Source organism: Plantibacter auratus (assembly GCF_050587365.1).
Lineage (GTDB): Bacteria > Actinomycetota > Actinomycetes > Actinomycetales > Microbacteriaceae > Plantibacter > Plantibacter auratus.
Map to the genome: position 1 here is coordinate 1422343 of NZ_JBOBFV010000001.1, position 51060 is coordinate 1473402.

The 51060-nt window shown below is 66.7% G+C and carries 75 protein-coding genes and 1 pseudogene (2 of these 76 cut by a window edge); 15 read left to right on the plus strand and 61 right to left on the minus strand.

Translation table 11 applies throughout. The features are described from left to right. The 43 genes from ACQ3HE_RS06650 to ACQ3HE_RS06860 form a co-directional block, all read right to left on the minus strand. Window positions 1–220, minus strand: the 5' portion of a protein-coding gene (locus ACQ3HE_RS06650) for a hypothetical protein (RefSeq protein WP_430891776.1). It extends 164 nt beyond the left edge of the window; the window shows 220 of its 384 coding nt (coding positions 1–220); it begins with the start codon at window positions 218–220; the stop codon falls past the left edge of the window. Window positions 221–252: 32 nt separating this feature from the next. After that, window positions 253–792 (minus strand): hypothetical protein, encoded by a 540-nt coding sequence (locus ACQ3HE_RS06655; protein WP_430891778.1) that lies wholly within the window; start codon window positions 790–792, stop codon window positions 253–255. Window positions 793–880: 88 nt separating this feature from the next. Beyond that, window positions 881–1387 carry a phage tail tube protein gene (locus tag ACQ3HE_RS06660; RefSeq protein ID WP_430891780.1) on the minus strand — a complete coding sequence of 169 codons (507 nt, stop codon included), beginning with the start codon at window positions 1385–1387 and terminating at the stop codon, window positions 881–883. 65 nt (window positions 1388–1452) lie between these two features. Next, the gene (locus tag ACQ3HE_RS06665) at window positions 1453–1638 is read right to left on the minus strand and encodes a hypothetical protein (protein WP_430891782.1); all 186 of its coding nucleotides are present in this window, start codon (window positions 1636–1638) and stop codon (window positions 1453–1455) included. Window positions 1639–1641: 3 nt separating this feature from the next. Next, window positions 1642–2046, minus strand: a complete 405-nt coding sequence (locus ACQ3HE_RS06670; RefSeq protein WP_430891783.1) for a hypothetical protein — start codon at window positions 2044–2046, stop codon at window positions 1642–1644. Continuing rightward, window positions 2043–2426, minus strand: coding sequence for a hypothetical protein (locus ACQ3HE_RS06675; protein ID WP_430891784.1), 384 nt, complete (start codon window positions 2424–2426; stop codon window positions 2043–2045). Before ACQ3HE_RS06675 ends, ACQ3HE_RS06670 begins: the two co-directional genes overlap by 4 nt. After that, window positions 2423–2833 carry a DUF6093 family protein gene (locus tag ACQ3HE_RS06680; protein ID WP_430891786.1) on the minus strand — a complete coding sequence of 137 codons (411 nt, stop codon included), beginning with the start codon at window positions 2831–2833 and terminating at the stop codon, window positions 2423–2425. The genes ACQ3HE_RS06675 and ACQ3HE_RS06680 overlap by 4 nt, the downstream gene beginning before the upstream one ends. Continuing rightward, the gene (locus ACQ3HE_RS06685; RefSeq protein WP_430891788.1) at window positions 2830–3303 is read right to left on the minus strand and encodes a hypothetical protein; all 474 of its coding nucleotides are present in this window, start codon (window positions 3301–3303) and stop codon (window positions 2830–2832) included. Before ACQ3HE_RS06685 ends, ACQ3HE_RS06680 begins: the two co-directional genes overlap by 4 nt. 155 nt (window positions 3304–3458) lie before the next feature. Further along, window positions 3459–4376: a phage major capsid family protein gene (locus tag ACQ3HE_RS06690; protein ID WP_430891790.1), complete on the minus strand. Its 918-nt coding sequence runs from the start codon at window positions 4374–4376 to the stop codon at window positions 3459–3461. Between the two features lie 18 nt (window positions 4377–4394). Further along, window positions 4395–4865, minus strand: coding sequence for a hypothetical protein (locus ACQ3HE_RS06695; protein ID WP_430891792.1), 471 nt, complete (start codon window positions 4863–4865; stop codon window positions 4395–4397). Window positions 4866–4935: 70 nt separating this feature from the next. Beyond that, window positions 4936–5598: a VG15 protein gene (locus tag ACQ3HE_RS06700; protein ID WP_430891794.1), complete on the minus strand. Its 663-nt coding sequence runs from the start codon at window positions 5596–5598 to the stop codon at window positions 4936–4938. Then, entirely contained in the window at window positions 5585–6994 is a 1410-nt protein-coding gene (locus ACQ3HE_RS06705) for a phage portal protein (protein WP_430891796.1), read from the minus strand. Before ACQ3HE_RS06705 ends, ACQ3HE_RS06700 begins: the two co-directional genes overlap by 14 nt. Beyond that, on the minus strand, window positions 6991–8349 hold the full coding sequence (locus ACQ3HE_RS06710) for a terminase large subunit domain-containing protein (protein ID WP_430891798.1): 1359 nt from the start codon (window positions 8347–8349) through the stop codon (window positions 6991–6993). Before ACQ3HE_RS06710 ends, ACQ3HE_RS06705 begins: the two co-directional genes overlap by 4 nt. 76 nt (window positions 8350–8425) lie before the next feature. Next, window positions 8426–8719 carry a hypothetical protein gene (locus tag ACQ3HE_RS06715; protein WP_430891800.1) on the minus strand — a complete coding sequence of 98 codons (294 nt, stop codon included), beginning with the start codon at window positions 8717–8719 and terminating at the stop codon, window positions 8426–8428. A 43-nt stretch (window positions 8720–8762) separates the two neighbouring features. Next, on the minus strand, window positions 8763–9128 hold the full coding sequence (locus tag ACQ3HE_RS06720) for an HNH endonuclease (RefSeq protein ID WP_430891802.1): 366 nt from the start codon (window positions 9126–9128) through the stop codon (window positions 8763–8765). 103 nt (window positions 9129–9231) lie between these two features. Next, complete coding sequence (locus tag ACQ3HE_RS06725) at window positions 9232–9468, minus strand: hypothetical protein (protein WP_430891804.1); 237 nt, start codon at window positions 9466–9468, stop codon at window positions 9232–9234. Between the two features lie 78 nt (window positions 9469–9546). Continuing rightward, on the minus strand, window positions 9547–9738 hold the full coding sequence (locus tag ACQ3HE_RS06730; RefSeq protein ID WP_430891805.1) for a hypothetical protein: 192 nt from the start codon (window positions 9736–9738) through the stop codon (window positions 9547–9549). 854 nt (window positions 9739–10592) lie between these two features. Continuing rightward, on the minus strand, window positions 10593–10916 hold the full coding sequence (locus ACQ3HE_RS06735; protein ID WP_430891807.1) for a hypothetical protein: 324 nt from the start codon (window positions 10914–10916) through the stop codon (window positions 10593–10595). Window positions 10917–10919: 3 nt separating this feature from the next. Then, window positions 10920–11618: a DUF7341 domain-containing protein gene (locus ACQ3HE_RS06740; RefSeq protein ID WP_430891809.1), complete on the minus strand. Its 699-nt coding sequence runs from the start codon at window positions 11616–11618 to the stop codon at window positions 10920–10922. After that, on the minus strand, window positions 11615–11851 hold the full coding sequence (locus ACQ3HE_RS06745) for a hypothetical protein (protein WP_430891811.1): 237 nt from the start codon (window positions 11849–11851) through the stop codon (window positions 11615–11617). Before ACQ3HE_RS06745 ends, ACQ3HE_RS06740 begins: the two co-directional genes overlap by 4 nt. Next, window positions 11844–12035, minus strand: coding sequence for a hypothetical protein (locus ACQ3HE_RS06750; protein WP_430891813.1), 192 nt, complete (start codon window positions 12033–12035; stop codon window positions 11844–11846). The genes ACQ3HE_RS06745 and ACQ3HE_RS06750 overlap by 8 nt, the downstream gene beginning before the upstream one ends. Before the next feature lie 120 nt (window positions 12036–12155). After that, window positions 12156–12392 (minus strand): hypothetical protein, encoded by a 237-nt coding sequence (locus ACQ3HE_RS06755; RefSeq protein WP_430891815.1) that lies wholly within the window; start codon window positions 12390–12392, stop codon window positions 12156–12158. After that, a complete protein-coding gene (locus ACQ3HE_RS06760; RefSeq protein ID WP_430891816.1) occupies window positions 12389–13009 on the minus strand; it encodes a hypothetical protein in 621 nt (206 codons plus the stop codon). The genes ACQ3HE_RS06755 and ACQ3HE_RS06760 overlap by 4 nt, the downstream gene beginning before the upstream one ends. Before the next feature lie 100 nt (window positions 13010–13109). Continuing rightward, complete coding sequence (locus ACQ3HE_RS06765) at window positions 13110–13421, minus strand: hypothetical protein (protein WP_430891818.1); 312 nt, start codon at window positions 13419–13421, stop codon at window positions 13110–13112. Window positions 13422–13708: 287 nt separating this feature from the next. Further along, a complete protein-coding gene (locus ACQ3HE_RS06770; RefSeq protein WP_430891820.1) occupies window positions 13709–14200 on the minus strand; it encodes a single-stranded DNA-binding protein in 492 nt (163 codons plus the stop codon). Beyond that, window positions 14197–14463 (minus strand): hypothetical protein, encoded by a 267-nt coding sequence (locus tag ACQ3HE_RS06775; protein WP_430891822.1) that lies wholly within the window; start codon window positions 14461–14463, stop codon window positions 14197–14199. The genes ACQ3HE_RS06770 and ACQ3HE_RS06775 overlap by 4 nt, the downstream gene beginning before the upstream one ends. Next, window positions 14463–15332: a hypothetical protein gene (locus ACQ3HE_RS06780; RefSeq protein WP_430891824.1), complete on the minus strand. Its 870-nt coding sequence runs from the start codon at window positions 15330–15332 to the stop codon at window positions 14463–14465. Before ACQ3HE_RS06780 ends, ACQ3HE_RS06775 begins: the two co-directional genes overlap by 1 nt. Next, a complete protein-coding gene (locus ACQ3HE_RS06785; RefSeq protein WP_430891826.1) occupies window positions 15310–15657 on the minus strand; it encodes an HNH endonuclease in 348 nt (115 codons plus the stop codon). The genes ACQ3HE_RS06780 and ACQ3HE_RS06785 overlap by 23 nt, the downstream gene beginning before the upstream one ends. Further along, entirely contained in the window at window positions 15587–15886 is a 300-nt protein-coding gene (locus ACQ3HE_RS06790; protein ID WP_430891926.1) for a hypothetical protein, read from the minus strand. Before ACQ3HE_RS06790 ends, ACQ3HE_RS06785 begins: the two co-directional genes overlap by 71 nt. 618 nt (window positions 15887–16504) lie before the next feature. Continuing rightward, window positions 16505–16735 carry a WhiB family transcriptional regulator gene (locus ACQ3HE_RS06795; protein WP_430891828.1) on the minus strand — a complete coding sequence of 77 codons (231 nt, stop codon included), beginning with the start codon at window positions 16733–16735 and terminating at the stop codon, window positions 16505–16507. Beyond that, on the minus strand, window positions 16732–17352 hold the full coding sequence (locus ACQ3HE_RS06800; RefSeq protein ID WP_430891830.1) for a DNA cytosine methyltransferase: 621 nt from the start codon (window positions 17350–17352) through the stop codon (window positions 16732–16734). The genes ACQ3HE_RS06795 and ACQ3HE_RS06800 overlap by 4 nt, the downstream gene beginning before the upstream one ends. 17 nt (window positions 17353–17369) lie before the next feature. Next, a complete protein-coding gene (locus ACQ3HE_RS06805) occupies window positions 17370–17735 on the minus strand; it encodes a RusA family crossover junction endodeoxyribonuclease (RefSeq protein ID WP_430891832.1) in 366 nt (121 codons plus the stop codon). Next, entirely contained in the window at window positions 17728–18507 is a 780-nt protein-coding gene (locus tag ACQ3HE_RS06810; RefSeq protein WP_430891834.1) for a hypothetical protein, read from the minus strand. The genes ACQ3HE_RS06805 and ACQ3HE_RS06810 overlap by 8 nt, the downstream gene beginning before the upstream one ends. Next, window positions 18504–19400 (minus strand): PD-(D/E)XK nuclease-like domain-containing protein, encoded by an 897-nt coding sequence (locus ACQ3HE_RS06815; RefSeq protein WP_430891836.1) that lies wholly within the window; start codon window positions 19398–19400, stop codon window positions 18504–18506. Before ACQ3HE_RS06815 ends, ACQ3HE_RS06810 begins: the two co-directional genes overlap by 4 nt. After that, window positions 19393–19569, minus strand: coding sequence for a hypothetical protein (locus ACQ3HE_RS06820; protein ID WP_430891837.1), 177 nt, complete (start codon window positions 19567–19569; stop codon window positions 19393–19395). Before ACQ3HE_RS06820 ends, ACQ3HE_RS06815 begins: the two co-directional genes overlap by 8 nt. Beyond that, window positions 19566–19733 (minus strand): hypothetical protein, encoded by a 168-nt coding sequence (locus ACQ3HE_RS06825; protein ID WP_430891839.1) that lies wholly within the window; start codon window positions 19731–19733, stop codon window positions 19566–19568. The genes ACQ3HE_RS06820 and ACQ3HE_RS06825 overlap by 4 nt, the downstream gene beginning before the upstream one ends. Next, window positions 19730–19927 carry a hypothetical protein gene (locus ACQ3HE_RS06830; RefSeq protein ID WP_430891841.1) on the minus strand — a complete coding sequence of 66 codons (198 nt, stop codon included), beginning with the start codon at window positions 19925–19927 and terminating at the stop codon, window positions 19730–19732. The genes ACQ3HE_RS06825 and ACQ3HE_RS06830 overlap by 4 nt, the downstream gene beginning before the upstream one ends. A gap of 172 nt (window positions 19928–20099) precedes the next feature. Beyond that, the gene (locus ACQ3HE_RS06835; RefSeq protein WP_430891842.1) at window positions 20100–20438 is read right to left on the minus strand and encodes a hypothetical protein; all 339 of its coding nucleotides are present in this window, start codon (window positions 20436–20438) and stop codon (window positions 20100–20102) included. Continuing rightward, window positions 20435–20677 carry a hypothetical protein gene (locus tag ACQ3HE_RS06840; protein WP_430891844.1) on the minus strand — a complete coding sequence of 81 codons (243 nt, stop codon included), beginning with the start codon at window positions 20675–20677 and terminating at the stop codon, window positions 20435–20437. Before ACQ3HE_RS06840 ends, ACQ3HE_RS06835 begins: the two co-directional genes overlap by 4 nt. Window positions 20678–20753: 76 nt before the next feature. Continuing rightward, entirely contained in the window at window positions 20754–20906 is a 153-nt protein-coding gene (locus ACQ3HE_RS06845; protein ID WP_430891846.1) for a hypothetical protein, read from the minus strand. Window positions 20907–22203: 1297 nt separating this feature from the next. Further along, entirely contained in the window at window positions 22204–23004 is an 801-nt protein-coding gene (locus tag ACQ3HE_RS06850; RefSeq protein WP_430891848.1) for a phage antirepressor KilAC domain-containing protein, read from the minus strand. After that, complete coding sequence (locus tag ACQ3HE_RS06855; protein ID WP_430891850.1) at window positions 23001–23204, minus strand: hypothetical protein; 204 nt, start codon at window positions 23202–23204, stop codon at window positions 23001–23003. Before ACQ3HE_RS06855 ends, ACQ3HE_RS06850 begins: the two co-directional genes overlap by 4 nt. Beyond that, the gene (locus ACQ3HE_RS06860) at window positions 23204–23425 is read right to left on the minus strand and encodes a hypothetical protein (RefSeq protein WP_430891852.1); all 222 of its coding nucleotides are present in this window, start codon (window positions 23423–23425) and stop codon (window positions 23204–23206) included. The genes ACQ3HE_RS06855 and ACQ3HE_RS06860 overlap by 1 nt, the downstream gene beginning before the upstream one ends. Window positions 23426–23518: 93 nt before the next feature. On the opposite strand from ACQ3HE_RS06860, the gene ACQ3HE_RS06865 reads away from it, so the two are divergent. Beyond that, window positions 23519–23908 carry a helix-turn-helix domain-containing protein gene (locus ACQ3HE_RS06865; RefSeq protein WP_430891854.1) on the plus strand — a complete coding sequence of 130 codons (390 nt, stop codon included), beginning with the start codon at window positions 23519–23521 and terminating at the stop codon, window positions 23906–23908. Further along, complete coding sequence (locus tag ACQ3HE_RS06870; RefSeq protein ID WP_430891856.1) at window positions 23856–24272, plus strand: ImmA/IrrE family metallo-endopeptidase; 417 nt, start codon at window positions 23856–23858, stop codon at window positions 24270–24272. Before ACQ3HE_RS06865 ends, ACQ3HE_RS06870 begins: the two co-directional genes overlap by 53 nt. Here ACQ3HE_RS06870 and ACQ3HE_RS06875 read toward each other — a convergent pair. The 3 genes from ACQ3HE_RS06875 to ACQ3HE_RS06885 all read right to left on the minus strand — a co-directional run bounded on the left by ACQ3HE_RS06875 (window position 24229) and on the right by ACQ3HE_RS06885 (window position 26547). Beyond that, window positions 24229–25410, minus strand: a complete 1182-nt coding sequence (locus ACQ3HE_RS06875) for a tyrosine-type recombinase/integrase (RefSeq protein WP_430891858.1) — start codon at window positions 25408–25410, stop codon at window positions 24229–24231. The genes ACQ3HE_RS06870 and ACQ3HE_RS06875 overlap by 44 nt on opposite strands. A 136-nt stretch (window positions 25411–25546) precedes the next feature. Continuing rightward, window positions 25547–25711: a hypothetical protein gene (locus tag ACQ3HE_RS06880; protein WP_430891860.1), complete on the minus strand. Its 165-nt coding sequence runs from the start codon at window positions 25709–25711 to the stop codon at window positions 25547–25549. 467 nt (window positions 25712–26178) lie between these two features. Continuing rightward, entirely contained in the window at window positions 26179–26547 is a 369-nt protein-coding gene (locus tag ACQ3HE_RS06885; RefSeq protein ID WP_430891862.1) for a hypothetical protein, read from the minus strand. 378 nt (window positions 26548–26925) lie between these two features. Here ACQ3HE_RS06885 and ACQ3HE_RS06890 point away from each other — a divergent pair, with 378 nt between their 5' ends. From ACQ3HE_RS06890 to ACQ3HE_RS06915, 6 genes and pseudogenes are all read left to right on the plus strand, one after another. Further along, window positions 26926–27402, plus strand: coding sequence for a hypothetical protein (locus ACQ3HE_RS06890; RefSeq protein WP_430891864.1), 477 nt, complete (start codon window positions 26926–26928; stop codon window positions 27400–27402). A 363-nt stretch (window positions 27403–27765) separates the two neighbouring features. Further along, window positions 27766–29037 (plus strand): HNH endonuclease signature motif containing protein, encoded by a 1272-nt coding sequence (locus ACQ3HE_RS06895; protein ID WP_430891866.1) that lies wholly within the window; start codon window positions 27766–27768, stop codon window positions 29035–29037. A 441-nt stretch (window positions 29038–29478) separates the two neighbouring features. Next, window positions 29479–29937 carry a hypothetical protein gene (locus tag ACQ3HE_RS06900; protein ID WP_430891868.1) on the plus strand — a complete coding sequence of 153 codons (459 nt, stop codon included), beginning with the start codon at window positions 29479–29481 and terminating at the stop codon, window positions 29935–29937. A gap of 42 nt (window positions 29938–29979) precedes the next feature. Beyond that, the gene (locus ACQ3HE_RS06905; protein WP_430891870.1) at window positions 29980–30579 is read left to right on the plus strand and encodes a TetR/AcrR family transcriptional regulator; all 600 of its coding nucleotides are present in this window, start codon (window positions 29980–29982) and stop codon (window positions 30577–30579) included. Then, window positions 30576–30986, plus strand: a pseudogene (locus ACQ3HE_RS06910) (arsenate reductase ArsC); the annotation flags it as partial. The gene ACQ3HE_RS06905 and the pseudogene ACQ3HE_RS06910, both read left to right, overlap by 4 nt. 274 nt (window positions 30987–31260) lie before the next feature. Beyond that, on the plus strand, window positions 31261–31401 hold the full coding sequence (locus ACQ3HE_RS06915; RefSeq protein ID WP_159877829.1) for a hypothetical protein: 141 nt from the start codon (window positions 31261–31263) through the stop codon (window positions 31399–31401). A 26-nt stretch (window positions 31402–31427) separates the two neighbouring features. Here ACQ3HE_RS06915 and ACQ3HE_RS06920 read toward each other — a convergent pair whose 3' ends face one another. Genes ACQ3HE_RS06920 through ACQ3HE_RS06940 form a run of 5 tightly spaced genes read right to left on the minus strand, consistent with a single transcriptional unit; the run spans window position 31428 to window position 35344 of the window. Continuing rightward, window positions 31428–32189, minus strand: coding sequence for a GH25 family lysozyme (locus ACQ3HE_RS06920; RefSeq protein WP_430891872.1), 762 nt, complete (start codon window positions 32187–32189; stop codon window positions 31428–31430). 45 nt (window positions 32190–32234) lie between these two features. Further along, window positions 32235–33311 carry a sulfate/molybdate ABC transporter ATP-binding protein gene (locus tag ACQ3HE_RS06925; protein WP_430891873.1) on the minus strand — a complete coding sequence of 359 codons (1077 nt, stop codon included), beginning with the start codon at window positions 33309–33311 and terminating at the stop codon, window positions 32235–32237. After that, window positions 33308–34123 (minus strand): ABC transporter permease, encoded by an 816-nt coding sequence (locus tag ACQ3HE_RS06930; RefSeq protein WP_411557929.1) that lies wholly within the window; start codon window positions 34121–34123, stop codon window positions 33308–33310. The genes ACQ3HE_RS06925 and ACQ3HE_RS06930 overlap by 4 nt, the downstream gene beginning before the upstream one ends. Window positions 34124–34127: 4 nt before the next feature. Beyond that, on the minus strand, window positions 34128–34943 hold the full coding sequence (modA, locus tag ACQ3HE_RS06935) for a molybdate ABC transporter substrate-binding protein (RefSeq protein ID WP_430891874.1): 816 nt from the start codon (window positions 34941–34943) through the stop codon (window positions 34128–34130). Next, a complete protein-coding gene (locus ACQ3HE_RS06940) occupies window positions 34940–35344 on the minus strand; it encodes a TOBE domain-containing protein (RefSeq protein WP_079705145.1) in 405 nt (134 codons plus the stop codon). The genes modA and ACQ3HE_RS06940 overlap by 4 nt, the downstream gene beginning before the upstream one ends. A 125-nt stretch (window positions 35345–35469) precedes the next feature. On the opposite strand from ACQ3HE_RS06940, the gene ACQ3HE_RS06945 reads away from it, so the two are divergent. Further along, entirely contained in the window at window positions 35470–36138 is a 669-nt protein-coding gene (locus tag ACQ3HE_RS06945; RefSeq protein WP_430891875.1) for an SGNH/GDSL hydrolase family protein, read from the plus strand. Between the two features lie 6 nt (window positions 36139–36144). Here ACQ3HE_RS06945 and ACQ3HE_RS06950 read toward each other — a convergent pair whose 3' ends face one another. After that, window positions 36145–37440 (minus strand): peptidoglycan DD-metalloendopeptidase family protein, encoded by a 1296-nt coding sequence (locus ACQ3HE_RS06950; RefSeq protein WP_430891876.1) that lies wholly within the window; start codon window positions 37438–37440, stop codon window positions 36145–36147. A gap of 19 nt (window positions 37441–37459) precedes the next feature. Next, on the minus strand, window positions 37460–38776 hold the full coding sequence (gene coaBC, locus ACQ3HE_RS06955) for a bifunctional phosphopantothenoylcysteine decarboxylase/phosphopantothenate--cysteine ligase CoaBC (RefSeq protein ID WP_430891877.1): 1317 nt from the start codon (window positions 38774–38776) through the stop codon (window positions 37460–37462). Window positions 38777–38856: 80 nt separating this feature from the next. Between coaBC and ACQ3HE_RS06960 the strand changes: the two genes are divergently transcribed. The 3 genes from ACQ3HE_RS06960 to ACQ3HE_RS06970 all read left to right on the plus strand — a co-directional run bounded on the left by ACQ3HE_RS06960 (window position 38857) and on the right by ACQ3HE_RS06970 (window position 41824). Then, a complete protein-coding gene (locus ACQ3HE_RS06960; RefSeq protein ID WP_164486923.1) occupies window positions 38857–39606 on the plus strand; it encodes an NRDE family protein in 750 nt (249 codons plus the stop codon). 99 nt (window positions 39607–39705) lie between these two features. Then, window positions 39706–40611 carry a LysR family transcriptional regulator gene (locus tag ACQ3HE_RS06965; protein WP_430891878.1) on the plus strand — a complete coding sequence of 302 codons (906 nt, stop codon included), beginning with the start codon at window positions 39706–39708 and terminating at the stop codon, window positions 40609–40611. A gap of 223 nt (window positions 40612–40834) precedes the next feature. Then, window positions 40835–41824, plus strand: coding sequence for an MBL fold metallo-hydrolase (locus ACQ3HE_RS06970; RefSeq protein WP_430891879.1), 990 nt, complete (start codon window positions 40835–40837; stop codon window positions 41822–41824). A 9-nt stretch (window positions 41825–41833) separates the two neighbouring features. Here ACQ3HE_RS06970 and ACQ3HE_RS06975 read toward each other — a convergent pair whose 3' ends face one another. From ACQ3HE_RS06975 to ACQ3HE_RS06990, 4 genes are all read right to left on the minus strand, one after another. Further along, complete coding sequence (locus ACQ3HE_RS06975) at window positions 41834–42322, minus strand: hypothetical protein (protein ID WP_430891880.1); 489 nt, start codon at window positions 42320–42322, stop codon at window positions 41834–41836. A 124-nt stretch (window positions 42323–42446) separates the two neighbouring features. Next, window positions 42447–42962 carry a DUF427 domain-containing protein gene (locus tag ACQ3HE_RS06980; RefSeq protein WP_079001550.1) on the minus strand — a complete coding sequence of 172 codons (516 nt, stop codon included), beginning with the start codon at window positions 42960–42962 and terminating at the stop codon, window positions 42447–42449. Between the two features lie 40 nt (window positions 42963–43002). Next, the gene (locus ACQ3HE_RS06985) at window positions 43003–43431 is read right to left on the minus strand and encodes a hypothetical protein (protein ID WP_430891882.1); all 429 of its coding nucleotides are present in this window, start codon (window positions 43429–43431) and stop codon (window positions 43003–43005) included. After that, window positions 43428–44039 (minus strand): helix-turn-helix domain-containing protein, encoded by a 612-nt coding sequence (locus tag ACQ3HE_RS06990; protein WP_079705135.1) that lies wholly within the window; start codon window positions 44037–44039, stop codon window positions 43428–43430. The genes ACQ3HE_RS06985 and ACQ3HE_RS06990 overlap by 4 nt, the downstream gene beginning before the upstream one ends. Before the next feature lie 109 nt (window positions 44040–44148). Between ACQ3HE_RS06990 and ACQ3HE_RS06995 the strand changes: the two genes are divergently transcribed. Further along, a complete protein-coding gene (locus ACQ3HE_RS06995) occupies window positions 44149–45120 on the plus strand; it encodes an NAD(P)/FAD-dependent oxidoreductase (RefSeq protein ID WP_430891883.1) in 972 nt (323 codons plus the stop codon). A 91-nt stretch (window positions 45121–45211) separates the two neighbouring features. Next, window positions 45212–45586: an iron chaperone gene (locus ACQ3HE_RS07000; RefSeq protein WP_430891885.1), complete on the plus strand. Its 375-nt coding sequence runs from the start codon at window positions 45212–45214 to the stop codon at window positions 45584–45586. 84 nt (window positions 45587–45670) lie between these two features. Here the strand turns inward: ACQ3HE_RS07000 and ACQ3HE_RS07005 are convergent, their stop codons facing one another. The 4 genes from ACQ3HE_RS07005 to ACQ3HE_RS07020 form a co-directional block, all read right to left on the minus strand. After that, complete coding sequence (locus ACQ3HE_RS07005; protein ID WP_430891887.1) at window positions 45671–46873, minus strand: SLC13 family permease; 1203 nt, start codon at window positions 46871–46873, stop codon at window positions 45671–45673. A 102-nt stretch (window positions 46874–46975) separates the two neighbouring features. Next, window positions 46976–47353, minus strand: coding sequence for a DUF1801 domain-containing protein (locus ACQ3HE_RS07010; RefSeq protein ID WP_159877803.1), 378 nt, complete (start codon window positions 47351–47353; stop codon window positions 46976–46978). Between the two features lie 4 nt (window positions 47354–47357). After that, the gene (locus ACQ3HE_RS07015; RefSeq protein ID WP_430891890.1) at window positions 47358–48647 is read right to left on the minus strand and encodes a C40 family peptidase; all 1290 of its coding nucleotides are present in this window, start codon (window positions 48645–48647) and stop codon (window positions 47358–47360) included. Between the two features lie 520 nt (window positions 48648–49167). Continuing rightward, window positions 49168–49653, minus strand: a complete 486-nt coding sequence (locus ACQ3HE_RS07020) for a MarR family winged helix-turn-helix transcriptional regulator (protein ID WP_197977384.1) — start codon at window positions 49651–49653, stop codon at window positions 49168–49170. Between the two features lie 486 nt (window positions 49654–50139). Here ACQ3HE_RS07020 and ACQ3HE_RS07025 point away from each other — a divergent pair, with 486 nt between their 5' ends. After that, window positions 50140–51060, plus strand: the 5' portion of a protein-coding gene (locus ACQ3HE_RS07025; protein WP_430891892.1) for a sugar transferase. It continues 624 nt past the right edge of the window; the window shows 921 of its 1545 coding nt (coding positions 1–921); its start codon is at window positions 50140–50142; the stop codon falls past the right edge of the window.

Genomic DNA, 51060 nt, shown 5'->3' on the forward strand with positions numbered 1-51060 from the left:
CCATCGACGTCGACTCCGACAACAGGTGGCCGCACGGGCCATGACGGTCAGCATCAATCGCGTCGAGCGCTGCTAGGAGCTCGTAGGACTCGGCGTCCCACTCGGACTCAGTGCGGCTCGTGGTCTCGACGAGCTTCCCGTTCTTGTACTTGTGCTTGGTAACCGTCTTCGGCTCCCACCCCCACAACCTGCGGGGTGCGATACCGAGCTGACGGGCCAACCTCACATCACGATGTAGCCGAGGGGACTCCCTCAGCCTCGCGACAAAAAATCGACACCACGTGCGCCCTGAAGCCGGTTGACCTCGATGACGGCGGCACCGATGCGGTCATGGTCGCCGTCCGTAAGGGACGCGATGATCTTCGTCCACTGCTCGTCGGTGATGTCCTCGAGCGTGCCGTCGTCCTCAACAGACTTCGCGGTGCGCTTCGTGACGAACGTGAAGAAGTCTTGCGTGTTGAATCCCCACTTCGCGTCGCCCGCGTTGTTCTTGCGGGGCGGGTTCTGGATGACGAACTTGTTGTACTCGCCGTACGGGACCGCGGTGATCCGCAGCGTCACCGTCGCGACAAGCATTTCCTTCTCGATCGCGGTGATCTGCTTCTGCAGATCAGCAACCGGCGACGAACCCAGACGGGTGTCCTTCGCCGTGTCATCACCGCGCGACTTGAGAGCATGCACAAGTTCGGCGTGCAACCTGTCACGCTCGGTGTTCAGCTCGCCATTCAGGCAAACCGCGACATCCTTGAACGCGAACTTCTGGGCGGCAAGAGCCGCATCAATCTTCGACATGTGTATCTCCCACGGTTCCCACGGTCAGAAAGAGGAGCCTGCTGCCGTCGCCCGTGGGCACACACGACGGCAGCAGGGGTCTAGAGGGTCAGGCGACGATCTGCTGGAAACGCACGACCGGGCCGGTGATGAAGAGCTTCTGCTCGATGCGGTCCACAGCGTTCGCTTCCGGCGCCATGACACGCTGCACGCCAGCCGTGTACGGCCACGCCTCGTACCAGTCGCCGACCGCGAACGCCTCATCAGCAGGCTTCTGGACACGCTTCACAGCGACACCAGTGGTGCCCTTCTCGAGAGCGAGACGAGCCTCGTCATCGGCCGGCACGTCCAGGTTGAACGTGTACCGGATCGTCAGGCCAACACCGGTCTCACGGCCGGGCTGCTCGAAGTCCTGGATCGTGCACAGACGAGAGTCCGTGATCGTCCCCTGATCTCCGGTCGTCGCCCAACCGTCACCAGTCAGGTAGCAAGAGATGTCCGTGCTCGAGGACGCGTTCGCCTCAGTGAGCTTGATCGCCTCAGTGTCAGCCGCGGTCGTCAGAAGCACGACCTTGGTGTTGCCGTCGACTGGAACTGAGGCAGGAGGGTTAGCCATGGTGGCCCCTTTCATTCGCGCCCACGGATGATTTACTGGGATCACACCGACGAAGCCGGTGAGTCTTAGGAGCCGTCAGCCTCAGGCTTCGGCGCTCGAGGTGTCTTGACGTTGTGCTTCGGCTTCCGAGGGAGCAGCGACGGCTCGAACCGGGTGAGCTTCACGTGCGCGTCCTCACGGAACTGCGACGGCAGAATGTCGTACTGGTGGCCGGTGTCCTTGTCGCGGACACGGATGAACTTCGCACGCATCATTTACCCCTTCGGAGTGGAATGGAGATCGAACACATCAACAGCCGTCCACAACGTGACCTCACCGTCACGGTCAGGACGCACCGGTTGGGACGCTTCGGCTTTCATCGGCCAACACGAACGGCCAACAACGGTCGGGCGGAAGTTCATGAGCTGCGCATACACCCGCTCAGCAACCGCCTGAGCCTGGTCAGGACGCTCACCAACCGCATGAATCATGAACGAGAAATCAGCGGCAATCTGAGCAAAATCCAACCGCTCAGACGACCACACAGCCTGATCCGAATACACGACCACATACGGCACCGGCGTCTTATCTGGCACCACAGAATCGAACGTCTTCAACGCCAGAACCGGATCCTCACGCAACCGCGCCAACACCGCAGCCTTATGCGCACGAACAGTCACAGCAAATCACCCACGGCACGCGACAGGCCCTCCATGAAGTCCGCCTCGTTCGCTTTCAAAGCTGGCCCCAGGTGAGGGATCGGCGCGTTGTTCGACGTCCCGTACTCGAGGATGTTCCCGAGCGCACCCTGAGGCCCACCCTTGTCCGGCCCGATCTCCGCAGCCGTCTGCTGAAGACCAACGTGGATGTCATACGTGATCGACTGCGGGTAGTACGGGGCGTGAGCAAGTCCGCCGGCCAATGACCGCGCCTCGTCCTTCACGTGCCTGGCCGTGACCTCAACCGCCTGCCGCACGTTCTGAGCACCCCGGTACCCAGCGCGGCCAAGATCGGCGCTGAGTGCCTGCAAGTCGGAGAAATCGAACTCGATGTCACTCATGAGATCTCCTTCACAGGCAGACGGCGCGCGGTAGCTAGCGACTGATGGTGGAAGCCTTCAACACGGAACCGACGCCCCACGAGAGACGAATCGAACCGGGCCGCGGTGATCGTGGCAATGTGTCCCTCTTCGACATCGCCGGAAGTTCCAATGGGAAGCGAGATCGTGGCGCGCTGGGCCGTAAGCAACTGGCCCGCGACGTCGAGCTCGGAAGACTCGGCATTCTGGAAGCGCACCCGGCAGGGGCCTTCGTAGGAGACGATCGGCGCGTCCGTGTACTCGAGATTCTCCTCATCGAGCACAGTCCCAATCTCGTCGGTGGTGATAGAGCAGGCGTCGAACATCATGCTCACGGCAGCAGCCTGCAGTTCAGGTAGCGCCGCGGCGATGTCCTGCCCGAGACTCACAGCTCGCCACCCTCGTAGATGGGCGTGCCGGCGATGTCCACCCCGCACGAGCAGTACAGGGCACCGAACATCGACGCACACCACGGAAGATGCACACTCGCGAACCCAAGCATGTCAACCGAGAACGCGCCGGACACCTCGTCGGACAATCCTAGGAAGTCCCACCATCCATCGACGGTGACTCGTCCTTTGCCCGACTGGAAGGTCTTCGACGTGGAGCCGTCGTCCACAGATACGGTGACCTGCGTTGCGTCGTCAGGCTTCTTCACATGCGAGACGACGGCCTCGCGGATGGCGTAGTCAACCTTCGCCTCACTCAGCTCCCGAGGCGGCGTGAACGACGTCCTACGGTCCTCAATGAGCATCTCTGCGTCGGCGATCCACATCTCCCACTGCTGCTCAGTAACTGAGCCAGGTTCGGGGGCGGCCTGCCCAAGAGCAACCGCAATCATGCTGGGAGTCACAGACATGACCGCCCCCTTTCCCTAGTTAGGACTCGTCGGACTTCTTAGGACGACCAGGACCACGCTTGACAGTGCCGTCAGCGGGCTCCCACCCATCCGTGAACCGGTCATCCTTCGAGTCGTCAACCGAGACGACCACGCCGGTGTTCGAGTTCTTGAACCTAGACATTCGCGACCGCATCCTTCACCGTCGCGAACGCGTCGAGGTCCATGACCGCCCAGCCGTAGACGATCTCCGCGCGAAGAGCGATCTGGTTCTTGCGCTTGAGGTCACCGAGACCGTCCGGGTCGCCGTAGCGGATGAGCTCGACGGGAATGTCCTTCTGGACGCCCCAGCGGAACGCATCCCACTGACCGACGATCGCCTTGACGTTCGTGTTCGCGGAAGCCTCCGGGAGACCCGAGACGGTGCTCGAGGAGAACGCAGGAAGGCCTTCGAACGCGGTGACGTTCGAGCCGAAGCCGAGCTCCGGGTACTTCTTGCGGCCGTCCGCGTAGCGCGACGTTGCGATGGTCCACGCGTACGTGGGATCGAACGCGACACCGTTGGGGATGTACCCGTCAGCGATGACCAGACCGGCAGCCTGCTCGATCACGAGGTCAGGGGTGGTCAGCGTCGCCGTGGTGATCTCGACCGAGTTGGTCGTGGTCGCGATGCGGTCGCCAGCGACGATCGAAGCAGCCACCGTGCCCGCGAGCGGGTTAATGCCGTGGAAGCCACCGAGGTCGAGGGCACGCGCGAGCGCAAGACCACCCTCGTCAGCGAGCGTCTGCAGCACACCAAGCTGGTACGCCTCGTCAGCCCACTGGACTTCCTCGTTGAACCGCATCGTCACCTGGAACTTGTGCGGCGTCGCGACCTTCGTACCGAACGTGCCGTTCGTGTCGGCCTTGTTGGCGCCTTCAGCGACCAACTCAGCCTTCGGGCGACCGGTGAGGGTCATGTAGGTGACCTCACCGAACTGCTGCGGCTCAGAGTCCGACAGGACCGCGATCGCAGAGCCCTGCTGGGCCTTCTTGAACATGCCGGCGGCGATGTTCTTCGGGAGGGTGATTCCCGAGGTGGCAAGAACTGCCATGATGATCTTCCTTTACGTTTAGTCGCGCGGCGAGAACAGCTCAGTCACGAACGCGGAGTCCGTGCTGGGCTGAGGCCGCGGCGAGTTGCCTTCATTGGGGACGTGCAGCCCGTTGCTGCCCTGATCTCCCCGGAACTGGATGAGCGCGTCCGCGAACTTCGCCAGATCCTCAGCGCTGCCGCTGGCAGGACCAGCGAGCAAAGCAGTGGGGACCGACTTAGTTGCGGCCACTTCGGCACGTGTCGAGCGGGCCTCGAGCTCCTCAGCGCGCTTCTCAGCAGCAGCGAGCCGTTCGGCCGACTTCTCGGCTTCCGTCTTGTCTCGGTCCTCGAACTCCTTGAGGCGCTTCTCCGCGGCAGCTCGAGCTTCGCGCTCAGCTTTCAGTGCGGACAGCCCCGTCTCGCCCAGAGGGGCATCCTCGACCGTCTCAGTCGTGGTTTCGGGGGCTTCAACAGTCTCGGTAGGTGCATCGGTGATCGTGTCGGACATCTTGTGCCTTTCGTGGGGCGGCATCGCGCCGCGTGAATCCAGCAGCCATCGCAGCTGTGGAAGATGTGGGCTAGGAGTAGAACTCCTCGAGGTACTGGCGCAGCTCAGCGCGCTGCTCCGGTGACCGTGAACGGCGCGAAGCACGGTACTGAAGCACCGAAGCCTCAACACCCGTGTCATTCGTCGTGAAGACCGGCTGGGCGACGCAATGGCAGTTGGCATGAGACGCGAACCGCGCCGTATCCGACTTGTAGACAGCGCCGCGATCAGCGAGCATCCTGCAGAAGGGACAGCCGCCGGCCGTCACTCGGCGCCAACCCACGGCGTCGGGGTCATTGGACCGGTTCGTGGTGATCGTGTCCCGATACGGCCTAGCCGTCTCGAGCTGGACCACTTCGGCAAGTCGGGCATCAACCGAATCACCCGAATCGTCGAACCACGGCGACGCAGCCCAAGCGATCGAACGGCGGATCTCCACCGTCCGGTCCTCGACCACCGCCTCAGCAGCGAAACGCGACCGGACCTCGGCGAGCTCGCGCTCCTCCTCGTAAAAGTCCGCGGCCAACGCCGCCGAACCCTCTGAGTAGTACCCAATCAGCTCAGGGACGCCATCAAGCAACGCCAGCCGGCGCACCTCAGGCGACCCCACAACACGGTTCGCGAGATCCGTCGCATACGCGACAGCCTCAGCAGTAACCAGTTGCAGAGCCGCACGAGACTCACGCGCCGACATTCGGCGTCACCGGGACAGCAGACTGCAGAGCCGCCAGCACAGCACGCCCCGAAGCCTTCCGTTTCTCAGCCATCGCCCGACGAATCTGCTGATCGTCCAAACCCAGCAGCTCGAGACCAACCTCAGTCTCAGCAAGCCACGGAACAGCGCCGATCTGCTTCGCACCCGCGTCCGCAGCAGCCGCACGCGAAAGGTACAACGGGGAACGCCACTTCGTGTCGATCGACGCCCACTCAATTGGGACACTCGACTCGCCATTCTGGATCGCCAACGCTCGAGCAACCGAACGACGGATCGTCACCGACCAGTCATCCGTGGCACCCTCAGCCTCAGCAATCAGGTTGTCGCGGCCGGCGATGTACGAACCCTCACTCGTCGGATTCGCCATGTCCGTCAACGCGAAGTCGGCATCCGGCAGATCCGTCTCCCGCGCCGACAGTTTCGCCAACGCGTTCAGATCAGACAGGTGCGAATCCGGTGACGTCGCATCAATCTGCTTGATGTCCGCCCTCTGGTTCGCCTGCTCACTGTCCAAGTTGTCTGGAAGACCGAACGTGCGAGCCAAAGCAATCTGCCATGCCGCCTTCGCGGACCCATCAGGGTTCTTGAAGATCGACTCATCAGCACCCAACAGGATCAACTTCGGGATGGTGTAGATGTCCATGTGCGCCTCGAGACGCACCAGAGCGCGCAGAGCGGCATCCTGGTAGCCCATCAGTGGGCGGGTAATGCGCGACTTCCCCAAACGGCGGGACGAACGCGGCTGATAGACCAGCGGGTCCGCCGGCACGCCGAAACTGTGCTCCCTGCGATCCACAGACCAGGCGGTGCCCGACTTGGCCGCGCTGATCGTCAGTTTGTTCAAGTACAGGATGAAACCGGTGATGTTGTCCTCATCACGGGCCGTCACCGACAGCAGATTGTCAAGCGACCGGGTGCGGTTGTTCCAATCACCAGTCGCGTTCAGGCCATCCTTCGCGTGGATGAGCGCCCTCGGCTCGCCGGCCGACTCGTCACCCTGCGTGGTGATCAGGTACGAGACACCATGGATGAGCGAATCCTTCAGGCCAGCAGCAACCTCCGAGTAGAAGAAGTTACCGTCAGCAAGCTCACGCATCCCCAACGAACCAATGTCACCATCAGTCCACACCATCTGATCCAGGTGGCAACGACGAGCAAGCCCATCAACACCCTTCGCAGCCCACCCAAGAGCAAGCCCCAGCCTCGCGTACTGCGGCGGGATGATCGTCCCAACCTGCTTGATCGCACGCTTCCCGTCGTAATACGACGACCGCAACAGGTTCCGTGGCGCCTTTGCGTTCAACTCATCAACCAGATGATTCAGGATCCGCAGCTCGTCATCAGACAGGCCAGGAACGCTCAGCTTCTCAGTCAAAGCATTACCGCCGTCCTCGAAGTAGTGCGCCGCGTAGGACGCTTCACGTTGTCGTTCTGAGCACCCCAAAGGGCAAGAGTTTCCGCGACGATCGGGCTGATGTTCGACATGCCGTCCTTACGGTTCCACGCCCACGAACCAGCAAGCGGCCGCTTCGTCGCAACCGACAACGCCACATTCACCTGCGGCTGATCCGTGTGGAACACCGAACCGTCCAGGATGCCGTCGTAGTACTTCGAACAGGCGATAGCCATGTCCTTGCCCTCTCTTGCAGCCAACGTCACTAGGACGTCAGTGCCGATCAGGTAGTGGCGTCCGCGACGCTCCTCGACAAGCCCTGAGAGCTCGTCAACAACGACCGCATGAAGTCGGTTCTTCGACGCTCGTTCAACGACGTAGGGGATTGCCCAGTCGACACCCTTGCGCTCCTCGTACAGCTCCACATGCCAACGTCCATCAGCCCTTACGCCGGCAAGTGCAACGGCCGCGTAGGCGCGATCCGGCGGGACCTCGATCGACAAACTCAGCCGATCAATAGCCATCGACGACGCATCCGCAGCGTTCGACCACGACACCTCATCGATGACCTGTGCGGAACTGACCGCATCCCAGATGCCCAGAGCCTCACGCTTGAACGAATCCTCGTTCGTGAGGTTCTCCCGCATCCGCTCCATCGACTCAACCGGAGTGCGGTGAGGGAACGACGGGTTCGCCTTCGCCCACTGCTTCCGATCATCAGGGTCAGCATCAGGATCCGCCGACATTTCGACGTAGACCATGTTCTGCGCTTTGCCATCCAACGCCTTCGCACGACGGTTCGAGAACTCCTCGCCAGGATCAGACGGACGCGGCGGGGTACCCATGAAGAACAACAGGGCGCCGGCCTCCTGGCGGGACTGGTTCGTCGCCGCCACCATGTCCTCGAGTGCCTTCTCCGTGAGAATCTGCGCCTCGTCGAACACCTCAATGTCAACCTCATCGAAACCACGACCGAAGCCCTGCTCACGAGCACCGAACATGATCACAGAACCGTTACGGAACCGAATCTCCTGCTCACCGTTCGTGTTGCGCGGCTCGAGCATGAACGGCTTGATCTTCCGCTTCGACGTCATGCCCTTCAACGACGAGAACGTCTTCGTAGCCGTCTTCGTACGGTGCGCAGACCACAGAACCGTCATCCCCGGGAACAGGACGCACAAAGCAATCACGATCATGCCGACGAAGAACGTCTTGCCTACCTGCCGGGGAATGCTCAGAACGACACCGCCGACAGTCGCTGCGTACTTGCCGTCCTTACGCTTCCCCAAAGCGACCGTGCCCAAACCGTGCTGCCACGAATCGAACTCAACGCCCATCTTCGAGCACTGGTCCACAATCCGCGGCCAAGAAGTCGTCACAATCCCATCAGGCATCACAACATGCCGAGCAACCTCAGATAGCTTGAGCGTCGAAGGCGCTGTCGGTGACTTCGCTACCATTCTTCGACTCCTCGACACGCTGACGCTTCAACGATTCGATCTCCTTCGAGATCTCCATCTGCCGGCGCGTCAACGAAGCAAGATCACGAGCAGGAGTCGACTCGTCCTGAACAGCACGACCAATCCGACGATGCGTGGCCTCGAGCTCAGCCATCCGATCGCCAGCCTCAATCGCCTCAAGCACCGTCATAATCGGCTTCTGTGGGGCAGTCTCTCCCTCGGAGACAGCACGCAACTTCGCAGCCATTTCGCCTCCATTTGGGTGGAAAAAGTGCGGGGAGAGATTGCGTCTATCCCCGGAGGTCCAGCAGGACGCGGTGATGGGGGTGGCCCCCCTGGGGTCTGGCCTGCCTTGAGGTGACCTCTGATGCATGCCTGACTGACCTTGTGTGCCTGCCTGCGGGCCGTGGCTGTGTCAGCCGAGGGAACCGGACGTGCGGACGATCGGGGCCACGAGACGGGCGCGCTTGGTGCTGTTGCAACCTCGGATGTCGATGCGCTGCCCTTACGTTGGACAACGCATCCTCACCGCCCTTGGCTAGTGGGATGACGTGGTCGATGACGAAGGAGTCCGGGTGCGGGCTGGCCAGTGTGTAGTCGATGGGCTTGCCGCAGATGTGGCAGGCGGGGCGTGCGGCTTTGATGGTTGCTCGCATGCGTGCTTGGTGTGTGGTGTTGCGTGGTCTACCCACGTCGCTACCTCCCCGTGTTGCCGGGCGTGCCCTGCCGGTGTGGGCGCCAACTGCCAAGCCGGGGTGGTCAGGCGGGGGTGCCTTCGGCCGGCGCCCATCCTTCGGTCATCCCGGCCAGGTTGCTGACTGCCGTGTCTTGGTCTGAGCCAATGATCCCCATGCGCTCGAGCAGATGGCGTGTCTCGGCTTCTTGTGCCGGTGCCATGCTTCGGAAAGGGATGTAGCATCCGCTCTGGTCACCGATCGTCCAGGCTTGCGGTTCGACGTATCCGCCGTTGGCGTGGTCTTCTTGTTCAGCGTTCATCGCTGGGTTCCTCGGGTGGGATTTGGTGGGCGTACAGGGGTTCACCGTTGATGGTCCAGGTGACAGGCTCGAGCGCGGTCATCGCTTGACCTCGATGATCAGGTGGTCGCAGTCGCAGCAGATGGTTGTTCCGTCTACGTAGGTGCGTGTGCTCTCGTGCTTGCAACGCCGCACCTGGCGCTTGTAGGTGACGCGCCCGATGATGCGACCACCGGCGACGAGTAGTGCGATGCCGACGATCATCATGATTACTGCGATCTCACCGGTCATCGGTGTCTCTCCCGTCGAGACTGTGGTGCCATACGTTCCACCTGAGTTCCCCGCTGGTCATGTCGCTGCGGTGTGTTGGTCCGCAGATGCAGTGTTCGTCGGGTTGGTGGTCGATGAGGTCACCGTTGGGGATGCGGTGGGTGTCTTTGGGGTGGGTGACCGTTGACCAGGTGTCAACCATGCCGTCACCATTGCCCGGCGAGGGGGAAGTCTAAGCTCACGTGTTCGTGGTCATGTCCCACTGGCTGAGTACACGTGACCACGAGCCAGTGGACAGGGTGAGGTGCGCCGCATTCGTCCATGTCCATGTCCATGGCAGCCTCCAACGTTCTGTGGTGGGCAGTGACGACGCGTGTGTGTGGCTCTACGGCCTGTGCGTGTATGCCCACCGTGGCCCCGCCGTGAAGGATCGAACTTCACTGAGTCAACGCAGGCACTGTGCACCGGGCCTGCTGTCTGAACCATCCGCGGGATGCCGCACGGGGCGATATCCGACGCCGTGCCGTCTGACAGACCGCCCGGGCATGACTCCGGGTTGCTGTCACCACTCTTAGCCGTTGCTAGCGGGGTGGGGAGGTGTGTCGCGTTCCTGTCTTCGAGCGTGTTGGCTGTCACTGCGTACCTGTACCCTCGTCCGGGCTTGCCGAGACTGTGTGTCTTCGGGCTGCCGGGGGTGCTACTGGTCGCTTCTCGCATGGTGGGTGACGCTGAGACTGGAACGCGAGCCTGTTAACGCAAGAAGGCCCAGCATCCGAAGATGCTGGGCCTCTCTGTGCGAAGTAGTCAGCCGGTTCTGGGCAGAGCTCTACCGGCTTGGTCACAAGTATGGCATGAGACCCTGGGGTTAACAAGCACTAGGTCGTGGGCGTGTCGAGCGAGATGTATGGCCCGCGGATCTCCTCGCTCTGCACGGCAGTCATGGGCGGTCCGTACGGGGTTGGTGGCTCAAGTCGACCTAGGTCGCGGTGTGCCCCGAGGACGGTCCCGGCGATAGTGGTCGAAACGTAGTAACCGATCTCTTTGTCGCCGAAGTTACGCGGGCCGTCACCCTCGTAGTGCATTCCCCCTGGTGTGCGCCAGGTGTACACCCAGCGTTCCTCGATCGTCTGTTCGACCCAGTCGAACTCGGGGTGGAAGGCGGGGTGAGGCTCCGTGGCCCTGCGCATGTCTTTGACCATGGTCTAACTCTCTCGTATCGTGTCGAGTTCTGGCAACGGTTTCGCACCCAACAGTGGCGCGAGGACGTCGATAAATGACCCCGGCCACCATGTTGCCCCACACGCTGAGCAGCGCGCCTCATCGACGGTGGTGTTGTCGGCTTTGTAGTGGATGTTGAACGCCGCGACGTGGATGTCTTCGCCGTCCTTCTTGCGGGCGAGGTAGCGGACACCACAGTCGGGACACGGTGCGGCGATCTCCTTGACCCGTGGTGGGGTGAAGTACTCCTCCACCCGTTGCACCCATCTGGCGACCAGCGAGAACGCCGTGTGTTCCTCGTACTGCGAGAACACCTTCCCGTTGACATCAGTGGTTCTGGATGTGACGACGACACGCTTGTCCTCCAACACGAGCTGATACCAGTCGTGGATGTTCACCTCAGGCCGGACAAGACGTGACGGCTTGAGGTTCACCGCAGCCAAAGCTTCGGCTGCTTGACGGTCGATGTCGTCGTACAGGTCCTGTGCGGTCGTCTCCATGGGTGGTTTCGACCCGAACGAGGATCCGCCGGCGCCGCCGGTGATGCCTGTGAGAATGGCCCCCCGCAACTGGTGCAGGAGGCCATCGGATTCGGGGTATTCGGTGCCATCGTCCCTCTCGACGGTCACCCTGTGTGTTTCGGTCAGCCGGTTCACCAGCGACCCGAACGATTCCTCAGTCATGCTTCGTCCCATCCGTCAGTTGTGTCGGCCCGAAAGCGGCCGTCTCCGAGGACGCCGTACTGGCCGTTCTGGTTGCGGATCGTTTCCCCGTCAACGGGCTCGGGGTGCCCGGCGCGTCGATGCTCGAGCAGGTCTTCACGTGCCTTGCGGACGGTCACTCGCGGCTGACCGACGAGCTCCATGCACTGCTCGCACCATGCGTGTCGCGCTGCAAACTTGAGAGTCTCAGTCATCGGTTGCTCCTTCGATGGACGCTTTCAGAACCGCCTCGATCTGGCCGGCGAAGTGTGCGTTCCAGCCAGGCACGCATTCGGGCTTGCCGAGCAGCGCGTCCTGAACGCACTGCAACTGCTCGCGCGACAACGTCACAGTGACCGGGTGGTCAAACAGCGGAAACCAGATGTTGTGCTCGCTCATTGCGTCTCCTCCTGTTTCGTTTCTTGCGGGTACCCGTGCTCCTGCAAATCAGCGAGAAGACGAGGTTGGGAGTCGGCCATCTCGAACGCTTGACCGATTGATGCCCACGGGGTCGGGAAGTCAGCCACGGTTGTCCCCTTCCGTCGCGGCGGGACGGTGGTTCTCGCAGAAGCGGATGCCACCCGGCGTGCTGACCATCACATGAGCTTGCCCACAGACATCACAGCCCTTGCGGGGCTGAACCGATTCGATGGCCGCGATGATGATCGACGTGATAGTTGTGCGCTCATCGAATGCCTGACGCCGGAGCGTTTCATGCAGATCATCGCTCAGCCGCAGCGTCATCGCTTTGCTCACTTCGTGCCTCCTTCCGAGGGGTGGCGACGGTAAGGGTTCACGGGCCCGGGCCGCATCCCGCGACCGTCGAGCGGTTTCAAAAATGATCCATACGCGGCCTCCTTGCCTTCGTCCCATGCCTCCGCTTTCGCGGCTTCGAGAGACACAGGAGCAGCAGCGGACTCGGGATCACGGAGGAAAGCAGCGAATGCGTCGATGATCGCCTGCCGCGTTCCGAGTCCCCGACCGCTAAATCGGTGCTTGATGACTTCGAACATGCCCTCCTCGAACGCGTGAGCCTCGGCGGCGGAAGCTCGCATGGCGGCGACGCCTCGCTGATAGCCTTCCTCGGATGCCTGCGCCTTGGCGGCTTCGAGTGACGGATCGGCAGCAGCTTCCTTCCAGTACATCTCCGCGACACAGTCGCCGCTTGGGAGGTCCGGTGCCGAGTGCTCAAACGCACCTCTGCCACACTTGATGCAGGCCCACGTTCCCGGCACCGTGTCTCGTCGTGTCAGTTCGGCCTCAGCAGCCTCCAACGCGGCAACGAGGCGGTCGATCAGGTCTCGGGAACCAGGAGCTCGGAACAATGCCGGGAAGTGCTCTCGCGCCTCGGCGATCAGTTTCGTGTTGTCCATCAGAATCCTTTCTTGGTGATCCACCGGGTGAAGTAGACGAGAGCAGCAGCAACCGCAAGATTGGATGCGGCAGCGATGGTGCGGATGATGCGATCCGAGGTCATGTCGTCTTCCTGCCTAGGCGCTCCATGGCGGCGTAGGAGCGGACCGTTCGGGCGGCGTCTTGAACACCGCGGCCGTAAGCCCGCTTCCGATTGAGCCTCTTCTCCCGCATGCCAGCGAGGTGCAGCCGTTGCGCCGCTGATTCGAGTGCCTTCGCCGCGACCTTGGCGTCGTGCCGCGCCAACCACTCGGACTTCAGAATCGCCTCAGCCTGTGGCTCCCAGAAGTCGTAGCGCTCTTCTGGATCGGTGACCCCGCCCTCCGGGTCGTTCTCGTCCAGGATGTGGATGAGTCGCTCACGGTCGCTCATGTTGTTCTCCTTCCGGGGCATTCAGGGTTCCTGACGCCTGTTCCGTTGTTGCAGATACCGCACCGGTGTTCGGTCTCTTCGTGTTCCTGGGGGTTCGGGCTGATCGGGGCGAGACTGTAGGCAGCCCGAACCGACTGACCCGTCACGAGGACACCTGCCCTCGGTCGGCTGGCGTCTGGCAGCACGGGCCTATGAGGGCAGTCCGCTGGGATGGTGCCGACGAGTCGCCGTCCCACTCGACACCGACGAACGGGCCGGACGAGAACCGCCCACAGGAGTCGCAGCGGCTAGAACGGTGTTGAGGCATCGCTGGCACCTCCCGACCACGGCTCGCCCTGCGGTGCACTCTGCGCCCACGGTTCACCCTGCTGTGGCTGGCCCTGTGCGCCCCGTGGAGACGAGTTCCCGCCAGACTGGGGTGCACGTGTCACCTGGACGGTCGCGTACCGCAGATCGGGGCCGATCGAATCCACCTCGAGCTCGATCGACCTGCGCTTCTCGCCTTCCTTCGTCTCATAAGCCCGCTGACCCAGACGCCCCTGCGCGATCACCCGTGTGCCCTTCGTCAACGAACCCGCGATGTGCTCAGCGAACTCACGCCAAGCCGAACACCGGAGGAACAGCGCCTCGCCGTCCTTCCACTCATTCGATGCCTTGTCGAACGTCCGCGGGGTCGAAGCGATCGTGAAGTTCACAACCCCCAACCCGTTCTGCGTGAACCGAAGCTCCGGATCCGACGTCAAATTGCCTACGACGGTGATGATGGTCTCGTTGCTCATGCTGCTCTCCTGTATCGCTTGTTCGCTGGAAGTCCCAGCTGTCGTCGTACAGCCGCCACCGAAGCCGGTGCGACCTTCATCTCTCCCGCAATGTCCGCGTCACACTTGCCCTGCTCCCACAGGGCACGCACCTTCTGCGGTGTCGTCATGGTCGGCTCGTACGAGGCTGCCGCCACGGTGAGGAACTGCTCGAGCGTCAGACCAGACGCCTCAGCCCGGTCCTCGAGCGCCCACCACACCTTCGGGTCGATGTCCACCTTCATCAGAAGATCGCCTCCCCTCGTTCTCGTTTCGCGTCCTCATCGCAACGGACGCAAGGGTTCATCCAGTCGCCGGCCGGATAGCCGGGATGGTGCTTGCACTCCTTCACGCCAGAAGTCCCGATGTGCGTCACCGTCGCTCGAGGCTGCTCAGGAGTGTGAGCGACCTGCTCGTCCTCCCACCGTCTGTCACGCAACCAACCCGCCGGCATCTTCAGGTGCGACTTTTCCTGACCGATGTTCAGCAGCTTGTACGTGCGCACACCGTTGATCAGTGTCGTAAGGTCCGTGGACTTGATCGCAGCCTTGAACGCCTTGAACGCATCCGGCTTCGCCTGCTTCCTCGGATACTCGGCCCACCAGTACTCAAATTCCTCGGTGTACACGTGCACCTTGGGTGCACTAGTACTTACTTGGGATGGGACTGGGATGGGATGGGATGGGGCAGACCGAACTTCTTCCGAACTTCGGGCGAACTTCGCCGTTTGTTCAGGCGAACGTTCGGGGTCTGTTCGGTCGTTGTTCGCCCGAACACCCTTCTTCGCGGCACGGACCTTCTTCATCCGCTCCTGCGCCGCCGAACGCTCAGCCTCAACCACTTCCTTCAACGGCTGATACGCAGACCAGTCCTTGAAAGCGAAGTCGTAGTCGGGGTCGTCGGGTGTCTCAACCCACAGGCGAGCCTCGACCAGATCACCGATCAACCGGCCGTCACCACCAAGCCGCTGCACTGTCTTCGATGTGATCCGCCCATCGGTCAGGTACTTCGCGCACCATGACCCTGCGAGCGTCCAGAGGCCGACAGATGCCAGCTCGAGCTCGACGACCTTCGGGTGGCCGTGGAACCCGTCATCTACCTTGAACCACGGCATCCGTGTCACCTCCCTGGGCCTCGATGCGTCTGTACCCCTTCCTGCGGTTGCAGGTGCGGCACGCGAGGACGATGTTGTCCGGCTCGCTAGTGCCGCCGTGGAACTCCGCTAGAACGTGGTCGAGCTCGAGGTACTGGAAATGCACCCATGCGCTGGCGTGTCCGTTGGAGCGTAGGAACCATTTGATGGTGCCGGGGGCGCCGCAGTAGACGCACGTCGCTGGACCGGATTCGCCCGGCTCGACTCCGTACCGTTTAGCGATCGCGATCCGCGTTCTGGACGGGATCTGCATCTTCCGGTAGCCGGTCTTGGGATTGCTCGCCATGTCTCCTCCTCTCGATAGTCGTTTCGTGGTCGTCTCCGAGCTCGATCTCACATCGGCCGCAGACGAACAGGCATTCGTTCATCGGGTCGCGCAACGGGATGTACATCAGGACGCCGCAGCGTGCACACAATGTGTGGTCTCGCGTCATTGGCGGGTACAGCTCCGGGTTGCAGAAGTAGCAGCCGTGCTCGCCGACGATGAGGCTGCGGTCTTCTTCCCACACACTCATCTGCTGAGCACTCCTTTCACGTAGTTCCCGCCAGCCGCGTCGATCAACTCGAGCGCCAAAGCAGTGTTGATTGGTTGCAGGCCACCGTCCATGTCAGGTAACGCCCACACGTTCGTGTTGCGGTTCCAGAACGGGACCTGATGGGACTGGATCGAGCCACGGTTTCTTCGAAGCTTCCAACCTGACTGCAGGGCGAGTCCTTGCATGTCAGCTTCCGCAGCCTGGTTGCAGAGCAGGCAGAGAGTGACACCGTCAGCGGTCGTCAGAGGCCTCGCTTTCCTGCCCCTGCCCCCATGACCCGACGACTCCCTGTGCTGCCAGGAGAGCGGCTCCTGCGCACCGCACGCCACACACGTGAACCGGTCACGGATGTACGTCGCCGTCCGCACCTTCTGCGACGGGGCGGTCACGATCCGAGTCCTCGGAATGCTTCGTCCCAGGCCGTACGGGTCCTCTGCCACCGATTCCGGTTGCTGTTCAACCACGGCGTGATGGCTTCCAACGTGAAGAACGCCGGCCCATTCTCGACAAGGTGGCACCAGTACGAGCAGAACCGTGTAGAAGCCGCTGGGGACTTCTTCTGATCGAACCTGGTTGAGCACGTCTCGCAGATTTCGATCATGCACTCAGCCCCTTCAGCTTGTGTCTCTGCCGCGGTGACAGCCCTCCGTAGATGCCGTACTGCTCGTTCGTGTCCAACGCCCACTGCAGACAACGATCAGCGACGTCACACTCCCGGCAGATGAGGCGGGCTTGAGCGGATGAACCGCCATGGTCGATCACGAACAGGTCGGGGTCGGTCTGCGCGCACAACGCTTCGTCGCGCCACTCCTCGGAGTCGTAACTCATGCCGCCACCGCCTCGAGTAGTTGCGCGCCGATGTGCTGTGTGTACGCGGGCGGGATCGCCTCCGAGAGCTCCCGCAGCTGCATCCAGTCGATACCCATGGCCTGCTGCTGCACCTCGAGCGGGATCCGCCACACCCCAACCTCGACCGTCGAGCGAAGGTTTGTCCGGTTCGTTGCCGGCGCGAACCGTGGCGTCTGCCATGAGTGATCGCACGCCGGCGCTACGAGTTCGACGTTGCTCTCGAACATGCGGTGCCGGCGGACGTCGAGGTGGAAGCTCGAGCCACAGAACTGCACGGTCGACTCGAGCGGCGAGCCGGGTACGTTCTCGATGACGTAGGGCTTGCCGCTGAGCTTCAACAGCTCGCGGGTCGCCGGAATCAGGTTGAGGTAGCTGTCGCCCACGCCGGCGCCACGGCGACGGTAGGCAGTGAAGCGCTGGCAGGGAGGGCTCGCGTGGATCACGTCGAACTCGTGCCCGTGCTCGAGCAGATAGGCCAACGCATCACCCTGGTGGAACTCGAACGGGTAGCGCGGCTGCGGGTCGATGTCGACGCCAACAACGTCGAAGCCGGCCCTGTGATAGCCAGAGCCGGCTCCTCCTGCACCCGAGAACAAGTCGAGTAGTCGTGGTCTCATGCGAGCTCCTTGATGGTGAGGTTGAAGTGGGGCACGTCGTCTCGTTTGCGGACGTGGCGGATGGTGGGCATGATCTTGACCATGTAGGCGGGGGTGTCGTCTGGCACTACTTCGGCGTCCACGATCCCGTCGCAGATCGCTTTCAACGTGGGCACGACGTTGTCCGTATCTCGCCGGTGGTTCGTGTTGACGACCCACTCCAACGACACCTCGATACGGTCCATGTCCGGCACCTTCCGAACGAGCACCTTCGTCAGACCCCGCACTTCACGGGTGATCTTGGCCTTGTGCGCCCAGTGGAGGCGTTGGTTCGAGGTGAGTGGTGGTGACGTCCACGGGATGCGGAACGTGAACTCACGCATCCTGTCCGCCAACCGTCACTGCCTGCTCGGGGAAGAACTCGCTGGCTGGGATGCCGTCCTGGGTGATGGATGAGTACGCCTTCGTGAGCTCTGCGATGTCTCGCGGCCCCCACTGCCCGACCGGTTTGCCGAGCTTGTCGGTGAGTTGCTTCTCGGTGACCTTCAGGCTGGCGAACACGTCGAGTGCGTCGGTGCGCCGCTGCTCGATCGGTTTCCCGTCGCCGCGTTCGATGGTCTGCTTGAGGATCGTTTCGGCGTCTGCGAGGAACCATCCGGGGAGGATGGAGAACACGCACTCGCGGACTGCGCGGGCGGCTACGTTCTGGTTGTTGAGGTAGATGTCGTTCAGGTCCGTGAGCGCTTTGCGGCCGGCCTTCGTGGACTTGGCGTGAGGGACGATGAACGAGCGAGTGGAGCGGACGTTGGTCTCCACATCCCACGCCCATGCCTGCATTTCGGATTCCCCGCGGGCGTCGTCACGGTTGAGCTCACGAACCCCGTAGTCGACGTTCCCGAAGATGCGGGACAGTTCACGTGCGATGTGCACGGACAGCCCTGAGCCACGGTTGGGGACTGAGTAGAAGGCCCGGTTGGCGATGGCGAGCCGTCCGCAGAGTTCGCGCATCTGGTCGACGGCACGGTTAGTGTCGCGGGGGAACTGTCTTGCAACCCCGACCGCTGCGGCGACTTCCGCGATCGCTCGGGACTGTTCGACCATGGCACCTTGTGATGCTGGTGCGGCGAGGTTGTTGGGGAGGGCGATCTCGTTCATGACGGGTATCTCTCTTCGTGCTGGTAGACGGCCCAAACGGGTGGGCTGAGGAGGTTGACCTCTTCGGGGAATCCCGGCCAGACGCCGGACTCGGTGCATTGCGCGAACGTCTCGAGCGCTCGTTGGACCTTCGTCTTCCCCATTTCGCGGAACACGATGTCGAGCTGATGGACATTCACGAGGTGTGGTGCGTCGACCTCGACAACCACGAAGACGAACGGAATCTCAGCGCCGACCGCGGACTGCAAGACGCGGTCGTAAAACGTGTCCTGCACGTCGTAGCCGAGATTCAGGACGGTCTTCGTGAACTCCTCAGCGGAGGCAGACTTCGCGGTGGTCTTCAGATCCCAAGCGATCGGCTGTGGGCCGTCGAGGTCAGGGAGGAAGTCATACCTGCAGCGGGCTTGTACGCCTGTATGAGCGTCTGTGGCGAACACTGACGCCTCCTGCATGCCCGGCTGCTCTGCGAGCTTCCTGGCGATGGAGTGCGCGAGGACTGCTTCGGCCATTGCGTCGACTTCTCGCATCTGTGCCGGCGCGAGTGGCGTCAACCCGAGGCCCCGTTGTTCTTCAGCCCATTCGACGGTGGCGGCTTTCGTTGACACGTTCCCGGATGGGGTGAGGTGTTCGTCCGGGTAGGCGATTGCACCAGCCCCGGTTCCGAGGACTTTCGTGTGGACGGCGGTACCAAGGTCGAATGCTGCACGTCCTGCCCGTGGGTGGGTGCGTTCGTACTGGAACTTGGCTGGGGATTCGAGGAGCCGTCTGGCGCCGGTCGAGGAGAGCGCAGAGTGTGCGTGGTAGTCGGCTTCGGGCATGTCGTGGACGATCCCGTTGCGTTTTCCCATTGCTGCCCGGATGGTGGCGGGGTCCGACTGCAAACGCTCAGACATCAGCGCGTTCCTCCTCCTCCGCGACAATGCGGGCGGCGAGTTTGATCATGGTGTCCGTCGCGCCCCCTGCCGTGACCTTGGATGGCGCGTGTGCCATGCGCAGCGGGATGTGGGTGCCGGGCCATTCGGCGCGGAGGCGTGACTCGACCCGCTCGGAGAGGTTGCTCATGAGTGGTTCTTCCGTTTCTGGGAGGTGATGATGAGGTGGCCGGTCAGTAGGAATGCGACCGCGATGCCGTAGTTCAGGGGTGCCGGGACGACCAACGCGAGGATGATCGCGAGGACCCCGGCGGCGAGGAGGGCGAGGACCGTGCCGCCCGTGAGCGTGGTCACGAGAGGAGTCCTACCCGCGTGTCGAACCACCAGCCGAAGACGATGACAACACAGCAGAGAATCAGCGTGAGGATGAGCCACCCGAGGCCGAACGCGAAGCTGTTCAGACGGTCAGCTACCCGGACGCCGATCGGGAGCGAGATGCAGCAGATGCCGATGACGGTGAGCATCACGAGGACGAAGACGACGTTCATGACTCGTCCTCCGTGCGCACGTCCTCGGAGCACCCAGGGCACTTCCACGCGTACACACCCAGGGTCGGGTCGTAGTCCGTGTCCACACGACCCGACCAACCACACCCGTCCTCCTCGTCGTGGAACATCCACATGAGACGAGCGGTCACGTGCTGACCTGATGATCTGACCATCAGGCACCCCCGAGGATCGCGTCAGCGAGAGCGAGCTCGTCCGAGATCGGGATGCCAGACCCGCGCGGCATGTGCACCCTCCGGTACTTGGCAGTCCGCAGGATCGCGAGCTGGGCGTCGATCGTCCGATGCAGGGTGATGATCGAGTCGACTAACGCCCGTTTCGGCTGCTCATCGTCGTCGAACTTGACCGCGTACTCCCGGCACTCGGGGACGAAAATCCCCACCAGGTCACGGCTGAACGGCGCGTTCGTGTCGATTTCCCACGTGCCCGGCGTCACCGCCTTGACGGCTTCGAGCTTGGTGATCGCGGCTTCGAGCCGCTCCAACGCGTTCACTTCGCACCCCCGGTGTACACGTACAGGCCCTCGTTCGGCTCACCCGGCAGGTACGTCTCCAACGCCACGATGTGCCGACGCTCCTCGATCAGCAGGTCCACCGCAGCACGACGATCCCGTATCGCCTCCTCAGCGGTCGCCTGGCTGCCCTTCGCGGACCACACCGCCACCAGGGCCACAGACACGGCGACGAGGAGCATGACCGACAGGGCGACAATCGCCACGATCTGCGGGGTCATCGTGCACCGCCGTTCGCGGCATGCGCAGACGCCGGCACCGGGGCAGGGAACTCGCGCGGCTCTTCGTTCTCGTTCATCAGTCGATCTCCAGTGCGTAGTAGTTGTCCAGATCCATCTGCCGCATTAGGCCCATCAGGACTCTGTCGCGACCACGCTCGGTCAATTGGCTCGTGTCGATCACTTCCACGACCTCATCGGTCTTGAAGCTCTTCACGTGGATTTCACTCATTGCTGTCTCCGTTGTTCTCGTTGTGCCTCGAACCGGTCGAGGGCTTCCAATTCGTGTTCACGGCGAACCACCGCAGCCATGTGCAGGTCGGTGGGCGTGGTTGTTGGTGTGTCGTCGGGTGGGAGCAGATGACCCACGTCATGCCAGATGGGCTCGCGGGCGGTCACGACTGGGCCTCGCGCGGGGCCGTGTTGTGCGGCCACCCGTATTGGCGGCGGTCGCGTTCTCCCTCGCACCAGCACCCGTCACATGAGTGCGGGCCAGACGGGTGGTGGTAGCCGTGCGGACACTGCCGCACGTTGTCTGGCTCCTTCACCTGTGCGAGGAGCCGAGCCAGATAGTTCTTGCGAGCCATGACGTCTCCTTTCTCTGTGTTTGTTGTGTCAGCGCCCCCGGCAGTGCTCGAAACTGCTCGGATCCCAGAAACGACTCGGGGGCGGTGGGTGCTACGTGTAACGAAGGCGACCAATGAAAGTCAGATGCGCCGTGTGAAATGAAGCGTCCTGGCATCGGCCTGAGCACTTACGGGTGGACATCTTCACGAATAGCCGCCGGAATACGTTCTTCATGTGTGTTTCCTCTCTCTGTTGGTGAGTGCCAGCCGGGGACTCGAACACCCGGTGTATGCCGTCCTGGCTGACTGGCCCGTTCCTGCACACGTTCGGATGCCTCTACATTCCGTGTGCGTGTAGCGGTCGCGTCCACCAGACGGTGATGAGGAAACGCGACCCCCGTAGCTACCAGCCGAAAACTTGTGTTGCACCGGCCCGCGAGCTGCTAGTCGCATGTCCGGCAGACGGTTTACAGTTCCGTCCCCCACCGTTTGCTACGACGGCGGGTGCCCCTTCTCTTTTCATCGGGGCTTCACTGTGGAGTTATCAAGGTGCATCCGGGTACGCCGGATAGTGGTGAGGTGCCGATCTGCGAGCGCACACCCCACCTGAGGAGGGAAAGGACTAGGTCAGTAGTCCCGGAAGAACAGCCAGAGGACGAAACATCCGCCAGCAATCCACGCGATCATTACCAGCGCATCAGGCCAGCTCACGACTTCCGCTCCGGCTTGGCTCGGGCCAGGTGATCGCCAGAAATGGGCCAAGGCATGTTGTGCCGGTCAAGGGTGAGCAACGCCTGGACCGAGAGCGAGTCAGCTACTGCGCGCCTCGTACGAATTACGGCGAGCTTGGCGTGGTACTCGCTCATCCCGTCACCACGCAGACGACGACCACCAGGAACAGCAACGGCACGTACGTGATCAGGTACAACACCGTGTTATCCAACTGACGGGCACGACGCGGGGTCATGCGGACACCGCCTGCTGCTGGCCGAAACGCAACCGGATCGCCGGCATCGCAGCCGCGTGAACGTACAGCGTCTGCTTCACCTGACCGTTGTGGTGACGGGGCGCGTTGTGCTGCGGCTTGAGAGAGAACTTGTCCGCGTGGTCAGCACGTGCACGCCACTCGAACTCTTCAACCTGCTTGCCCCTCGAAGCCGACCAACGCCGGCCGATGAGCACCCGGTACACCCAGTTCGCCACGAGAAGCTTCTGACGCAACTCCGGCTCCGACATCCCGCACTGCTGAGCGGCCACCCGGAACAGGATCACGTCGTCCGGCGAAACGAACTCATCCACGTACGCGACCTTCGGCGCGTCCTCAGCAACCTTCGCCTCGAGCTGCTTCACCCGGTTCGCCGTGATCTGCAGTGCGCGGGCCACGATCTCGTCATCCGAGATGGTGGCGGCGAGTTCCTGCTTGCGGGTCTGGATCGCGAAATACTGCTGGGCCGCGGCGATCTCAGGCTTCCGCGCGTCCGCGTTCTGGAAGAGGATGTAGCACCCGTAGCGGGTGAGCTGAACATCCTCGACCTCACGGCGGGCGCCGGACCCGATCTGGACCATCTTGGCGGTGCCGACAAAATGGTCAGCGGCGTCGAGGCCGGACGAGTTCACGGACTCGATCGCTCGGTTGATGGCATCGGAGAACTTGCGCCACTCGACGTAGCCAGCGAATGGCATGAGGTCACGAGCGGACCAGACCTCGCCATCGGTGAGCGTGACGACCTTCAACAGGTCGAGCTCGGCGCTGTAGTCGCTCATGCTGCACGCTCAGGCTTCTCGTTGGGGAGCGACTGCAGCCATCTCCTGGCTTCCTCGACGGGGATCAGAGGCTTGCTGCCGAAGTACGACGGCACCAGTTCTGAACGCTTGATCGCCTTCTGGATCGAATCGACGGACAGGTCCGTGGCCACGGCCAGGTTCTGCACGGAGTAGCTGAGCTTGTCGAGCTGCGCTTCCATCACGCGGCCTCCTTCATGAATCGGGTTACGGGGATACGCAGAAAGCCGCCGACATGCACCAGTTCTTCGGGCTGGAATTCGACGCGCCCGTTGAGGCGGTCTTCCAGTTCGAGAGTGGTGATGTCGGCGGCTTGTGCGACGTTGTGGACGTCCGAGCCTGCCTCGCGGATTGCGAGGTTGACTCTTCTTGCGATGTCGGAGTTGATCCGGTTCCTGTCCATATCGATAGGTTATGGCACGTTGACGACAGGTGTCAACCGTTAGAGCGGGTTTTCGTCCAGAATCGACGGGAAATCTGCCGTAACGTATGGGGTATGGCAGAGAACGTAAGCGCGGTCAGTCGCGCAATTTCCGACGAGCTCACAGGCGCGTACACGAAGCGACGCCTGACACAGGAAGCGATTGCTCGGGAGACGGACATGCCGTTGGTGACTGTGCAGAAGAAGCTCCGCGGTCGCGCACCGATCAGCGCCACAGACCTGGTGATCCTTGCCCAGGCGATCGGCGTCGACCCTGCCAAGGTGCTCGCTGACGCGATGACCGAACTCGAACAGTCCGGCTTGGCGTCGGAGGGTGTCGCTAGCATCGCCGCACAACGACGCAAGAAGACGCCGGCAACGATGACCGACGACGAACTGGAGGGGGAACGCAATGCCGCGAACACCGACCCAGAGATGGGTGGAGACGAGCCTGACGCTCCCTAGGGGGCACGCTTACGACCCGTGGGAGCACGCCGAGCGCCTGGGGATTGAGGTGGTGGTGAGACGGTTGCGGACAGCGAACGGGCTGTACTTCCCGGAGTACGGGCAGATCCTCATCAGCGACCGTCTCCGTGTGGGGCGCCAACGGTTGGTTCTAGCGCACGAGGTGGGGCATGCAGCGTTGCTGCACCACGACGACCGGCCCAAACACGAACGACAGGCCGACCAGTTCGCGGCGCAGAATCTGATCTGCCCGGATGAACTGGCCGGCCTGTATGAGTGGTGCACTGACGAGAGCAAGATCGTCGCTGAGTTGGGTGTGACTACTGCTCTATTTCGAGCGTACGTTCTGGGTCAGGCTGCGTGAACAGGGCCGAGAACTGGACCATGGCCCCGGTGAGGCGTTCCCGGTTTCGGAGGGACTTGTAGCCCTGGGTGGTGGCCCGGTCTGAATGTCCGACGATTTCCTGGATCAAATCCTCTGGCACCCCGGCTGCGTAGAGCAGGTCGACGGCTGTGTGGCGTCCGTCGTGCAGTCGCGCGTTCTTGGTGATGCCCGCCGCGAGGAGCGTCTTCCGCCAGTCTTTCGTGTCGACGTCCGGCCCGATGGGTCGCCCGTTCTTCGTGAACACGAGCCCCCACTGGTTCTCCGGTGATCGGGCAATGTGTTGCTCGAGGATCGTCTTGAGTGGGTCGATGAGTGGGATGATCCGCCACGACTTCGACGACTTCGGTCGGGTGAGGTACAGGCCACCGGTGAGGTGGCGGTACTCGTAGTCGGCGGGCACGTTGGGTTTGCCGTCCACGTCGGTCTTGGGAAGCCGTAGGAGCTGCCAGGAGAGGTCGAGAACATCGGTCACCCTGTCCCGTTCCAACCCGAGCACTTCGCCCCGCCTAGCGGCCGTCAGGAGCGTTGTGGCCCAGCGTGCGCCCATCTCCTCGTCGTGGGCGACGTGCGCGAGGAACTGGATCGCTTCCTGCAGGTCCAACGGTTCGAGCTGCACGGTCGCTTTCCTGGGTGCGTTGACCAGTTTCGCCGGGTTGCGTCCGATGCGTCCTTCGCGGACGGCTATCTTGAACGACACCGACATGGTTCGATGAGCGAGCAACGCCGTGGTCGAGGACAGTCCTTTCGCGAGGATGCCGTCGTGCACGCGGCGGATGTGTGCAGCAGTGAGCTTGTCCAGCTTCACCTTCCCGATCGCCGGCACGATGTGGTTCTCCACGGTGCGCCGGTAGCCGTCAAACGTGTTCGGGCGGACTTCCTTCGCCACCTGCCTGAGCCAGTAGCTGAACCACTGCTCCACCGTCTGACTTGCGGTCGGCAGGTCACCGAGGCGGGCAAGTTCCGTCTTCGCCTCGTTCATCGCTTTCACGAGCTCGGTCTTGCTCTTGCGTCGGATCTTCTTCCGGCGCCGCACACCGTTCAACGGGGGCAGCTCGATGACGCCGTTCCACAGCCCGCGGGCGTCCTTGAAGACGGACCCCTCACCCTTGCCCCTCACGTGTTCCGTCCTTCCGGTTCAGGGTGCGTCTTGAGGTGGTCTTCCCAGTGGGTGGCGACGATGACGGCCCCGCAGGTGTGGCACACGTCGAGGTTTCGCCGCTCCTGTCGGGTGAGGCGGGTGAAGTACGCGCCGATCATGACGGGAATGCCCGGTCGCTCGCGCGCTGGTACAGCTCGTCGACGATCTGGGTATACAGGCGGTCGCCCTCACTCATGTCGCTGTCGCTGCCCGTCACTCCTGCCAAGTAGCGGGCGGTACCGAACTGACTCACGGGCTTCGACAGCTCCTCGATGCTCATGCTCGTGCCTCCGAACCCATCGGTTTCGAGTTGTCCATCCAGAACGCACGCGGCTTGACGAAGCCGCACCGAGCGCACTCCATCCCTGCCGCGTGATCCTCCTTGCAGTCCTGCCAGATGCACCACTGGCACCGACGCGTGCGGGTGAATCGCTCCACGCCGAATTCCCGGCACTCCTCGTCGCTCGGGAAGTAGGTGGTCACCTCAACGCGAGACCCCACCTCGATCCGGGCCGGGTGGGCGAAGTCACCGTCGCACCACCCATCCTTCCGAGCGCGGACGATCTTGCTCGATGGCATCAGTGCGTCCCTTCATCTGTCGGTTCCGGGCCTGATCCGCGGTCGTGTTGTACGCACACCGGGTACGCCGGGTCGGTCGGCCAGTTCGGGTCGATCCGATACGACACGGCAGGGGCGTTGCACGGTTCAGCCATACCGTCCTGGTCGGCTACTTCCTCAGTGCATACCTCAGCCACGGTCTGCTTCCACATCTGTCGGGGCAGAACTACGGGTGGCGGCAGCGCGGGCTTGGAGCCATCCGCCAGGGTCCTCGCGCACGGAGTCGCAGTGGACTGTCTCCTTGCCACTGTCGATCCAAGGTGTACCGGTCTCGATGCGTCGGGCTTCCTCAGCGGCACGTTCGAGGGCTTCTGCTGCCACCTCAGCGTCATGGGCGGCGAGCCATCCGCTGTTGGGCGCGGCCTCAGCAGCCTCCAACCGGTCAGCTAGCTTCCGCATCATGGGGTGCACGCGATGATGCGTGTCCCACTCGCGGACGGCTTCGATCAGATCAGCGTTACTCGACTCGGCCGTGATCGGTTCCATGGTGGTGTTCATGACGCTCCGTTCTTGGTGCGGGTGGTGGGTTCGTTGCCGTTGGCGGGGACGCCGTTGTCCCCGAACGATCTTCTGGCGGTGTGCTGCATTGCTGTCTTCCTTGGTGGGTCCGATGGTGTATCCATTGCTATCGGCTGCCACCTTCCGGTGGCGACCGTTGAGGACAGGTTAGCAGCATATTTCGACGCCATGCAAGCCTTTTTCGACAGGTTCCTCACAACTGAAAATCGTGAGGTCACGGGATCGACGCCCGTCGGAGCCACGGAACCCCCACCTAGCTTCTACATGGTGGGGGTTCTTTTTTTGCCCGGATGCCCGCGAACACCCACGCCACCACCCGAGTTGCCACTCCTGGCCCACGGCGGACAGACTCGCACTGTGGAATCGAAACCGTCACGCTGGGTGACCGCCTCCGTACTCGCAGTCCTGCTCGGCACGTCGCTCGTCGCCTGCTCGGACACGCGGTACGGACTGCCACGTGGTGAGGCCGTCGGCACCTGGCGCAGTGGGGACACCCGGCTCGAGCTCGCCGACGACGGGACCTTCGAAGCCACCGCCTGGCCCTCGGATGTCCAGTGCAGTCTTGGCGACGACCCCCACGCTGACGACCCGATCGACTTCTCCGGGACCTGGATGGTGGACAACGAGGGGACCAATCGAGACCTCGTCCTCCATCCCGGCGACGGCGCATGCGAGACGTCCCGGATCACCTCCGACGTGCGGAGCGACGACGGTCTCGCGCGCCTGTGCGTCCACGCCCGCGGATCCTTGTCCGGCCCGGCCGACAACTTCTTCACCCTGTATCAGGGTGATCCTCCGGAGACCGAGGACCCGGATCGCTGCTTGAACTACTAGCCCGCCCGGGCAGACGAGTCTCGCCCGCCCGATCCCTGAACCTTCCCCGCTCCCTGCGGCCTGTCGAAGGGCGCACGGAGAAGCATCCAAGACCAGCGACACCCATCCGGTCCCTGAGCCTGTCGAAGGGTACTCGTAGGCACTTCGACAAGCTCAGTGACCGGAAGAGGTGCACCCGCACTCACTCCGGTCTCCGCGCAACCTTCCCCGGTCCCTGAGCTTGTCGAAGGGCGCCCGGGAGAACCCCGCGAATCCGGCATGCCTCCTCCGGTCCCTGAGCCTGTCGAAGGGCACACGAGGAGACTCCCACATCCGAGACGAATCGGCATCTGGAATGTCAGTGGTCCATGATGGACTTGTCTCATGACCGAGACCACCGCCACCGCGACCCGCGCGAGCGACGAATACGCCGCGCAACTCGCGGAGTTCTCGGACGAGTGGACTGAGATCCACCGGCAACAGGCCGACCTGGACGCGCGGAAGGCGCGCCTCCTCGCCCGTTCCGCCGCCTACGCGGACGCCCTCGCGGACGCCACGGTCCCGGCCATCTTCCCGCCGGCCGAGCGTCAGGCGCTGTCCCGTCGGTCGACGTGCGCGGCCCTCGCGATGGCGACCCGGATGCCGGAGCGGACCGTCCAGCGTGCGACGAACGACGCCGAGCGTCTCATCAACGACGCGCCAGTCGTGCTGGCGTCGCTGGAGGCCGGCCGCATCTCGGCCTGGCATGCGAAGGTGATCACCGACCAACTCTGCGATGTACCTGCTACTGGGCGGGCGGCGTTCCTCGAGCAGGTGCTGCCGGTCGCCGAAGGTGCGACCGTCTCGTACCTCCAGCAACGCGCCCGCGTCCTGCGCGAGCGCCTCCACCCCGAATCGATCACCGCCCGAGCAACCCGCTCCGAGGCCGACCGCCGGGTCGAGTTCGAACCCGCCGCCGACGGCATGGCCTGGGTGCACCTCTTCACGACGGCACCGATCGCGCAGGGCATCGTCGAGCGCGTCGAAGCCGCCGCGGCCGAGTCGCGCGCTGCGGGTGACACCCGCACGTGCGCCCAACTGCAGGCCGACGCCCTGGCAGCCCTCGCGCTCACCGGCGTCACGCCCGACGACGTCATGTCGAGCCCGGTGCTCCCGCACCCGATCGAGGTCCAGGAGCACATCAAGCCAACAGTGCAGATCACGGTTCCGGCGCTGAGTATGGCCGGTGTGAGCGATGCCCCGGCGACGCTCGACGGCTACGGACCCATCGACCCGGAGACTGCGGCACGCATCGCGGTGAACGCACCGACCTTCACCCGGATCCTCGTCCAACCGGAAACCGGAGCGGTCTTGTCGGTCGGGCGCGGCCAGTACCGGGTCCCGGCCGACCTCCAGCGCGCGGTCCGCCTCCGGGACGGCACCTGTCGGGCACCCGGTTGCGGTCGACGCGCCAGGGCTTGTGACCTCGACCATTCGGTCGCCTGGGAAGACGGCGGCACGACGGATGTCGGCAATCTTGCCTGCCTGTGTCGACATCACCACCGGATGAAGCACCTCCCCGGGTGGAACCTCGAACACGGACCCGGCGGTGTGCTCGACTGGACGACGCCTGACGGCAAACACCATCGAACGGAACCGGATCCCGCACCGTTCTAACCCCCGCCAGTCCCTGAGCTTGACGAAGGGTTCTTCGTGGGCACTTCGACAGGCTCAGTGTCCGGGAGCGGAGTGCCCGGACGGCTTCGGTCACTGAGCTTGTCGAAGGGCTCGTGAGAACGTCGACGACCTCGGCGAGCGGGAACGGTCTGCCTCAACCAGCGATGCATCCTCGTGGGCACTTCGACAGGCTCAGTGACCGGGAGGGGTGTGCCCGGAACGATGAGATGTCCTCGTGGGCACTTCGACAAGCTCAGTGACCGGGGAGAACAAGCTCGGTGACCGGGCTGGACCGTGCCCGGATCGCTCCGGTCCCTGAGCCTGTCGAAGGGCAGTCGGGGTGCGCTCGCTCGGTGCGCGGGAGGACGTCCGCCGGCTGACATCGTGCACCTCCGTCCGCAAGCCCCAGACATCCGGGGCCGATCCGGACAGACTGGTCGTATGAGTTCTGCAGACGACCGCGCGACCGACGGCCCCGACGACGCCCACCGAGTCCCCGCAGGGGTCGACGACGCGACCGTGGAAGCGGTCGGCAAAGTGACCGAGGCGCTCGAAGTGGTCGAGCAGGCGCGCGGCATGCTCTACGGCTTCCATCGCCTGACCGGCAAAGCGGACCTCGCGCTCGGCGAAGCCGCGGACGCCCTGCGCGAAGCCGGACACGACGCCCTCGCCGACCGGATCGACGCCGAGCTGGTCGGACGCAACGTCATCGACGGACGCTGGACGTTCCAGATCGTCGAAGACTACGACGGCAACTACTGGGAACCGTTCCGCACGCTCGAGGCGGAGGTCCGCAACGAGCTGGCGGGCGGCCGACGCCACCTCGCGGAAGCCGCCATGAAGGAGGACCGCCGCACGCACGGCGCGCCCCACCACGAAGCCACACCGCCGACGGTCTGAAGCCGCACGGCATCAGGGCCGCGTGCCGTTAGGCTCGATCCGATGACCGATGCACCCGTTTCCCGGACGAAGTTCTCCCGCCAACGAGTGATCGTCGGAGCCGCCGAGTTCGCCGACACGTATGGCGCCGACGCCCTCACGCTCGCCGCTCTGGCCCGCGAGCTCGACACCTCGGCACCGGCCCTCCTCAAGCACGTCCGCAGCACCGAGGACCTCCGCGCCGCCGTCGCCCAGCTCGCCCTCGCCCAACTGGCCAGCGGACTCGACATCGCGACGGCCAGTCTGAGCGGGTCCCCTGCACTCACCGCGCTGGCCGACGGGTACCGCCGCTTCGCCCTCGCCTATCCCGGTCGGTACGCCCTCGCGTTCTCGATCGAGGACGTCCGCGCCGACACCGGCGAGCCGGCCGACCGCGAGCTCGTGATGCTCGTCGAACGGACACTGGCGGGGCGCGGTCTCGACAGCGTGGCGATGACGGACGCCGGACGCATCGTCCGGGCGGCCCTCCACGGCTTCGTGTCCCTCGAGCTCGTCGGCGGCTTCACCCGCGGCGCCGACCCCGCCACCAGCTACGCTGCCCTCGTGGACCTGCTCGACCATTCGTCCGCGCTCGGCTCACGCCACCTCCAGGAGACGCCATGACCAGCACGACCACCACCGCCCCGACCGTCCTCTTCGTCTGCGTGCACAATGCCGGTCGATCCCAGATCGCAGCCGGCTTCCTCGACGCCCTCGCCGGCGACCGGGTCGAGGTGCTGTCGGCCGGGAGCGAACCGAAGGACCGGATCAACACCGTGGCGGTGGAGGCGATGGCCGAACACGGCATCGACATCACCGCAGCCGTGCCCCGCATCCTCACGACCGACGCCGTCCGGGCGTCCGACGCGGTCATCACGATGGGCTGCGGCGACGCCTGCCCGATCTTCCCCGGCAAGCGCTACGAGGACTGGGAACTCGAGGACCCGGCCGGCCAAGGCATCGAGGCCGTCCGCCGCATCCGCGACGACATCGAGGAGCGGATCGCCGCGCTCTTCGTCGAACTCGTGCCCGCCGAGGCGTCCGAGTTCCCGGCCACCATCGGCTCGGTCGCCCATGAAGCGCTCGGCGCGCACGGGTTCACCCGCTTCGAGCAGCTCACGCGGGTCTCCCCCGCCGCCCTGCTCCGCATCCACGGCGTCGGACCGAAGGCCGTCGACATCCTGACCGAAGAACTCACAGCCCGCTCACTCGCCTTCGCCTCCTGAGAGCGATGGTGGTCGGCCAGCGCCCGGCATCGGCACGCAACCCCATTGCCCAGCGCGACACCCGTCGTATCGTGGTCGTATGAGCAAGCACGCAGCGAACGACGACAACCTCCCCGAGGACCACGAGACCACCGAGGACTCCATCGAGCAGGAGGTCGACGGCGAGGATACGTTCCTCCCCATCGCCGAGCCGACCACCGGTCCCGCTCCCGCCCCGTAACCCGACGCGCCTCCGGGGGCCGCGGATCAGGGGCCGACGAGGGCCTGGAGGTCGCGCAGGGAGCCGTCGAAGACGTTCACGTCGATGAACTCCTCCTTGCCGACGTACCCGGGCATCCGTTCCCGGCTGGTGTACTGCCAGAGGTCCCACGCCCGCCCGTCCGACAGGACCGGCGGCGTGACGACCGAGCGGATCCACATCGGGTTCCGCTCGTACGAGGCCGCGAGGAACGCGTCGTAGTACCGCATGGTGGCGTAGATGATCGGCGGCCGACCGTAGTGCTCCTCGAGTGCCGCGAGGAGCGGATCGAGTACGGCGGCGACCCGCTCCACACTCGGTGGCGTCCGGCAGTAGTCGGCATAGCACTCGAGATCGATGGTGATCGGGAGAGCGCCCGCCGTGACCGGCACGGTGTCGAAGATGTTCTGCGCCTGCGTCTCGGCAGGGCTGTCGAAACTCAGGAAGTGGTACGCCCCGATCAGCAAGCCGGTCTCGTCGGCCGCTCGTTGCGCGCCCGCCCAGTTCGCGGCGAACCGTTCGTCCTGATCACCGGATCCCTCGGTCGCCTTCATGATCGCGAAGTCGATGGGCTGCGCCGCGAGCACATCCCAGTCGATCTCGCCCTGGTAGGAGGAGACGTCGACACCGCGCACCGCGTACGAGGCGGCCAGGATCGCGTTCGGCCGCACCAGCCCCATGGCAACGAGCGCCGCGCAGATCCCGCCGATCGCGAGGGTGCCGGCCGCCCCGACGACGATCGGCCACCAGCGTCTCCAGAATCGGTTCATCGGCTCACTCTGTCACGTCTCGGCCGTGTCCCGATGCAGGACGCCTCAGCGCGGGTAGAGGACGGCTGCCCGCGGGTCGACCACGAAGTCGACGACGTCCCCCGTCGACCAGCCCGCGGCCGCGAGCTGCTGCACGGCGACGTCGGCGGTGATGACCGCCGAGCGGACCCGGACGACGTCGCCCCGCGGCTCGAGGTCGGTGATCGTCGCGCGGAGGGCGCCTGACGCACTCGGGACGCCAGACCCGTCAGCCTCGCGGACCTCGACGCGGGACGGTCGGAACGCGCAGGCGACCGCGACCCCGGCCGGGATCGGGTCGGCCTCCGCGGAGGAGTCGACCTCGACCTCCGTTCCGTCCGGCAGACGGAGCCCGCGTGCCGTGCGGACGCCCGTCAGCAGTTCGAGTCCCGCGAGGTCAGCGGTGAACGCCGTCCGCGGCCGCTCGAGCACCTCCGCCGTCGGCCCCTGCTCGACGACGCGCCCGGCGTCCAGCACGATCACCCGGTCCGCGAGCGTGTACGCGTCGAGCACCTCGTGCGTCACGAGCACGGTCGTCCGCCCACGCAACTGGTCGCGGAGCATGCGGCGGAGGTGCGGGGCGACCGTCGCATCGAGCGCGGCCATCGGTTCGTCGAGGAGGAGCAGGGCCGGGTCCGGGGCCAGCGCGCGGGCGAGCGCCACCCGCTGCGCCTGGCCGCCGGACAACTCGGCAGGACGGCGCCCCTCGAGCTCGGACGCCTCGACCTCCGCGAGTCGTCGTCGGGCGATGTCCCGAGCCTCGCCGCGTGACGCACCGGCGACCAGCGGGCCGTAGGCGACGTTGTCGAGCACGGAGCGGTGGGGGAAGAGCAGTGCTTCCTGGGCCAGGAGCGAGATCCCCCGCCGATGCGGCGGCAACCACTGGTCCCGAGCCGATCCACCGACCGCGAACAGCTCGCGACCGGCGAGGGTCGCGTGACCGGTGTCCGGACGCAGGAGCCCGGCGAGGACCGCGAGCAGCGTCGACTTGCCGGCGCCGTTGGGGCCGAGCACGGCGACGGTCTCCCCCGCGGCGAGGTCCACGGCGAGCTCCCAGTCGCGTTCACGCAGCGTCGCTCGGAACGCCAGGGCCGCCCCGGTCATCGAACCACTCCGGCGACGGTCCGTCCACGGCGGATCGACCCCTGCGCCCCAGCGACGCCGACGACGAGCACGGCCACGACGACGAGGACGAGCGACAGTGCGACAGCGGCGTCGGGATCCGTCTCGCGCTGCAGGTAGATCTCGAGCGGCAGCGTCCGGGTGACCCCCTGGAGGCTGCCCGCGAAGGTGAGGGTCGCCCCGAACTCGCCGAGGGCCCGCGCGAACGAGAGGATCGCGCCCGACACGACGGCGGGCGCGAGGAGCGGCAGCGTGACGGTGCGGAAGACGGTGGTGGGACGAGCACCGAGTGTCGCGGCGACGGCTTCGTACCGCGAGCCGGTCGTGCGGATCGCCCCCTCCAGGCTCAGCACGAGGAACGGCAGGGCGACGAAGGTCTGGGCGAGGACGACGGCGGTCGTGGAGAACGCGATGTCGATCCCGGCGTCCGCGAGTGCCGGCCCGAGCAGGCCGAGCCGGCCGAAGGTGTAGAGCAGGGCGATCCCGCCGACGACGGGCGGGAGCACGAGCGGGAGGAGGACGAGTGACCGCAGCAGCCGTTGCCCCGGGAACCGGGTGCGCGCGAGGACGAGGGCGAGGGGCACGCCGAACACGATGCAGAGGGCCGTCGCGAGTGACGACGTCCGCAGACTCAGCCCGAGCGCCGCGATCGACGACTCGGAGGTGACGAGTGCACCGAAGTCCGCCCAGTCCACGCGCAGGACGATCGCGACGAGCGGCAGCAGGACGAACGCCGCGCCGACCACGGCGACGACGATGATCCAGCGGGGTACCCCCGAGCCGAGTCCTCTCACGGGGTCACGGTGCGCCGAAGCCGGCGTCGGCGAGCACCCGCTGTCCCTCGGCGCTCACGACGTACGCCGCGAAGGCCGCCGCGACGGTGGGGTTCGCGCTCCCTGCGAGCGGCGCGATCGGGTAGGTGTTGACGGCCTTCGACGACTCGGGGAAGGTGATGCCCCGCACGGCGTCGCCGGCCGCGATGACGTCGGTCACGTAGACGAGCCCGGCATCGGCCTCGCCCGAGGTCACCTTGCCGAGGACGTCGGTCACCGACGACTCCTCGCTGACCGGGCTCAGCGCGACACCCGAGGCGTCCTCGACGGCGACGGTGGCCGCTCCACAGGGGACCTGCGGCGCGCACACGACCGTCTTGACGCCCGGACGGGCGAGATCGGCGAAGGTCTTCACACCGGCGGGGTTCGACGGGGGCACGGCGATCTGCAGGACGTTGGTCGCGAAGTCGACCGGATCGCCCTCGACGAGGTCGGCATCGGTCAGCTTCGCCATGTTCTTCTCGTCCGCGGAGGCGAACACGTCTCCGGGAGCACCGTTCGTGAGCTGCGTGACGAGGTCGGAGGAGCCGGCGAAGGTCAGCTCGACGGTCGTACCGGGGTGCGCCTCCTGGAAGTCCTCCGCGAGCGCGGTGAAGGTCGTCTTGAGCGAAGCCGCCGCGTAGACCGTGATGGAGCCGCTGAGCTCTTCCGTCGTGGCCGAGGCGGTGGGTGTCGGCGTCGCGGCGGGGGCGGCGCAAGCGGATGCTGCGAGCAGGACGCCGGTGCCGAGTGCCAGCGCGCTGAACAGTCGGAAGGATCGACGGGGTGCGATGCGGTTCATGAGCTCGCCTTCGGGGTCTCGATGAGGACCGTCGTGGCCTTCACGACGGCGATGGCCGTGGAGCCGAGTTCGAGGCCGAGTTCACGCACGGCCTCACTGCTCATGAGCGACACCACGCGATGCGGGCCGCACTGCAGTTCCACCTGCGCCATGACCGTGTCCATCGTGATGTCGGTGACGATGCCGACGAAGCGGTTGCGTGCCGAGCGTCCGATCTCCGAGGGGTCGACGGGGAGGACGGCGTTCTGCCTGGCCAGTTGAGCGAGCGACAGGCCGTCGACGACGCCACGGCCTGCGTCGTCCTTCGCGCTGACGAGTGCGCCCTGGTCGATCCAGCGACGGACGGTGTCGTCGCTGACCCCGAGGAACAGGGCGGCGTCTCGGATACGGATCTGCGGCATGGAGTCAGGCTAGTGCACGCATTCGCGTTGACACGACCTAGCTGGAACCGCATTCGCGCTTCGGGTCGTCGGCGGCCGACCGGCGCTTCGACCCTCCGCGACGCCCACCGCTCCGAAGCATCCCTATGAAATCACGACTGCTCGCCGCCGTCACCCTGCTCGCCCTCGCCACTGGCCTCACCGCCTGCGCGTCCCCCGGCTCGGGGACCGGCGGCGCCCCGGGCGACGGACCGATCGTCGCGTTCTACGGCGATTCGTACACCCTCGGCACCGGAGCGAGCGACCCGGCCAATCGCTGGTCCACCGTCGTCAGCGAGGAACGCGGCTGGCGGGAGTTCAACCCCAGCGTCAACGGCCTCGGGTTCGTGAACCACCGCGACCGCTTCGGCGACGGCAGCGGCGACCTGCCCTCCCTCATCATCGCCGAGCAGCCCGACATCGTCTTCGTCACGATGGGGCTCAACGACGCGTTCAGCTTCGACGACGCCGCCGAGCGGATCCACGAACAGATCACGACCGACCTGCAGCGCCTTCGTGACGCCCTCCCGGACGCCCGCTTCATCGTGGTCGAACCGTTCTGGTACACCGACGAACGGCCGGAGTCGATCGAGACGATCATCGACTGGGTCGCCGACGCGGCCCGGGAGATCGGCGCCGACACCATCCCGGGGGCGTCGCACTGGATCGAGGGCCACCCGGAGTGGATGGCCGCCGACGGACTCCACCCGAACGACGAGGGCTACGCCGAGATGGCCCGACGCATGGACACCGAGCTCGAGCGGCTGGGCCTCTGACGCGGGTCAGCCGATCCGGATGCCCCGGTCCGCCATGAACGGGACGGCATCGACGCGCGAGCCGCCGATCCTGACCTCGAAGTGCACGTGGCATCCGGTCGAGGCACCCGTCGTCCCGACGAGCGAGATGTTCTGACCGGCGGACACCCACTGCCCCTCGCCGACGAGGATGCTGCTGTTGTGCGCGTACCCGGTCATGACGCCGCCACCGTGGTCGACGAGGACCCAGTTGCCGTACGTGCCGAGCCAGCCGGCGTAGACCACGGTGCCGGCGTTCGCGGCGTAGACCGCTCGCCCGCAACCCGCTCCGATGTCGGTGCCCGAGTGGAACGGGTTGACGCCGGGCACGGGGCGACCGGGTCGCGGTCCGTAGTTGTCGGTGATCCGGCCGGAGATCGGCAGGGCCCACCCCTGGCTCCCGACGGCACCCGAAGCACCGCCACCTCCGCCGCCGCCACCTCCGCCACCGCCCGCGTTCGCAGCGGCCTCGGCAGCCGCGCGTGCAGCCTCAGCCGCAGCCGCCGCGGCTGCAGCAGCGGCGGCCGCAGCCGCCTTCACTTCCTCGCCCTTGCGGTAGTCGGCCTCGGTGGCTGCGCGGTTCTCCTTGAGGACCACGAGCTGGGCCTCAAGCGTCGCGAGGTACTCCTGCTGCTCGGACACGGCGGTCTCGGCGTCGGCACGGGCTGCGACCGCATCTCCGAGCGCGGTCTCGGCTGCCGCGGCGAGCTCGCCGAGGGCGGCCTCGGCGATGGTCGCCTGCTCGGTGAGGAGCGACGCCGTGTTCGCATCGGTCCTCGCCCGGTCGTAGGTGCCGTCCGTGGACTCGCTGAGCTTCGTGATCGTGCTCAAGCGCCCGAGGAGCGACTCCGGCTCCTGGCCGTCGAGGAATGCGGCGGTGCTGAGGTCGACGTTCCCCGACCGCAACCACGCGGCGACGAGCGCGCCGGCCTGGCGCTTGGAGGCCTGTGCCGCGGTCGTCGCGGCGACGGCCTGCTCGCGGAGCGAGACGGCACGGTAGCTCGCCTCGTCGACGGCCAGCTGAGCAGCCTCGTACTCATCGGCACGGAGGACGGCCTCGGCTTCGGCGAGCGCCGCAGCGGTCTTCAGCTGCTGGACGAGCCCTTCGATCTGACCGATGGTCGACTGCTTCGAGGATTCGCTCGAGCGGGCCGCCTCGACGTCCTCCCAGCTGGGGTACTCCGCAGCTGCGGCCGGCTGTGCGAGACCCATCGAGAGGACGATGACTCCGGCGAGGGCCGCGGCGATGGAGGCGCGACGGCGCGCGGGACGGAGGCGTGGCATGGTGCCATCGTGGCAGTGGTCAGCCCTGTTCGGGGGGAGGCTCGCCCGCCTGGGAACGAACCGGCTCCGCCCGGTGGGCGAGCACGAGGTCGAGCAGCCGGTCGGCGATGCTGCGCTTCGATCCGGTCGCCTCACCGACCACCTCGCCGGCACCGTCGATCACGACGACCTCGTTGTCGGGCGTGCCGAAGCCGTTCGTCCACCCCACGCGATTGAGCACGAGGAGGTCGGCGCCCTTGCGTACCGCCTTGGCCCGGCCAAGGGCCAGCAACTCCTCGCGGTCGGTGGCGGTCTCCGCGGCGAACCCGACGACCAGTCGCCCCGGCACCCTGGTTGCGGCGAGTCCGGCGAGCACGTCGGGGTTGCGGACGAGTCGCAGGGTGAGCTCGTCGCCGGTGTCGTCCTTCTTGATCTTCCGTTCGGCGATCTCGGCGGCGCGGTAGTCCGCCACGGCGGCCGCCATGACCACGAGCGTCGCGTGGGCCGCCGCGTCTTCCATGGCCGCTGCGAGTTCCGCTGCGGTGCCGACCGGGACGACCCGCAGACCGTCGACCGCATCCGCTTCGGCCGCGACATCGAAGTCCAGGTGCGCCGCGACGAGCACCACCTCGGCTCCGCGCTCGGCGGCGGCCTGCGCGATGGCCAGCCCCTGCCGGCCGCTCGACCGGTTTCCGAGGAACCGCACCGGGTCGAGCGGCTCGCGGGTGCCGCCGGCCGAGACGACGACGCGCTCGGCGCGGAAATCGTCCGGGTGCGCGTCCGTTCCAACGCTGCGTCCGGCGAGCAGCGCCAAGCCGGCGGCCACGATGTCGTCGGGTTCGCTCATGCGTCCCGGCCCCGTGTCGCCGCCGGTCAGCGCGCCGTTCGCCGGCCCGATGACGGCCACCCCGCGCGATCGCAGGAGGGCGACGTTCGCGGTCGTCGCCGGGTGCTGCCACATCTCGGTGTGCATCGCCGGCGCCAGCAGGACCGGCGCCCGGCTGGCCAGGATGGTGGTGCCGAGGAGGTCGTCGGAGAGTCCCGCTGCGAGTTTCGCGAGGGTGTTGGCCGTCGCCGGCGCCACGACGATGAGTTCCGCGCGCTGCCCGAGGGCGACGTGCCGGACTTCGGCGACGCCGTCGTACAGCGAGGTCGTGACGGGGTTCCGGCTGATCGCCTCGAGGGTCGGCAGGCCGACGAACCGGAGGGCGCTCTCGGTCGGCACGACGTGGACGTCGAAGCCCGCGAGCACGAACCCGCGAATGACGCCGACCGCTTTGTACGCGGCGATCCCGCCCGTGATCCCGACGACGACCGTGCGCCCAGCCGCCTCCCGCGATGCGTCCTGCACGCCCATGCCGCCTCCTCGCTTCCGGCGCTCCCGCGCCGGGTCCTCGTCTAGTCTGTCCTAGTCCGGCCGGCCGAGGAGGAACCAGCGTGTGCACCGTCATCATCGACTTCGAGCCGGGGCGCGCGTGGCCGATCGCCGTGCTCGGGCTGCGAGACGAACAGCCGGGGCGTGCCTGGGACCCACCCGGCGCATGGTGGCCCGGACTCGGTGACAGCGTCCGCGGCATCCACGACCGCGAAGCGGGCGGCGCGTGGCTGGCGACGAACGACGGCGCCCCGGGCGGCCCCCGGGCGGCGGTGGTCCTCAACCGACGCGAGGACCTCGACATGCCCGCCGCCGGGTGGACCTCGCGGGGCGTGCTGCCGCTGGAAGCCGTCACGACCGGCGTCGACCCGGACGACGCCCGCAGCGCCAGGTCCTGGAACCTCGTGGAGCTGCGTCCTGACCGCGTCACCGTCACGAGCTGGGACGGCACCTCACCCCGGTCCATCGACGTCGAACCCGGTCTCCACCTCGTGACGCACGAGGGCCCCGACCACCTCGACGTCCCACGGGTCCACCGGTGGCGGCCGGCCTTCCTCGACGTCCCGTCGCCCATCGGGCCGTTGGACGGTGCGACGGCCGCGTCCTGGGAGCCGTGGTTGCGCACGTTGCGCTCCACGACGACCGTCCGCGCCGATGCCGACGAGGCGATCGTCCGCATCGACGACCACGACGGCCTGCGTCTCGCCTCGCTCTCGGTGACGGCGCTCTCGCTCGGCCCCGACGGTGCGGTGCTCCGGAACGCCCGACTCGCCGAGCCCGGCCATCTGCCGGAAGAGCTCGTCTGGGAGTGACCAGGACGGCGACGGTCGGCACCCGCCGGGAGCCACGGGACCCGGATCGGACTGCCACCCGTGTGGAGGGCGCCCTGGCGCGCTCGATACTGTTGCAGCATGGCCCTGAACCCCGTGCGACTGCGACTGCTCGAGGCGTTCGACCGCCTCGGTACGATCCGCGCCGTCGGCCGTGAGCTCGACCTCAGCCCCTCGACCGTCTCGCAGCAGCTCTCCGTGCTCGAGGCCGAGACCGGCGCCGCGCTCCTGGAACGACGCGGCCGGACGCTCACCCTGACCCCCACGGGGGCGCTGCTCGTCGAGCGCGCTCGGGCCCTGCTCGCGCAGATGGACGCCATCGAGGTCGAACTGGCCGAGGTCGAGTCCGAGCCGTCCGGTCGGTTCCGCATCGCCGGGTTCGCGAGCGTCATCGCCCCGATCCTCATCCCCGCCGCGCGCTCCCTCGCGCGGCAGTACCCGCGCCTCGAGGTCGAACTCATCGAGGTCGAGCCGCACGAGAGCACCACCGCCGTCCAGCGGGGCAGCTGCGACGTCGTGATCACCGTCGATCAGGAGGACGGGTTCCTCCTCGACCCCTCAGTGCACAGTGTGCCGCTCACCACCGACCCGCTCCTGCTCATCGCGCCGCTCGACCACCGACTGGCCGCGCAGGATCAGGTCACCTTCAGCGAGCTGCAGAGGGAGTCGTGGGCCCTCGACGCACCGGGCACCTACCTCGGCGAACTCGTCCCGCTGATCTGTCGTCGCGCGGGGTTCGAGCCGAAGGTGGCGGGACGGTTCACGAGCTACGAGGTCGTCATCGACCACGTGGCGGCCGGGCTGTCGATCGCCGTGCTCCCGGACATCGCGATCGGCTCGCGGACGGACGTCGTGCGGAAGCCCATCGCCGGGATGAGCGAGCGGAAGATCGTCGCGACGGCGCGGAAGGGCTCACTGCAGCGTTCGGCCGTCGCGGCAGCGCTCGCAGCCGTCCAACGGGCCACGGACGAGGCCGTCGCCCGCTGAGCCGCCGCGGAACTGGCCGAGCCTCCTGCGGGGAGGATCAGCCGTGGTAGCCCGACTTGGCCATGGCGACGAGCGCCCCGACCAGGCCGATGCCGCCGAAGACGGTGATGAAGGCGATCACGCCGATGAGGATGTCGTTGACGGTCATGCACCCATCGTACTGAACCCGACGGGCCCCACGACTAGGGTTGGTCCGTCCCCCGACACCACCCGGAGCAGCACCATGATCACCTCATCGAGCGAGTCCCAGGCTGCCGCCTTCCGCGACGGCCGGATCCCTGCGACGGAGCACCTCGACGCCGACACGGTCGTCATCGCCGTCCCGACCGGCGACCCTGGCAATCCCTTCACCCTCTGCTCGGTGCTCTTCGGCACCGACGGTCGCGCGATCGTCGTCGACCCCGGAACCGACACCCCCGAGGGCCGCGAGCACCTGTTGCGGGAGCTCCGCGGCATCGGGGTGACGACGCTCACGGGCGTCGTCGTGACCCACCTGCACCCCGACCACCTCGGCCTCGCCGGCGCCCTCCGCGACGAGCTCGCCGCACCGGTCCTCATGCACCGTCTCGAGGATGAGGCGGCCGGCTCGACGCCCCCGGGCCCGGCCGACCTCGCCGCAGCATTGGACGAGTGGGGCGTCCCGGCCGATGACACGACCGTGCGCCCCTGGGCCACTGGTGCCACGGCACCCGCCGGGCACCTCGGCGACACCCGTGCGGACCGGACGCTCGAGGACGGCGACCTGCTGACACTCCCCGGTCGCTCGATCAGGGTCCTGCACACCCCCGGCCATACGACGGGCCACCTCACCCTGCGCGACGAGGACCGCGGCTACCTGCTCACGGGCGACCACGTGCTGCCGACGATCTTCTCCGGCCTCGGCCTCGGGGCGCACACCTCGGAGAACCCGGTGACGGCCTACCTGTCGTCGCTCGACCGCGTCCGCGGCTACGACGGCGACCAGGTGGTCCCCGGACACGGCTTCCGGTTCACGGGACTCGCGGACCGCTGCGATGAGCTGTCCGCGCACCATCTGCGGCGAGCCGACGAGGTGCGCTCCGTCCTCGCGGACGACCCCGACGCGAGCGTGTGGACCATCGCCTCCCGCATCGGCTGGTCGGCCGGATGGGACGCGCTGACCGGTCTCCTCCGCGTCTCGGCCCTCACGCAGACCGACTGGCACCGGGCGCGCCTTCAACAGCTCGCCGGCTGACCGTCCGCGCTACCGGCTGAGGCCGGCCCACCCGGATCGACGACGCGCCAGCGCCCGTTCGAAGGCGTAGAGCCCACCGCCGGCCGCCACCCCGGCGGCGAGCACCGCGAACACGACGACCCCGATCGTCGAGGCGAGTCCGATGGGTGCGGCGATGAGGCCGCCGACGATCAGGACGAGGAAGGCCGCACCACTACCGGCGATCCAGGCCCGGTGGACCGGGCCCCGCTCGCCCCAGTGGTCGAGGATGCCGAGCGCCAGCAGCGCACCGACCGCCCCGACGGCGGCGAGCATCCCTCCGACGAGTCCACCGACGAGGACGGCGATCCCGCCGAGATCGGCCGGATGCACCGAGACGGTCCCGACCGTCCCGAAGAGCTCTGCACCGGCCGCGAGGGCCGCTCCGGCGACCGCTCCGACGCTGACGGCGAGGCCGAACAGCGGGACGACACGGAGGAGGGACCAACCCGGGTCCGCTGCTTCATCGAACACGTCCATGGCTTCGACCGCCTCCTGCGCGCCTCGTCGTCGACGGCGCTTGGCGCTCAGCGTGGCATGTCGGTGCGTGGTGCCCCAGGGCGTTGCGCGCGGAGGAGGAGCGGGTGTAAGGCTGCGGCGTCTGCTACCAGCCGCGCGTGCCCGGGGCGCCCTTGAACGGCCCGACGATGCCCGGCGTGATCCATCCGCCGTAGAAGTCGCCCTCCTGCGCCTGCACCGGCACTCCGTCGACCTCGCAGGCGTCCATGCGTCCCGGATAGACCGCGATCATGCCGAACAGCGGCGCGTATCCCGGGCGTGGATCGGGGTAGGTCCACGCCGCGGCATCGGCGACCTCGTCGCCCACCCGCACGTCGAGGTAGTGGGCCTCGCCCTTGAACTCGCACATGGTCGTCCCGTCGACCGGCACCAGGACCCCGGGCGAGAAGTCCGCCGCCGGCACGTAGTACACCGGCGGGTGGCTCGTCTCCAGGACCCGGACCGCGGCCGTCGACTCCGCGATGACCGTGCCGCCGAACCGGATCACGACGCGCTCGTCGCGCGGCTCGACCCGCGGCGGACGAGGGTACTCCCAGACGGACTCCTCACCGGGTCCGGGCTGGACGGGCAGGGGGCGGCGGAATCGCGAGGAGTCGGGCATCTCCCCATGCTGCCCGGTCCACCTGAGCGACGACCGCGAATCAGGCGCGCCCGCCCACGGTCCGGAGCGCGAGCCAGAGCAACCAGGCACCCGCCGCCGCATACCCGATCAGTAGCAGCACGACGGCCGTCGACCCGAGGTCGTAGACGACGGGGATCACCGGCGAGCCACCGACGCCGGCGTCCGTCGACTTCCAGTTCGCGCTCAGGAGGGCCAGGACGAGCAGTACCGCGGCGCTCGCGAGGATCGGTCCGCCGGTGGCCCAGACCTTCTGCTTGGTCGTCCAGGCGCGCGACCGCCACAGCATGACCATGCCGGCCACCCAGCCGACGAACGGCACGACGAGCCCTCCGAGCATGACGAACAGGGCCGCCGTGACCGCGAACCCGCGGCGTTCGAGGAGCTGCTCCGCGAACGGCCGGTCGTCCTCGGGTGGGCGGGCACCCTCCTCGTCATCGTGTCCGATCACGCGCTCCTCCTCGTCGACGTCGCGCGGACGTGCATCCGTTCACCCTGCTTGCCGAACAGGCTGAGGAACTCCACCGCTGCGGCCTCGGCCCGGCCGAACCAGTGCGGGACGCGGGTGTCGAACTCGGCGACCTCTCCCGCGGTGAGCACGATGTCCTGGTCGCCGAGGAGGAGCCGCAACCGACCGTTGAGGACGTAGAGCCACTCGTAGCCCTCGTGGACCTTCTGCGTCTCGGGCGTCTGCGGGCCGTCGCCGCCGTGGATGATGCTCTTGAACGCGTGGAGGCCGCCCGATCGGCGCGTCAGCGGCACGATCGTCTGGCCGTACCGCTGGACGGGCTTCAGGTGGACGCGGGGATCACCCGTCTGCGGAGCACCGACGAGGTCGTCCAGGGGTACCTGGTGCGCCTTGGCGAGTGGCAGGAGCAGCTCGAGGTTCGGTCGGCGCTGGCCGGACTCGAGCCGGGAGAGCGTGGAGACCGAGATGCCCGTCTCAGCCGACAGGGCGGCGAGGGTGGTGCCGCGATGCTGCCGGATGGCTCGCAGCCTCGGCCCGACGGCATCCAGGACGCCGTCGATGGACCGTTGCTCGTCGTGTGCATGCGCCATGGGTCGATTCTCGCTCCCACGTTGCCGCTTCGGCAAGTCTTCTTGCCACTTCGGCACCGGTCGGCGCACCCTGGACACCTCCCAGCACGTCGACCGAACGGAACGATCCATGAGCACCCCCGTCACCCCAGCACCCACCACCGACCTCGTCGACGCCGTCATCGTCGGCGGGGGTGCCGCCGGGCTCAGCGCAGCCATCATGCTCGGACGATCACGACGGTCCGTGATCGTCGTCGACGGCGGCGAGCCCCGGAACGCGCCCGCCGACGGCGTCCACGGTTTCCTGTCCCGCGAGGGCACCCCGCCTCGCGAGCTCCTGCGCCTTGGCCGCGCGGAGGTGGCGTCGTACGGCGTCCGCGTCGTCGACGGTCAGGTCGTCGATGCGAGGCGCGACGATGACGGATTCACCCTGACGACGGCGGACGGCGCGATCGTCCGAGGTCGCCGCCTCCTCATCGCCACCGGCACCGCCGACGAGCTCCCGTCCATCCCCGGCCTCTGGGAGCGGTTCGGCCGCGACGCCCTCCACTGCCCCTACTGCCACGGCTGGGAGGTCCAGGACCGCGTGATCGGTGTCCTCGGCACGAACGCGGAGGCCGCAGCCCATCAGGCGCAGCTGTTCCGGCAGCTGAGCGACCGGGTCGTCGTGCTCCGCAACACCGCGGGCGCCTTCACGGCGGAGCAGGAGGCGGCGTTCGCGGCGCGGGGCATCGAGGTGGTCGACGGCGTCGTGGAGCGGCTCGAGATCGCCGACGACCGGCTCGTCGGCGTGCGACTGGACGACGGCCGCACCGTCCCCGTCGAGGCGCTGGCCGTGGCCCCGGTCAACCGGGTGCGCGCCGACGCGTTCACCGGTCTCGGGCTCCACACCCGACCGCACCCGCGCGGAGCCGAGTTCGGTGACGCATTCGGCGTCGACGAGCTGGGCGCCACCTCGGTGCCGGGTGTCTGGGCGGCCGGAGACGTCACCAACCTGCGTACCCAGGTCCTGCAGGCGGCGGCCGCCGGATCGATGGCCGGCGCGATCATGAACGCCGACCTCGTCCAGGAGGACGTGCGCCGAGCCCTCGCGAAGCGGTAGAACCACCACTGTCGCGCGAGACGCGGACATGGGACGATGACGGCACGGGGGCAGCGGCTCCCGTGCCGTGTCCGTTCCGACGAGGAGAGACATGCCGGGTGCACCCACCACGATCGACGACTACCTCGCCACGCAACCCACCGACGCCGCGGACACCATCGAGGAGATCCGACTCCGCGTCCACCGCATCGTGCCTGGAGTCACCGAGGCCATCCGCTACGGCATGCCGACCTTCATGCTCGACGACCGCTACCTGCTCTACCTCGGCGCCTGGAAACACCACATCGCCCTGTACTCGATCCCGCCGTTCGACGGCCCCCTCCAGAACGCCGTCGCCGACTACCGGGCCGCGAAGGACACGCTGCAGTTCCCGTTCAGCCGGCCGATCCCCTTCGACCTGATCGACCGCATCGTCACGGAGCTGTTGGAGCGGCGTCGGGCGGCGGACGCACGCCACGAGCACTGAGGGAGAGCGACGCGTCGCCGCCCTTCGACAGGCTCAGGGACCGAGGAAGGGTGCTCAGGGACCGAGGAAGGGTGCGCTGCGACGTCACGGGAGTATCGCGCCCGCACCCTGGGCCAGCCAGAGCCCGACGGTGGCGAGGGCCACCGTCAGCGGAGCGACCACGAACCCGAGCGCGATGAACCGGCCCCAACCGAACTCGACGTCCGCCGCGGTGAGCCGCGCGTGCCAGAGCAGCGTCGCGAGCGCCGCCCACGGGGTGATGAGCGCGCCCGCGTTCACGCCGATGAGCAGTGCCGCGAAGCGCACGGGGTCGCCGGCCACCGGCTCGAGGGCCAGGTACGCCGGGAGGTTGTCGACGAGGTTGGCGCTCGCCATGCCGACCCCCGCCAGCTGCAGGAGCGCCAGGAGCGAGTCGCCGGTCCCCGCGATGGACGCGAGCGCCCGCGCGAGCCCGAGGGCGTGAGCCGCCTCCACCACGAGGAACAGTCCTGAGGCGAGCAGGACGAGCTGCCACGGAACGAGGGCCGGACGGAGCGCCCCGGGACGCCGGATGAGGAAGACGACCACCAGGATCACCGCCGCACCGACCGCAGACATCCACACCGGGATGCCGGACACCAGCAGCGGCAGGAGCACGAGCACCACGAGCCCGGACGTCCACAGCAGCACCCGGTCGTCGTCCTGCGCCTCCACGTCCACCGTGTAGGCATCGGCGAGCTGGCGGCGGTACACGATCGCGAGGACCACGCACGGGACCACGACCGCGATGATCGCGGGGACGACCATGAGCGCTGCGAATCCGCCAGGGCCGAGCGGACCGCCACCCGACGCCGTGGCGGCCTCGTCGATCGCGTGCTCCGCGAGGAGGTTGGTGAGGTTCGACACCGGCAACAGCAGCGACGCCGTGCACGCCAGCCAGACGGTGGTCAGGGCGAACGGCACCGGCGACAGCCCGGCATGCCGCGCGAGGGTGATGACGACCGGCGTCAGGAGGACGGCCGTGGTGTCGAGCGAGAGGAAGACGGTGCTGAGCGTTGCCAGCGCGACGACGAGCAGCCAGAGCAACCAGGTACTCCCCCGACCCCAGCGCACGAGCCGCGAGGCGACGAGGGTGAACAGGCCGGCGTCCGCAGCGAGTTCGGCGACGACGGTGATCGCGACGACGAACAGGAGGATCGGCCAGACACGGTCGGCGATGCCGAGGGCCTCCGGGGCGGGGAGGACACCGGTGAGGATCGCGATCGTCCCGATGACGAGCAGCACGACGCCGAGCACGGCACTGCGCACGAGGCCTCCTTCACCACCGGTCCGTCGGTGCGCTGGCGCCCGCTCGGCAGTCGATCATACGACGGCTCGTCGACCGCGTGCTCCCGCGCTCGTCGACGGGTGTCAGGCCCGCACCCAGCGCCCGATGAGTTCGAGCAGGGCGGGCTCGGCATCCGCCGCCGCTTCGATGCTGGAGAAGGTGACGACACCGCGGTCGGGTGCCGCCCACACCACGAGTCCGGAGGGGTCGTCGAACCGGAAGGCGTCGGTGTCGTCCCGCTGATGCGCGCCCCGGTGCAGGATGATCCGGATGCGGTTCGCCGGGTGCAGGGCGAAGGTGACGCGGTCCTCGCCGTCGTAGACGAAGCTCGGCGCCTTCCACTTGAGGTGCTCCGAGATGCCCTCGTCCGAGGCCATGATCGCCTCGCGCAGCCGCACGACCGCCGGCTTCAGCTGGTGTGCGAGGGAGACGAGGTAGGCGTCGACCTCGGCGGAGCTCATGGGATCAACCCGTCGGGCGACCGACGTAGGGTGCGACGTCGCCGGATCCCCAGATGCCGCCGACCCGGGTGCCGGCCCGCTCGTTGGCCGCTTCGACGATCTGGCCGTTCCCGAGGTAGATGGCCACGTGGTAGTAGTCGTAGCCGCTCGACCAGAAGATGAGGTCGCCGCGCTGCTTCTGGCTGTAGGGCACGAGGCGTCCCTGCGACTGCATCGTGTAGTACTGGTTCGTCGCGGAGTGCGTCCCGATGCCGCTGCCGTAGGCCGCGCGGGTGAGCCCCGAGCAGTCCCAGACGTTCGGGCCGGAACCGCCGAGCTGATAGCCCTTGCCGACCTGGGCGAGCGCGAAGGCGATCGCCGACTCGACGCCGGCGGAGTCCGGAGGTGCGACCGAGCCGCCGCCACCACCGCCGGACGCGCCGCCGCCACCGCTCGATCCACCGCCGCCGGACGAACCGCCGGACGACGCAGGAGGGGTGTTGGCCGCGGCTGCCGCCGCCGCTGCAGCCGCTTCCGCCGCCTGACGAGCGGACTCGCCGGCCGCGTACCCGCGCTCGGTCTCGGCGGTGGTGTTCTTCAGGGAGGCGAGCTGCGCGTAGAGCTGGTCGGCCTGCTGCTCCTGTGCAGCCACCGCTGCGGAAGCCGCCGCCGAGGCACTCTCCGCCTCGTCGTACTTCGCCTGTGCTTCGCCCTCGAGGCGTTCGCGTTCCGTCTTCGCGACCTCCGCCTGGTCGGTCAGGCCGCTCGCCGCGTTGCGGTCGGTCACCGCCTCGGCGTAGCTCGCGGCGTTCCGTTCGCCCAGCTTGTCCATGACGGACAGCCGGGAGAGCAGGTCGTCGGACTTCCCAGCGCCGAGGACGAGGTCGAGCGAGACGTCGCCACCGCCGCCACGCGACAGCTGTGCGATGAGCGCACCGGCGCGCTGCTTCGAGACTTTGGCGGCGGCCGCAGCGGCCTCGGCCTGCTCGCGCAGCGCCGACTCGCGGGCGGTCGCCTCGGTCACGGCGTCCTGCGCCTGACGATAGGCCTCGGCGGCGATCTGCGCCGTGCGGAACGCGGCGTCTGACTGCTCCTGCAGCGAGGTGATGAGTGCGGTGATGTTCGTGATCTCGGCGGCCTTCGCGGACTCGCTCGACTTGGCCGCTTCGACATCGGCCCAGCTCGGGTAGTCGTCCGCGTGGGCCGGTAGGGCACCGACCGTGAGTGACGCCGTGACGACGCCGACGGAGAGGGCCATCGCCAGCCAGGGACGGCGGCGGCCGTACTGCGCACCGGGCGTTCGTGCGGGGGTCATCATTCTCCAGTCCGACGACACGATCACGGCGACCTCGGCGGGTCGCGGCCGTCATCCTGTCACAACAGTCACAATAGAAACTTTGATCACACTAGCCACTCTCGTCCCGGAGCACCAGCTCGAATCCCCCCGGACGGGGCACGGGCGCGCGCAGATCAGCCCCTGAGCAGACACCCGAAGGGCCACCCAGGCCGGAAGCCCTCGCATCATGGAGGTTCCCCGTGGGCGCTTCGACAAGCTCAGCGACCGGGAGAGGTGCACCCGGACCTGGAACGGTCCCTGAGCCCGTCGAAGGACAGCCCCGGGTGGGCACGCTCGCATCATGCGAGGTTCCTCGGGGGCACTTCGACAGGCTCAGTGACCGGGAGAGGTGTACCCGGACCTGGAACGGTCCCTGAGCCTGTCGAAGGGAAGCCCCGGCCGGACGCCTGCGCATCGCGACGGTTCCTCGGGGCACTTCGACAGGCTCAGTGACCGGGGGCAGGCTCAGTGACCAGGGAAGGGCGGCCCGGCAGGCAGGTCAGGCGGGTTCGACGTCCTCGGGCGACCAGCGGGCGGACTCGCCCGAACGGATGATCGCGAGCAGCTGGGATCGCAACGCCGACTCGTCGGGCAGTTCGGGGAAGACGTCGGCCTCGAGCCGGTGTGCCGCCAGCCAGGCCTCATCGCCCGCGGGCGTCCGGCTCACGACGTGACGACGACGGTCGTCGGCCGCGGCGATCCGCTCGATGTGGCCGGCCCGCTCGAGGCGGTCGAGCGTGCGTGACATCGTCTGGTTCTGCACGCGGGCCCGTCGGGCGAGCTCCTTCTGACTGGCGGGGCCGCTGTCGAGCAGGTGCAGCACGATGAGCCCGGCGTGGGTCACCCCGATGCCGTCGAGGGCCTGCTGCCAGGTGTGCTCGATCAGTCGGGACGCCGTGGACAGGAGGCGTCCGGTGGGCCAATCGGCCATGGGATCGCGGGCGGCGTCGGCGATCACGCCATCGGTCGCGCGCGCTCCATCCATGGCACCAATGTAGTCGCTGAGCGTACGGCCGAGCCGCCACCCACCACCGGCGTGACGTCGGCGGACCGTGCTGTCCCCCACCGGGTGGCGACGAGAGCGACCGACGAGGTCCGTGGCCAGATCGATGAATGACGACGGAATCACGCGTCCAGCATCGCCCTCACCCCCAGAATTGGGGGCCGTTACCCCCCTGGAGTGGGGGATCCGCCGATGACCCCCGCTTCCTACAGTTGAGGGATATCCAAGGGGGACGCTCATCTCGACCGGTATCACCGGTCGGTCGTGGGCACACGAGCGACGTCGCGTTCTCCGCGGGCGGCCCGAACCGCCCGTGCGCACCGCGCACCAGCACCACACCCGAACCCACAAGTGGATAGCAGCCCTCATGACGACGTACCCGAACCGCCGTCGGACCTTCCGACGCCCATGCCCGCACACCCGGACCGCGGCCACCCTCCCGCACCGCTCGGAACGGTGGACCACCGCGTGAGCACCGACATCAACGAGCACGCGTTCCCGATCACCGGTCCGATCGCGAGCCCCATCGGGCTGCACCGGCGTCGTGCCGCCGCGCTCGGCACGGCCTCCTCCCCCGCCGCGGTCGCCTCGCTGACGCAGCGCGAGTGGTCCAAGCGATACCGTCGTCGGGTCGTCCTCACGGACAGCGCGATCGCGCTCTTCGCCGTCTCCGTCGCGTTCGTCGTGCGGTTCGGTGACGCCCCGGTCGGCCCGGAGGGCCAACAGCTCTACGTCCTGCTCTCCGCCGTCATCGTCGTCGTGTGGCTGGCCTTCCTCGGGTTCACGAGGACACGCGACAGCCGCATCATCGGTTCCGGTGTCACCGAGTACAAGCGCGTGGTCAACGCCAGCGCCTTCGCCTTCGGCATCCTCGCGATCGCCTTCCTCATCCTGAAGATCGACATCGCGCGCGGGTACTTCATCCTCGCGCTCCCCGCGGGGACGCTGGCTCTCCTCGCCTCACGGTGGATGTGGCGCAAATGGTTGCTCAGCCGCCGTCGCGTCGGTGAGTACACGGCACGGACCGTGGTCGTCGGTCGGCGCGACGACGTCGACTACGTCCTCGAACAGGTCGCGAAGCAGCACAGCATGAGCTACACCGTCGTCGGTGCGGCGATCGTCGACGAGGAGACCGCCGAGCCGTTCTCGAGCCGCGGACGATCCGTACCGGTCATCGCCCACGTCGACGGCGTCGCCCAGGCCGCAGCGAACCTCACCGCCGACGCGGTCATCATCGCCGGACCCGTCGACGGCGGCAGCGACTACGTCCGCCGGCTCGGGTGGGACCTCGAGGGCACCGCGACCGAGCTGGTGCTCGCCGCGCGGCTCACCGACGTCGCCGGACCCCGCATCCACTTCCGTCCCGTCGAGGAGTTGCCGCTCATCCAC

What these genes read in the sequence shown, in the direction of transcription:
- ACQ3HE_RS06655 (WP_430891778.1), bottom strand. Translation starts at nt 792, where the DNA reads ATGTCGAAGATTGATGCGGCTCTTGCCGCCCAGAAGTTCGCGTTCAAG.
- ACQ3HE_RS06660 (WP_430891780.1), bottom strand. Translation starts at nt 1,387, where the DNA reads ATGGCTAACCCTCCTGCCTCAGTTCCAGTCGACGGCAACACCAAGGTC.
- ACQ3HE_RS06665 (WP_430891782.1), bottom strand. Translation starts at nt 1,638, where the DNA reads ATGCGTGCGAAGTTCATCCGTGTCCGCGACAAGGACACCGGCCACCAG.
- ACQ3HE_RS06675 (WP_430891784.1), bottom strand. Translation starts at nt 2,426, where the DNA reads ATGAGTGACATCGAGTTCGATTTCTCCGACTTGCAGGCACTCAGCGCC.
- ACQ3HE_RS06685 (WP_430891788.1), bottom strand. Translation starts at nt 3,303, where the DNA reads ATGTCTGTGACTCCCAGCATGATTGCGGTTGCTCTTGGGCAGGCCGCC.
- ACQ3HE_RS06690 (WP_430891790.1), bottom strand. Translation starts at nt 4,376, where the DNA reads ATGGCAGTTCTTGCCACCTCGGGAATCACCCTCCCGAAGAACATCGCC.
- ACQ3HE_RS06695 (WP_430891792.1), bottom strand. Translation starts at nt 4,865, where the DNA reads ATGTCCGACACGATCACCGATGCACCTACCGAGACTGTTGAAGCCCCC.
- ACQ3HE_RS06700 (WP_430891794.1), bottom strand. Translation starts at nt 5,598, where the DNA reads ATGTCGGCGCGTGAGTCTCGTGCGGCTCTGCAACTGGTTACTGCTGAG.
- ACQ3HE_RS06710 (WP_430891798.1), bottom strand. Translation starts at nt 8,349, where the DNA reads ATGGGCGTTGAGTTCGATTCGTGGCAGCACGGTTTGGGCACGGTCGCT.
- ACQ3HE_RS06715 (WP_430891800.1), bottom strand. Translation starts at nt 8,719, where the DNA reads ATGGCTGCGAAGTTGCGTGCTGTCTCCGAGGGAGAGACTGCCCCACAG.
- ACQ3HE_RS06720 (WP_430891802.1), bottom strand. Translation starts at nt 9,128, where the DNA reads ATGCGAGCAACCATCAAAGCCGCACGCCCCGCCTGCCACATCTGCGGC.
- ACQ3HE_RS06725 (WP_430891804.1), bottom strand. Translation starts at nt 9,468, where the DNA reads ATGAACGCTGAACAAGAAGACCACGCCAACGGCGGATACGTCGAACCG.
- ACQ3HE_RS06730 (WP_430891805.1), bottom strand. Translation starts at nt 9,738, where the DNA reads ATGACCGGTGAGATCGCAGTAATCATGATGATCGTCGGCATCGCACTA.
- ACQ3HE_RS06735 (WP_430891807.1), bottom strand. Translation starts at nt 10,916, where the DNA reads ATGGTCAAAGACATGCGCAGGGCCACGGAGCCTCACCCCGCCTTCCAC.
- ACQ3HE_RS06740 (WP_430891809.1), bottom strand. Translation starts at nt 11,618, where the DNA reads ATGACTGAGGAATCGTTCGGGTCGCTGGTGAACCGGCTGACCGAAACA.
- ACQ3HE_RS06745 (WP_430891811.1), bottom strand. Translation starts at nt 11,851, where the DNA reads ATGACTGAGACTCTCAAGTTTGCAGCGCGACACGCATGGTGCGAGCAG.
- ACQ3HE_RS06750 (WP_430891813.1), bottom strand. Translation starts at nt 12,035, where the DNA reads ATGAGCGAGCACAACATCTGGTTTCCGCTGTTTGACCACCCGGTCACT.
- ACQ3HE_RS06760 (WP_430891816.1), bottom strand. Translation starts at nt 13,009, where the DNA reads ATGGACAACACGAAACTGATCGCCGAGGCGCGAGAGCACTTCCCGGCA.
- ACQ3HE_RS06765 (WP_430891818.1), bottom strand. Translation starts at nt 13,421, where the DNA reads ATGAGCGACCGTGAGCGACTCATCCACATCCTGGACGAGAACGACCCG.
- ACQ3HE_RS06770 (WP_430891820.1), bottom strand. Translation starts at nt 14,200, where the DNA reads ATGAGCAACGAGACCATCATCACCGTCGTAGGCAATTTGACGTCGGAT.
- ACQ3HE_RS06775 (WP_430891822.1), bottom strand. Translation starts at nt 14,463, where the DNA reads ATGAAGGTGGACATCGACCCGAAGGTGTGGTGGGCGCTCGAGGACCGG.
- ACQ3HE_RS06780 (WP_430891824.1), bottom strand. Translation starts at nt 15,332, where the DNA reads ATGCCGTGGTTCAAGGTAGATGACGGGTTCCACGGCCACCCGAAGGTC.
- ACQ3HE_RS06785 (WP_430891826.1), bottom strand. Translation starts at nt 15,657, where the DNA reads ATGGCGAGCAATCCCAAGACCGGCTACCGGAAGATGCAGATCCCGTCC.
- ACQ3HE_RS06790 (WP_430891926.1), bottom strand. Translation starts at nt 15,886, where the DNA reads ATGAGTGTGTGGGAAGAAGACCGCAGCCTCATCGTCGGCGAGCACGGC.
- ACQ3HE_RS06795 (WP_430891828.1), bottom strand. Translation starts at nt 16,735, where the DNA reads ATGAGTTACGACTCCGAGGAGTGGCGCGACGAAGCGTTGTGCGCGCAG.
- ACQ3HE_RS06805 (WP_430891832.1), bottom strand. Translation starts at nt 17,735, where the DNA reads ATGCGTGAGTTCACGTTCCGCATCCCGTGGACGTCACCACCACTCACC.
- ACQ3HE_RS06810 (WP_430891834.1), bottom strand. Translation starts at nt 18,507, where the DNA reads ATGAACGAGATCGCCCTCCCCAACAACCTCGCCGCACCAGCATCACAA.
- ACQ3HE_RS06815 (WP_430891836.1), bottom strand. Translation starts at nt 19,400, where the DNA reads ATGTCTGAGCGTTTGCAGTCGGACCCCGCCACCATCCGGGCAGCAATG.
- ACQ3HE_RS06820 (WP_430891837.1), bottom strand. Translation starts at nt 19,569, where the DNA reads ATGAGCAACCTCTCCGAGCGGGTCGAGTCACGCCTCCGCGCCGAATGG.
- ACQ3HE_RS06830 (WP_430891841.1), bottom strand. Translation starts at nt 19,927, where the DNA reads ATGAACGTCGTCTTCGTCCTCGTGATGCTCACCGTCATCGGCATCTGC.
- ACQ3HE_RS06840 (WP_430891844.1), bottom strand. Translation starts at nt 20,677, where the DNA reads ATGACCCCGCAGATCGTGGCGATTGTCGCCCTGTCGGTCATGCTCCTC.
- ACQ3HE_RS06845 (WP_430891846.1), bottom strand. Translation starts at nt 20,906, where the DNA reads ATGAGTGAAATCCACGTGAAGAGCTTCAAGACCGATGAGGTCGTGGAA.
- ACQ3HE_RS06850 (WP_430891848.1), bottom strand. Translation starts at nt 23,004, where the DNA reads ATGAGCGACTACAGCGCCGAGCTCGACCTGTTGAAGGTCGTCACGCTC.
- ACQ3HE_RS06855 (WP_430891850.1), bottom strand. Translation starts at nt 23,204, where the DNA reads ATGGAAGCGCAGCTCGACAAGCTCAGCTACTCCGTGCAGAACCTGGCC.
- ACQ3HE_RS06860 (WP_430891852.1), bottom strand. Translation starts at nt 23,425, where the DNA reads ATGGACAGGAACCGGATCAACTCCGACATCGCAAGAAGAGTCAACCTC.
- ACQ3HE_RS06865 (WP_430891854.1), top strand. Translation starts at nt 23,519, where the DNA reads ATGGCAGAGAACGTAAGCGCGGTCAGTCGCGCAATTTCCGACGAGCTC.
- ACQ3HE_RS06870 (WP_430891856.1), top strand. Translation starts at nt 23,856, where the DNA reads ATGCCGCGAACACCGACCCAGAGATGGGTGGAGACGAGCCTGACGCTC.
- ACQ3HE_RS06880 (WP_430891860.1), bottom strand. Translation starts at nt 25,711, where the DNA reads ATGAGCATCGAGGAGCTGTCGAAGCCCGTGAGTCAGTTCGGTACCGCC.
- ACQ3HE_RS06885 (WP_430891862.1), bottom strand. Translation starts at nt 26,547, where the DNA reads ATGAACACCACCATGGAACCGATCACGGCCGAGTCGAGTAACGCTGAT.
- ACQ3HE_RS06895 (WP_430891866.1), top strand. Translation starts at nt 27,766, where the DNA reads ATGACCGAGACCACCGCCACCGCGACCCGCGCGAGCGACGAATACGCC.
- ACQ3HE_RS06900 (WP_430891868.1), top strand. Translation starts at nt 29,479, where the DNA reads ATGAGTTCTGCAGACGACCGCGCGACCGACGGCCCCGACGACGCCCAC.
- ACQ3HE_RS06905 (WP_430891870.1), top strand. Translation starts at nt 29,980, where the DNA reads ATGACCGATGCACCCGTTTCCCGGACGAAGTTCTCCCGCCAACGAGTG.
- ACQ3HE_RS06915 (WP_159877829.1), top strand. Translation starts at nt 31,261, where the DNA reads ATGAGCAAGCACGCAGCGAACGACGACAACCTCCCCGAGGACCACGAG.
- ACQ3HE_RS06920 (WP_430891872.1), bottom strand. Translation starts at nt 32,189, where the DNA reads ATGAACCGATTCTGGAGACGCTGGTGGCCGATCGTCGTCGGGGCGGCC.
- ACQ3HE_RS06925 (WP_430891873.1), bottom strand. Translation starts at nt 33,311, where the DNA reads ATGACCGGGGCGGCCCTGGCGTTCCGAGCGACGCTGCGTGAACGCGAC.
- modA (WP_430891874.1), bottom strand. Translation starts at nt 34,943, where the DNA reads ATGAACCGCATCGCACCCCGTCGATCCTTCCGACTGTTCAGCGCGCTG.
- ACQ3HE_RS06940 (WP_079705145.1), bottom strand. Translation starts at nt 35,344, where the DNA reads ATGCCGCAGATCCGTATCCGAGACGCCGCCCTGTTCCTCGGGGTCAGC.
- ACQ3HE_RS06945 (WP_430891875.1), top strand. Translation starts at nt 35,470, where the DNA reads ATGAAATCACGACTGCTCGCCGCCGTCACCCTGCTCGCCCTCGCCACT.
- ACQ3HE_RS06950 (WP_430891876.1), bottom strand. Translation starts at nt 37,440, where the DNA reads ATGCCACGCCTCCGTCCCGCGCGCCGTCGCGCCTCCATCGCCGCGGCC.
- coaBC (WP_430891877.1), bottom strand. Translation starts at nt 38,776, where the DNA reads ATGGGCGTGCAGGACGCATCGCGGGAGGCGGCTGGGCGCACGGTCGTC.
- ACQ3HE_RS06965 (WP_430891878.1), top strand. Translation starts at nt 39,706, where the DNA reads ATGGCCCTGAACCCCGTGCGACTGCGACTGCTCGAGGCGTTCGACCGC.
- ACQ3HE_RS06970 (WP_430891879.1), top strand. Translation starts at nt 40,835, where the DNA reads ATGATCACCTCATCGAGCGAGTCCCAGGCTGCCGCCTTCCGCGACGGC.
- ACQ3HE_RS06975 (WP_430891880.1), bottom strand. Translation starts at nt 42,322, where the DNA reads ATGGACGTGTTCGATGAAGCAGCGGACCCGGGTTGGTCCCTCCTCCGT.
- ACQ3HE_RS06980 (WP_079001550.1), bottom strand. Translation starts at nt 42,962, where the DNA reads ATGCCCGACTCCTCGCGATTCCGCCGCCCCCTGCCCGTCCAGCCCGGA.
- ACQ3HE_RS06990 (WP_079705135.1), bottom strand. Translation starts at nt 44,039, where the DNA reads ATGGCGCATGCACACGACGAGCAACGGTCCATCGACGGCGTCCTGGAT.
- ACQ3HE_RS06995 (WP_430891883.1), top strand. Translation starts at nt 44,149, where the DNA reads ATGAGCACCCCCGTCACCCCAGCACCCACCACCGACCTCGTCGACGCC.
- ACQ3HE_RS07000 (WP_430891885.1), top strand. Translation starts at nt 45,212, where the DNA reads ATGCCGGGTGCACCCACCACGATCGACGACTACCTCGCCACGCAACCC.
- ACQ3HE_RS07010 (WP_159877803.1), bottom strand. Translation starts at nt 47,353, where the DNA reads ATGAGCTCCGCCGAGGTCGACGCCTACCTCGTCTCCCTCGCACACCAG.
- ACQ3HE_RS07015 (WP_430891890.1), bottom strand. Translation starts at nt 48,647, where the DNA reads ATGACCCCCGCACGAACGCCCGGTGCGCAGTACGGCCGCCGCCGTCCC.
- ACQ3HE_RS07020 (WP_197977384.1), bottom strand. Translation starts at nt 49,653, where the DNA reads ATGGATGGAGCGCGCGCGACCGATGGCGTGATCGCCGACGCCGCCCGC.